Raw genomic sequence first — 57,671 nt, forward strand, 5'->3', positions numbered from 1 at the left:
ATGACTGATCGCCACGGCGTCAGGACGCCAGGCGGCCTGGGTGGCGATGCGCGTCGACACTGGCACGAAATCCGGGAAGCTTTGCTGCACTGCACTCCACTGGGCCAGTTGCTGACGCGCCTCGGGCTCGTTCAAGTCCAGACGCCCCAGGGTTTGCGCAGTATTGGCAGCCATTTCACTCATCAAGCGGCGCAACTGCGCCAGCAAGCGCTGTACGGCGGCGTCATCGAACGCCCCGCGATCATGGCTGCAGGCCAGCTCCAGGGACTCGCCGAGGTTGACGGTCAGGGCCAACGGGTAGTTGGTCATTTCCAACTGCTCGATGGTGCCGAACTGCAACGCCTGGTCCTGACGCTGACGCAAGGCCTGGTCCACAGGGTAGTTCTCGAACACCACCAGGGTATCGAACTGCGCTTGCCCGCCCTGTCCGGCCCAGCCCTGAATCGCGTACAGCGGCGTGTGCTCGTGCTCGCGCAGGGCCAGGTTGTCCGCCTGCAGGGCGCGTAAATAATCGCCCACGGCCTGTTCGGCGAGCGGCCGCTGAATCACCGGCAAGGTGTTGATGAACAACCCCAGCCAGGACTCGGCACCTTCCAGCTGCGTGGGCCGCCCGGCGACGGTGACGCCGGCGCACACGCTGTCCAGACCGGTATAGCGCTGCAGCAACAGCAACCACGCGCCCTGCACCAGGGTGTTGAGGGTGATGCGCTGCTGCTGGGCGAATTCGCGCAGACGGCGCATTTCGTCTTCGGCCAGGGCCAGCTTGCGCTGAGCGTAACCGCTGTCCTGGCTCTGGATGACGGCACTGGCCAGCAGGCAGGGTTCGTCCAGTTGAGCCAGGCGCTCGCGCCAGAAGGTTTCACTGACTGCTGCGTCCTGGTCTTGCAGCCAATCAATGTACTGACGGAAGCCGCCTTTGACCGGTTGCAACGCCAGCGGGTCGGCGTAGTGGCTGAGCACTTCGCCAATAAGCTGAGCGTTGCTCCAACCGTCGAGCAACAGGTGGTGACTGGTCCAGATCAACCGGTGACGCTGGGCACTGACGCGCACCAGGCACAGGCGCAGCAAAGGCGCTTGCTGCAAATTGAAACCACGGGCGTGTTCTTCGCTCGCCAATTGAACCAGCGCCTGGTCATCCACGGCGCGTTCGCGCCAGTCGAGCACTTCCATCGGCACCCGCAGCTGGCGCTGCACCACTTGCACCGGCACCGCCAGCTCCTGCCAGGCAAAACCGGTACGCAGGATGGCGTGACGCTCCAGCGCGGCCTGCCAGGCAGCGCGGAAACGTTCGACGTCCAGGCCGTCGATATCGACGCACAACTGGTTGATGTAGGTGCCGGCTTGCGGCGCATACAGTGAATGGAACAATAACCCCTGCTGCATCGGTGACAGTGGGTAGATGTCTTCGATCTCGCGCGGCACCAACGCCAGGCCATCGAGTTGCGCCTGGGTCAGTTGCGCCAGGGGGAAATCACTCGGCGTCACACCGCTGGCCGCAGGGCTCAGGCAGTGATCGAGCAGGCTGTCGAGCTCGCGCTGGTATTCGTCCAGCAACGCTTGCAGCTGAGTGCTGCTGAAACGGGCACTGTCGAAGCGCCAGCTCAGGCGCAGTTCACCGGCATAGACCTGACCGTTGATTTCCAGGCCCACCAATGCGGGGGTCCCCTTGCCCTGCTCCGGCCCCACCGACTCACTGGCCGGGCGCAGCAGGTCGTCGGCACCGAAGCTGGTGTCGAACTGGCCCAGGTAGTTGAAGGTGACTTGCGCTGCGGGCAACTGGCCAAGTGGTGACTGGGTTGCCAGGTAACGCAAGGCGCCGTAACCGACACCCTTGTGCGGCACCTGGCGCAGGGTTTCCTTGGTGGCCTTCAACGCAGTAGCGAGATCACCTTGAGCGCTCAGGCGTACCGGGTACAGGCTGGTGAACCAGCCGACGGTGCGGGTCAGGTCGAGGCCTGCGAACAGCTCTTCACGGCCGTGACCTTCCAGATCGATCAGCACACTGTCCTGGCCGCTCCAGCGGCACAGGGTGCGCGCCAGGGCAGTCAGCAGCAGGTCATCGATACGCGTGCGGTAGGCTGCGTTCGCCTGTTTCAACAGCTGCGCGGTGCGGGTCTTATCCAGGCTCAGGGTCAGGCTTTCGATGCCCGCACCCGGTGTGCCGTCCTGCGGGAACGGGTCGGCCGGGCCGGCCAACTGCTGTTGCCAGTACTCCACTTCCGCTTGCAGCACCTCGCCTTGGGCAAAGGCCTGCAGGTGTTCGGCCCAGTGCTTGTAGGCGCTGGTCTTGGCCGGCAAGGGTTGGCCGGCGTAGGTCCGCTGCAGATCTTCCAGCAGGATACGCCAGGACACACCATCGACCGCCAGGTGATGAACCACCAGCAGCAAACGGGCGCTACCGTCGCTCACACGGATGTGCACGGCGCGCAGCAACGGCCCCTTGTGCAGATCGAGACTGGCCTGGGCCTCGGCACAGATGGCCGTGACCTCTTCAGCCGTCGTAGCCTCATGCTCCCACAGCAGCGGTTGCTCACTGATATCGCGATGACTTTGGGTCCAACTGCTCCCCTGCTGCTGCCAGCTCAGGCGCAACGCATCGTGGTGACTCACCAGCGCTTGCAAGGCGCTGTTCAGCGCGTGGCTGTCCAGCGGTTGGTCAGCCTTGAGCAGCACCGACTGGTTCCAGTGGTGACGCTGGGGGATCGGTTGCTCGAAGAACCAGGCCTGGATCGGCGTCAACGGCAACTCGCCGCTCACCGGGCCCTGGTCGATGGCCAACTGACCGACGACTGGCTGGGCCACACGCGCCAGGGCTTGCAGGGTCTGGTGTTGGAACAGGTCCTTGGGCGTCAGCGCCAGACCGGCCTGGCGCGCGCGGCTGACCACCTGGATCGAGACGATGGAGTCACCGCCCAGCTCGAAGAAGTTGTCGTGCAGGCCGACCTGCTCCAGGCCCAGCACCTGTTGCCAGATCGCTGCCAGAGTTTGTTCTTCCAGAGTCGTCGGGGCCTGATAGGCCTGGCTTTCCCATACCGGCTCCGGCAGGGCCTTGCGGTCGATTTTGCCATTGGGCGTCAATGGGAAACGCTCCAGCAGCATGATCCTGCTCGGCACCATGTAGTCCGGCAGTTGCTGTTTCAGCTCGATCAGCAGCGTTTGAGCCAACACCTCATCAGCCGTCGCGACCACATAACCCACCAGATGCTTGCCATTGACCAGCACCAGGGCTTCGCTGACGGCGGCATGGGCCAGCAGACAGGCTTCGATTTCACCCAGCTCGATACGGTAGCCGCGCAGTTTGACCTGCTGGTCGATACGGCCCAGGTATTCCAGTTGCCCGTCATGACGACGGCACACACGATCGCCGGTGCGGTACAGACGACCACCGATGGCCGAGAACGGATCGGGGATGAAACGTTCGGCGGTCAGGTCGGCACGCTGGTAATAACCACGCGCAAGGCCTTCACCACCGATGTACAGCTCGCCGATCACGCCGGTTGGCACCGGGTTGAGATCGGCATCGAGAATATGCGCCTGGCGCGCCCCCACCACATCGCCCAATGGCGCGTAAGGCAGTGCCGAGGCGCGCCCATCGACCTGCCACAGCAGCGGCGTGATCACGCACTCGGTCGGGCCATAACCGTTGATCAGCTGGCAGCCCAGGGTTTGCTGGAGCAGTGCCAGGGTTTCCGTGGGCACCGCTTCGCCGCCCAGGGTGCAGAGGCGAACCGCCAGCGCACGGGGTTGACGACGCAGGGCATCGCCCAGTTGCTGGGCATAGGACGGCGGCAAGTCCAGCAGGCTGACCCGCTCGCTGTCCAGCACCTCCAGCAGACGCTCGATGCCCCACAACGCCTGACCACGAATCACCACCCGTGCCCCGGCGGCCAGCGGCAACAGCCACTGCTCGGCGGCCGCATCGAAGCCCAGCGACGCGAACAGCAGCATCGCATCGCCGGGGGTCGCCTGGTAAATGTCCTGCATCGCGGCCAGGTGTCCGGCCAGGGCGCCATGGCTGACGGCCACGGCCTTGGGCTTGCCGGTGGAACCGGAGGTGTAGATCAGGTAGGCCAACTGCTGCGGATGCAGCTCGACAGTGGGCAGGCTGTTGGTTTCGTACTGCAGGTCCAGACGGTCCAGCAATAATGCCGGGACTCCTGTCGGCAGGCTCGCCTCGGTGGCCGACTCGCCCAGCACCCGCTGCAATCCGCCTTCATGGACCATGACTGCCAGGCGCTCGGCAGGCAATTCAGGGTCCAGCGGCACATAGGCACCTCCGGCCTTGAGCACTGCCAGCAAGGCGATCAACAACTGCGGCGTGCGCTGCAACAACACGCCTACAGGTTGTTCCGCTTGCAGGCCATCGCGCAGCAAGCGGTGGGCCAGTTGATTGCTGCGAACGTCCAGCTCGGCAAAGCTCATGTGCAGACGCTCACCCTGCTCGTCCCACACCAGCGCCACCGCATCCGGACGCTCGGCCGCTTGTTGCGCGATGCGCTGATGGATCGGCAGTGCATGGACGTAACGGTTGTCGACTGCAATGGACTGGCGCTCGGCCGGCAGTTGCAGGTCCAGCATCGCCAGCGGTGCACGGGGTTGGGCCTGCAGTTGCTCGAGCAGGCGTTCGAAGCGCTCACCCAGGCGCGCAATGCTGCTGGCCTCGAACAGTTCGACGGCATAGGTAAAGCTCAGCTGCAACGAGCCATCCGCCGCCTCGAGGCTGTCCAGAATCAGTTCGAATTGTGCATTGCCCTGACTGTTGGGCAGTACTTCGGCGCTCAGCCCCGGTAGCTGCCCGAGCCCACGGGAGGATTCGCGCTGGTGGTTGAACATCACCTGGAACAGCGGTGTGCGGCTGAGGCTGCGCTCCGGTTGCAGCACCTCCACCAGACGTTCGAACGGCAGGTCCTGATTGGCCTGGGCCTCGAGGCTGCGGGCAGTGACTTGTTGCAGCAATTGCTCAAAATCTTCGCTGCCATCGACTTCGATGCGCAGCACCTGGGTATTCACGAAGAAACCGATCAGGCTTTCGATCTCCAGCCGATTACGGTTGGCTTGAGGGATGCCGATGCGCAGGTCACGCTGGCCACTGTGCCGGTAAAGCAACCAGGCGTAGGCCGCCAGCAGCACCTGGAACACCGACGCCCCACGTTGCCCGGCCAACTCGCGCAGGCGTGCGCTGAAAGCGGGCGGCAAGGTCAATACATGCCTGGCACCGCGCAAGCTCGGCATTGCCGGGCGCGGATGGTCCAGGGGCAACTCCAGCAGCGGTTGCTCGCCGCCCAGCATCCCGCGCCAGTACGCCAGTTGCTCGGCGAGTTGCGGGCCGTCCAGCCACTGCTGCTGCCACAAGGCGTAGTCGGCATACTGCAAGGTCAGCGCAGGCAATTGCGCGGCGCGGTTATCGATGGCGGCGCGGTACAGTTCGGCGAATTCGTCGATCAGAATGCTCATCGACCCACCGTCGGTGACGATGTGATGCAAGGTCACCAGCAACACCCAACGGTCGACCGCCAGTTCCAACAGCGTGACACGCAACAGTGGGCCGCTGACAAGGTCGAACGGACGCAGGGCTTCGCGGCGCGCTTCTTCCAGTGCTGCGGCGAGCGAGTGACCGTGCAGCGATACCTGAGTGATGGACAGCGGCGCGGCGGGCTCGATCACTTGCTCTGGCTGGCCATCTGCATTCTGGACGAAACGCGTGCGCAGGCTTTCATGGCGCGCGACCAACGCGTCGAACGCCTGTTGCAGGGCGCGGTGATCCAGCTCGCCCTGCAGTTGCAGCGCGGCCGGAATGTTGTAGGCGGAGCTGGAAGGCTCCAACTGCGCGAGGAACCACAGGCGCTGTTGCGCCGCCGACAACGGCAATACCTGTGGCCGAGACTCGGCGCGCAAAGGAGCCAACGCGGCAACCTGCGCCGGCAACTGCGCCACGGCCATGGCGAAGCCCGACAGGTCAGCGGCTTCGAACAAGCTGCGCAACGGCACTTCGATATTCAGCTGCTGACGAATACGGCTGATCACCTGGGTTGCCAGCAACGAATGACCGCCCAGTTCGAAGAAGTTATCGTCCAGCCCTACCCGTGGGGCGCCCAGCACCTGCGCCCAGATCGAGGCCAGGCTGATCGCCGGCTCGTTCTCGGCAGCGCGCCATACCCGGGTCTGCCAGGTCGGTTCGGGCAAGGCCAGGCGGTCGATTTTGCCATTGGGCGTCAACGGCAGTTGGGCCAGCACAACGATCTGCGCCGGCACCATGTACTCGGGCAGGCTGCGGCGCAGTTCGGCCTTCAGGGTTTCGGCCAGCGTGTCGCTGTCGGTCGCCGCCACGTAACCGACCAGGCGCGTGCCACCGGCCGCTTCGCGGGCCAGCACCACGGCCGCGCGAACTTCGGCGTTGGCCAACAGTTGCGCTTCGATTTCACCCAGCTCGATACGGAAACCACGCACCTTGACCTGATGGTCGATCCGCCCGAGGTACTCCAGGGCGCCGTCGCGACGCCAGCGCACCAGGTCGCCGGTGCGGTACAAACGCGCACCCGACTCACCGAAGGGGTCCGGCACGAAACGCTCGGCGGTCAGGTCCGGGCGCTGATGGTAACCCCGGGCCAGGCCCGTGCCACCGATGTAGAGTTCGCCGGTGATGCCGACCGCGACCGGCTCAAGGCGGGCATCGAGCACATGGGTCGAGGTCGCGGCGATAGGCCGACCAATGGGCTGGTTTGCCGCGCTGACGGCGCTCATCGCCTGCGCAGTGGACCAGATCGTGGTTTCAGTCGGGCCGTACAGGTTCCACAACCGGGCACCGTTGCTGCCCAGCGCTTCGGCAAGATCGCGCGGCAAGGCTTCACCGCCGCAGATCAGCGTGTGGCGCAACGTCGGCTGCCAGCCGCTCTCCAGCAGGATACGCCAGGTGGCCGGGGTCGCCTGCATGACATCGGCCTTTTCCAGGCCGGCTTGCAGCGCCAGGCCGTCACGGGCCTGCTCGGCACTGGCCAGCAATACGCAGGCACCGCGGGTCAGTGGCAGGTACAGCTCCAGCGCGGCAATGTCGAACGACAACGAGGTCACGGCCAGCCAGGACTGGCCGGCAGCGATACCCGGCGCCTCGGCCATCGACTGCAGGAAGTTGCTCAGCGCGCCATGGCGGACCATCACGCCCTTGGGCTTGCCGGTGGAGCCCGAGGTGTAGATCACGTAAGCCAACTGCTGCGCGTCTACCGCGATGTTCGGAGCGGTGCTGGCCTCGGCGCCAAGGTCGAGGGTATCCAGGCACAGGGCCTGGATATTCGCTGCCAGGTTCAGGCGTTCGGCAACCCCGGTGCTGGTGAGCAGCAGTTCCAGGCCCGAGTCCTCGATCATGTACGCCAGTCGGCCAGCCGGGAATTCGGGGTCCAGCGGCACATAAGCGCCACCGGCCTTGAGTACGGCAAGCAACGCCACCAGCAGGTTTGGCGAGCGCTCCAGCGAGACGCCAACCCGAGCGTCGGCACCGACGCCCAATGCCAGCAGTCGATGAGCGAGACGATTGGCCCGTTGTTCCAGTTCGGCGTAGCTCAGGGTTTCGCCATTGGCCACCAGTGCCGGTGCGTCACCGCAACGGGCGGTGCAGGTTTCGATCAGGCGGTGGACCGGCGTCAGCTCAGGGAAAGCCCGGGTGTTGTTGGCCATGGCCAGCAGACCGCGCCGCTCCTCGTCATCGAGCAACGGCACGGCGTCCAGGGCCATGTCCGACACCTGCGGCAGCACCTGCAGCAAGCGCAGGAAATGCCGGCCGATCTGCTGGATGCTGACGGCGTCGAACAGATCCGTGGCGTAGCCGAAGGTCAGGCGCAGGACGCCTGCGCTGTCTTCTTCACTGTCCAGGTTGAGGTCGAATTGCGCGTTGCGGCTTTCGCGCTCGAACGGCTCGACACGCAGCCCGGGCAGTTGGGCCAGGGCATCGAGGTCGCGACGTTGATGGTTGAACATCACCTGGAACAGCGGGTTGTGGCTCAGGCTGCGCTCCGGTTGCAGGGCTTCGACCAGTTGTTCGAAAGGCAGGTCCTGATGGGCCTGCGCGCCAAGGGCCGCTTGCTTGACCTGATCGAGCAGGTGGGCGAAACCCATGTCGCCCGCCACTTCGCTGCGCAGCACCTGGGTGTTGACGAAGAAACCGATCAGCCCTTCGCACTCCAGACGCTGACGGTTGGCGATGGGCACGCCGATGCGCAGGTCACGCTGGCCGCTGTAGCGATACAACAGCACCTGGAAGGCACCGAGCAGCACCTGGAACAGTGTGCAGCCCTGGCGCTGGGCAAACTGGCGAAGCTCGTCGCTGACAGGGGCCGGCACAACTAGCCCGTACTTGCTGCCACGGTAATCGCGCAGAGCCGGGCGCGGGTGGTCGGCGGGCAGTTCCAGCACCGGCTGGCGCTCACCCAGTTGTTGCCGCCAGTAAGCCAGCTGGCGGTCCTGTTCGCCCGCTTCCAGCCAGCTGCGCTGCCACAATGCGTAGTCGCGGTACTGGATCGGCAAGGGTGCGAACGCAGGCTCGCCGCCCGCGCTGAACGCTGCGTAGGCTTTGGCGAATTCTTCGATCAGTACCTTCATCGACCAACCGTCGGCGATGATGTGGTGCAGGGTTACCAGCAGCACATGCTCATCATCGGCCAGACGCAGCAAGCCGACCCGCAGCAAGGCGTCGTGTTGCAGGTCGAAGGGGATCTGCGCTTCGGCGGTGGCCGCGTCACGGGCTGCACTTTCGCGCTGCTGTGCGGGCAGATCGCGCAGGTCCTGTTCGCGGATGTCCAGCGTTTGCGCAGGGAGTACCGTCAGTTGCGGTTGATCATCGGCACTCCGCTGAATACGGCTGCGCAGGGTTTCGTGACGGGCGACGATCAGCGCGAACGCACGTTGCAGCGCGGCGCGATCCAGTGCGCCGGTCAGGCGCAGGGAGCCGGCGATGTTGTAGGCGCTGCTCTCGGGCATCAATTGCGCGAGGAACCACAGGCGCTGCTGCGAGTAGGACAACACTGCGCTCTGTGCACCGATCCCGGCAGGGATCGGCAGCAGGTTGAGGTTGAGGTTGAGGTTCTGTTCACCCAAACGCTGGAAGAATACGCGACGTTTCTCGCCGGGCAGCGCCATGAAGCGCTGTGCCAGTTCTAGCGCGACAGTCTGGTCAAGCATGTTCAGTCAATCTCCAAATCGGTGAGAAGTGCCGCCATCCGGCTCGCAGTGTCGGCGTTCAACGCCTGGCCACGGCTGGCATCGACCTGCGCGCAGAAACGCGTCAGGGTGGTGGCCTCGAAAAGCTCGCGCAGTGCAACCTGGGTGCCCAGCTGCTGTTGCACGCGGGAAATCACCTGGGTCGCCAGCAGCGAGTGGCCGCCCAGTTCAAAGAAGTCATCGTCCAGACCCACCCGCGGGGCGCCCAACAGCTCGGCCCAGATGCCGGCGACGGCCTGCTCGGTTTCCGTCTGCGGCGCGCGATATTCGCGGCCTGCGGCAGCCTCCGGCTCCGGCAGTGCACGGCGGTCGAGCTTGCCGTTGACCGTCAGCGGCAAGGTGGCCAGCACCACGATCTGTGCCGGCACCATGTACTCCGGCAGACGCTCGTGCAGGTGCGCCTTGAGGCTGTCCTGAATCGCCGGGTCCGCACTGGCCACATAACCGACCAGACGCTGACCACCGGCGCCGTCCTTGACCAGCACCGCCGCTTCGCTGACCTGCGGATGGCTCTGCAACTGGGCTTCGATTTCACCCAGCTCGATGCGGAAGCCGCGGATCTTCACCTGCTGGTCGATCCGCCCCAGGTACTCCAGGCCACCGTCAGCCGTGCGCCGCGCCAGGTCGCCGCTGCGATACAGGCGTTGCTGCGCATCGAACGGACTGGCGATGAAGCGTTCGGAGGTCAGCTCGGGACGGTTCAGGTAACCCCGCGCCAGACCGGCGCCACCCACGTACAGCTCACCGGCAATGCCCACCGGCTGCGGGTTCAAGTCGGCGTCCAGCACGTGCAGGCTGAGGTCGGCCAATGGCCGGCCGATCGGACTCGGGCCACTGTGCGCCAGGTCCTGCCAGGTGATTTCCCGGTAGGTCACGTGCACCGTGGTTTCGGTGATGCCGTACATGTTGATCAGCTGCGGCTGGCGGTCGCCGTAACGCTCGAACCAGGGCCGCAGGGCTTCCAGTTCCAGGGCTTCGCCACCGAAGATCACGTAGCGCAGGGCCAGTTCGGCCGCGTTTTTCTGGGCCAGGTGGGTCAATTGGCGGAACGCCGACGGCGTCTGGTTCAACACCGTCACGCCCTCCTCGGCCAGCAGCGCGAGGAAGTCTTCCGGCGAACGGCTGGTGAAGTACGGCACGATCACCAGACGGCCACCATGGACCAGCGCCCCGAAAATCTCCCACACCGAGAAGTCGAAGGCGTAGGAGTGGAACAGGGTCCAGACGTCGTCTTCGTTGAAGCCGAAATCGCCCTGGGTGGCCTGGAACAAACGCTCGACGTTGCGCTGGGTCAACTGCGCGCCCTTCGGCTTGCCGGTCGAACCCGAGGTGTAGATCACATAGGCCAGTTGCTCCGGATCGATCGCCACCCCTGGCGCGCTGAGCGGTTCGGCGGACAGGTCGAGGGTATCCAGCGCCAGCACCTGCACCGGCAACTGCAGATCGAGGCTGGACAGGCTGATCACCTGCTGCAGCCCCGAGTCCTCGACCATATAGGCCAGACGCTCGGCCGGGTAGTCCGGGTCCAGCGGCACGTAGGCGCCGCCGGCCTTGAGCACGGCGAGCAAGGCCACGATCAGCTCCGGCGAACGCGGCAGGGCCACGCCCACCAGCACGTCGGTGCCGACGCCCAGCCCGATCAAACGATGGGCCAGTTGGTTGGCGCGCTGTTCCAGTTCGGCGTAACTGACGCTGACGCCCTGATGACTGATCGCCGCGGCGTCAGGACGCAAGGCGGCCTGGGTGGCGATGCGCGTCGACACTGGCACGAAGTCGGGGAAGCTCTGCTGCACTGCGCTCCACTGGGCCAGTTGCTGCAGCTCTGCAGCACTGTTGAGTTGAACGCGGCCCAGTGCGGTCTCGCTACCGGCCACCAGTTGCTTGAGGAGCTGCTGCCAGTGCGCCGCCAGAAGCTCGATGGTCGCAGGCTCGAAGCGTTCGGCGGCATAGAGCAAGCGCACCTGCACAGCGCCGTCGGCGTCTTCTTCGGTATCCAGTACCAGGTCGAACTGGGCACTGCGCTCGGTCAGTTCCAGGCGTTCGAAGCCCAGCCCGCTGCGTTGTGCCAGCCCGGAGATATCGCGGCGCTGGTGGTTGAACAACACCTGGAACAGAGGATGCGTCCCTGGCGTGCGCTGGCTGACCAGCTTCTCCACCAGTTGCTCGAACGGCACGTCGGCGTGGGCCTGGGCGTTGAGGGTGACGTCACGGGCCTGGCCCAGCAATTCGCCGACCGATTGCACGCCGGCCAGCTGCAAGCGCAGCACCAGGGTGTTGATCAGGCAACCCACCAGCCCCTGGCTTTCGCCCTGTTCGCGCCCACTGACCGGCAAACCGATGCGCACATCCTGCTGGCCGCTGTAGCGCTGCAGCAACAGGCCGAAACCGGCCAGCAGCACATGGAACAAGGTGCAGCCACTGGCCTGGGCAGTGTGGCGCAGATCACCCAGCAGCTTGCTGTCCAGGGCAAAGCCATGGCTGGCACCGCGCCCATCGGACTGCTCCGGACGGGCTCGGTCATACGGCAGGGCCAACGGCTCGCCCGCCTCTTCCAGCTGCGCGGTCCAGTAATCCAGTTGGCGTTGCAACTCACCGCCTTCCAGTCGGTTGCGCTGCCAGGCGGCGTAATCGACGTAATCGCACGCCAGCGCCGGCAACTGCGCAGGCCGGCCAGCCTTGGTGGCGGCGTAACACTCGCCCAGTTCGTCCATCAACAACGCCATGGACCAACCATCGGCGATCAGGTGGTGCAGGCACACCAGCAAGACGTGCTTATCCTGTTCAAGCTGCATCAGGGTGACGCGCAGCAGCGGCTCGTGCTCCAGATCGAACGGGCGGGCAATTTCATCGGCGCCCAGCTGACGGACGGCCGCCAGGCGTTGCTCGGCCGGTACGTCATTCATGTCGAAGTCGTGCCACAGCGGCCTGCGCCCGGCGACGATCCGCAGTCGCGGCTGCCCCGCTTCGGCGAAGAACGCCGCACGCAGCATTTCATGACGCTCGGCCAATTGGGCAAAGGCCTGGCGCAAGGCGTCGCGGTCCAGATCGCCATTCAACTGCAAGGCACCGGCGATGGTGTAGGCGCTGCTTTGCGGTTCCAGTTGCGCGAGGAACCACAGGCGCTGTTGCGCCAGGGACAGCGGCAAGGCGCCGTTGCGCGGCAAGCGGGGAATACGCGGTGCCGCAGGTGCCACCGTCACGACCTGCGCGTGTTGCATTGCCGCCAGTGCAGCAATGGTCGGTGTGGCGAACAACTGCTTGGGCGTCAGCTTCAGGCCACGCTTTCTGGCGCGGGCAATGATTTGCAGGCTCAGGATCGAGTCGCCGCCCAGTTCGAAGAAATTGTCGTCGCGGCCAACCTTGTCGCACTTGAGCACCGCTTGCCAGATCTCGGCCAGGAGGATTTCCTGCTCGCCTTGAGGTGCGGCGAAATTTGGTGCAGCGCTCATTTCAACCGGCGCCGCGAGCGGCGGCAAGGCATGGCGATCGAGCTTGCCGTTGGCGTTCAAGGGCAGACGCTCGAGCAGCAGCAGACGTGCGGGTACCAGATAGTCCGGCAGGCGCTGCACCAGGCTTTCGCGCAGGCTGTCGAGGTCCAGCGTGGTACCGGCCGAGGGCACCAGATAACCCAGCAGCTGCTGGTGTTCGTCGGCGTTCAGGCTGGCCAGGCGCACGGCAGCGGCTGCCACACCCGGCAGCTCGCTCAGGCAGGCGGTGATTTCGCCCAGCTCGACGCGGTTGCCACGAATTTTCACCTGATCGTCGACCCGGCCGAGAAACTCCAGCTGGCCGTCGCGCAGGCAAACCCGGTCACCGGTGCGGTACAGGCGCTCGCCGGGGAATGCCGGGGCGACCATAAAGCGCTCCGCAGTCTGCTCCGGCTGGCCCAGGTAGCCACGTGCCAGGCAGCCGCCGCCCAGGTACAGCTCACCCGGTTGACCCGCCGGCAACAGCTGTTGTTCGGCGTCCAGCACCCGCGCGACGACGTTGGCCAATGGCTGGCCCAGCGGCAGTCGATCAGGTGTCGCGTGATCGGCTGGCAGTTCCCAGGTCAGCACGCCGACCGTGGTTTCGCTCGGACCGTAGTGGTTGATGATCCGGCAGTCCGGGCGCAAGGCACGGATACGCTCCAGCAATGACCGGTCGCAGGCTTCGCCGCCAACGATCAAGGCATGGCTGGGCAGCACATCGACCGCGCGTTCGGCATGCAGCAGACCACGCAAATGACTGGGCACGATTTTCAACACGGCGACCTGATGGCGCGCCATGTAATCGGCGAAGCGGTCCGGGTCGAAGCGCCGCTCCTGCCCTGGCACATGCAACAGGCGACCGCTACACAGTGCGCCGAACAACTGGGTATGCCCCAGGTCCGCGGCACTGGTGGACACCAGCGCCATGCTCGCACCGGCCGGCAACGCCAGGCGTTCCAGCACGGCCTGCACATAGTTGGCCAACGAGCGATGCTCGACCAGCACGCCTTTGGGCTGCCCGGTGGAGCCCGAGGTGTAGATCAGGTAAGCGCCCTGCCCGGCGGACAGTTGCAGCACAGGGGCAGCTGCCTCATGGTTTTCCAGCTCGGAGCCGTGCAGTGCCAGCGCCGGATGCGCGCAGGCATCGGCCAGCGACTGGGTGGCGGCATGGCACAGCAGCAGCGGCGCACCGCTGCCGGTGAGCAACGCGCTGATACGTTCGGCAGGCTGGCGGCTGTCCAGCGGCACGTACACCGCGCCGGCCTTGAGGATGCCCAGCAGGCCGATGACCAGATCCACTGACGGCTCGACACACAGGCCAACCGGCGTTTCCGGGCTCACTCCGCGTTCAAGCAGCGCATGGGCCAGGCGATTGGCCGCCGCTTCGACGTCCGCGCGGCTCAGGCACTGGTGTTCGTCCTGCAACGCCGGTGCGTCGGGGTTCAAGGCCAACTGTTCGACCCAACCGTCGAGCACGGTGGCCCACGAGAAATCACGGGTATCGCCGTGCAGTTCACTCAGCGCTTGCGGTGCATCGCTCGACAGCGCCAACGGCAGCTGTTGCAGGCGCTGCTCCGGCTGATTGGCCATGGCCACCAGCACCTGCCGCAGTTGCTGCAACAGGCGTTCGATCTGCCGCTCGGTGAAGGCGCCGCGCTGGAACGAGAAGGTCAGTTCCAGCTGTTCGTCGAGGCTGGCGATCAGGCTCAACGGGTAGTTGTTGCGCCCGCGTGCCGCCGCTTCGGCTGCCTGGTCGTCGAGCAGGCTCAGCTTCAGGCCCGCCGGCTGATGGCGCAGCACTTCGTCCAGCGGGTAGTTCTCGAACACCAGAATGCTCTCGAACAGCGCGCCGCTTTCACCGCTGTCGCTTGGGCGAGCCATGCGCTGCACGTCGGCCAGTGGGCTGTGCTCCAGGGTGCGCAAGTCCAGGTTGGTACGCTGCAGGGTTTGCAGCCAGGTAGCCACCGACTGCTCCATCGGCAGCTCGACCCGCAGTGGCAAGGTGTTGATGAACAGCCCGACCATTTCTTCGACACCGGCCAGCGGCAAGGCTCGACCGGAAACGGTGATGCCGAACAGCACGTCGCGGCTCTGGGCATAGTGGCCCAACAGCAAGGCCCAGGCGCCCTGTAACAGTGTGTTGATGGTGACCCCGAGGCGCTGGGCGGCGGCACGCAGGTGCGCGGTGTCGCTGCTGGCGAAGGTGCTGGTGAGTTCGGCATAGCCTTGCTGCGCCGGGGCATTCGCGAGGCGACCCGGCAGCGGCGTCGGTGCCGACCAGCCGGCCAGTTGCCCGCGCCAGAACGCCTGATTGGCCTCTGCCGATTGCCGTTGCAGCCAGCCGATGTAATCAGCGTAGGGCCGCGAGCCGATGGCGCCCGATGCTACCGCGTGACCGTGATAATGACCCAGTACATCGCGCAGGATCAGGCCCATGCTCCAGCCGTCCAGGGCGATATGGTGGTTGCTCCAGATCAGCCACCATTGGGTTGTTGCGACACGCAACAGGCTCAGGCGCACTTCACCGGCGCGACGGAAATCGAAACCGGCGCGACGTTCGCTGTCCAGCAGTGCCTGGCGACGCCCGCGCTGTTCGACCAAGGTCAGACCGCGCCAGTCGTGCTCCTGCAGATCGATGCGTGCGTGGCGCAGCACCACCTGCAACGGCGTGCCGGCTTCTTCCCAGTAATAGGCGGTACGCAACACCGGATAGCGCTCGGCGACCCGGGTCCAGGCGGCGACCAGTGCATCCTGGTCCAGCGTGCCTTCGATAAGGAACCCTCGCTGATAGAAGTAGGCATCCGCGGCGCTGTCTTGCAGGGCGTGGAACAGCATGCCCTGTTGCAGCGGCGACAACGGGTAGATGTCTTCGATCTCGCGTGGCGCCGGTGGCAGGCTGTCCAGTTGCTCCTGGCTCAAGTGGGCCAGCGGGAAATCACTGGGTGTCACCCCGCCCGCCTCGGCGTTCAGGCAATGCTCGAGCACCTCGTGCAGCGCCTGGCTGTAGTGATCCAGCAAGCCCTGCACGCTGGCGATGCTGTGCTGCGCCGCGTCGAAACGCCAGCTCAGACTGAGCTCGGCGCCATGCACCTGGGCATTGATTTCCAGGCGCTTGGACAGGGGTGCCTGGGCGCTTTGTGCTTGCCCGGAAGACTCCGTGGCCAGTTCGAACAGCCCGTCGAAGCTTGAGTCCAGTTGGCCGAGGTAGTTGAAGGTCACTTGCGCTGCGGGCAGCTCCCGCAGTTGCGATGCGCCCGCCAGATAGCGCAAGGCACCGAAGCCGACACCTTTGGTTGGCACTTGGCGCAAGGTTTCCTTGGTCGCTTTCAGGTGCTCACCGATGTCCGCGACACTGCTCAGGCGTTGTGGGTACAAGCTGGTGAACCAGCCGACGGTACGGGTCAGGTCAAGATCGGCGAACAGCTCTTCGCGGCCGTGGCCTTCCAGGTCGACCAGCACGCTGGCCTGGCCGTTCCAGCGGCACAGGGTGCGGGCAAGGGCCGTCAGCAGCAGGTCATCGATGCGCGTGCGGTAAGCTGCATTCGCGGTTTTCAACAGCTGCGCGGTGCGGGTCTTGTCCAGGGTCAGGGTCAGGCTTTCGATGCCCGCGCCGGGTGTGCCGTCCTCGGGGAACTGATCGGCCGGGCCGGCCAACTGCTGTTGCCAGTACGCCACTTCCGCTTGCAGGACCTCGCCTTGGGCAAAGGCTTGCAGGTGTTCGGCCCAGTGCTTGTAGGCGCTGGTCTTGGCCGGCAGCGGTTGTCCCGTGTAGGCCGTTTGCAGGTCTTCCAGCAGGATGCGCCAGGACACGCCGTCGACCACCAGGTGGTGAACCACCAGCAGCAAACGGGCTGTGCCGTCGGCCAGGCGGATGTGCACGGCGCGCAGCAGCGGGCCGTCTTGCAGGTCCAGACTGGCTTGCGCTTCGTCGCAATGGGCGGTGATTTCCGCCGCGGTGGTCGCCTCCCGTTCCCACAACAGCGCTTGCTCAGCGATGTCGCGATGGCGCTGAGTCCAGCGTTCACCTTCCTGCTGCCAGCTCAGGCGTAGGGCATCGTGATGGCTCACCAGCATTTGCAAGGCGCAGTTCAGCGCCTGGCTGTCCAGCGGTTGCGCGGCCTTGAGCAGGATCGACTGGTTCCAGTGGTGACGTTGGGGAATCGGCTGCTCGAAGAACCAGGCCTGGATCGGTGTCAGCGGCAACGCGCCGCTGACCGGGCCCTGGTCGATGGCCAACTGGCCTTCCACCGGTTTGGCCACCCGTGCCAACGCTTGCAGGGTTTGATGCTGGAACAGGTCTTTCGGCGTCAGCGCCAGGCCGGCCTGCCGCGCACGGCTGACCACCTGGATCGAGACGATGGAGTCGCCGCCCAGCTCGAAGAAGTTGTCGTGCAGGCCGACCTGCTCCAGGCCCAACACCTGTTGCCAGATCGCCGCCAGGGCTTGTTCTTCTGGAGTCGTCGGGGCCTGATAACTCTGGCTTTCCCACACCGGCTCCGGCAGCGCCTTGCGGTCGACCTTGCCATTGGGGGTCAGCGGGAACCGCTCCAGCACCAGGATCTTGCTCGGCACCATGTAGTCCGGCAGCGCGTCCTTGAGTTGTGCCTTCAGCTCTTCGGCCAGGCTGTCATCGCGGGACGACACCACATAGCCGACCAGGCGCTTGTCACGCAGCACCACCACCGCTTCACCGACGTCGGTGTGGGCTTGCAGACGGGCTTCGATCTCGCCCAGCTCGATGCGGTAACCGCGCACCTTGACCTGCTGGTCGATGCGCCCCAGGTATTCCAGGCTGCCATCGGCCAGCCAGCGCACGCGGTCGCCGGAGCGGTACAGGCGGCCGCCAGTGGCCGAGAACGGATCCGGCACGAAGCGTTCGGCAGTCAGGTCCGGACGCTGGTGATAACCACGGGCCAGGCCTTCGCCGCCGATATACAGCTCACCGGCCATGCCCGGCGGCAACAAGTTGAGGTCGGCATCAAGCACGTACAGGGTACGGTTGCCGACGGCGTGGCCGATCGGCGCATAGGGCGTCTCGCACGCCACATCGCCGTCGGCCCGCCACAGGGTCGGGGTGACGATGGTTTCAGTCGGGCCGTAGCCGTTGATGATGCGCTGCGCCTTGAGACCACGGCGCAGCAGCTCGAAGGTCTCCCGCGACACCGCTTCGCCACCGATGGTGCACGAGCGCAGCGCTAAATCCTGTGGATGGGCCAGGGCCCATTCGGCCAGTTGATGGGCGTAGCTGGTAGGGAAATAGGCGATGCTGACCTGCTCATCCACCAGAGTCTGGTAGCTCTGCTCGGCCGAGATCAGTCCCGGGCCGCGCATCACCAGGCGGGCGCCGAACATCATTGGCGACAGCCACTGTTCCACCGCGCCGTCGAAGCTGATCGAGGCAAAATGCAGGGCGATGTCGTCGGCGCTCATGTCGTACAGCTCGGCGGCGGCGCGGCAATGCATGCTCAACGGGCCGTGCTCGACGGTCACGCCCTTGGGCTGGCCGGTGGAGCCGGAGGTGTAGATCATGTAGGCCAGTTGTTGCGGATCGATCGCCACAGCCGGGACCACGGGAGATTCGCCACTAATATCCAGTTGGTCCAGCGACAATGCCTGCACGCCTTCGGGCCATTCCAGAGCCAGCGACGAATCAGTCAGCACCAGCTGCAGGCCCGAGTCGTTGACCATGTAGGCCAGGCGTTCGGCCGGGTATTCGGGGTCAAGTGGCACATACGCGCCACCAGCCTTGATGATCGCCAACGGCGCGAGGATCAGTTCCAGCGAACGGTCCAGTGCCACGCCGACCAGGGTTTCCCGCCCTACCCCCAGCGCGATCAGACGATGGGCCAATTGGTTGGCACGGCTTTCCAGTTCAGCGAAGGTCAGCGAGCGGTCGCCGCACACCAGGGCAATAGCGTCCGGGCGCAGGGCGGCCTGTTCGCTGATGGCGTCGTGCACCAACGGCCGGCTCGGGGTGACACCGACCGGCTGGCTCCAGGCATGCAGTTGTTGCTGTTCATCGGCGCTCAACAGGTCCAGCTCGGCCAGTGGCCGGAAAGCCTGCTCAGGCAATTGCGCCAGCAATGCCGACAGACGCTCGGCGATTCGCGCCACGTTGCGCTCGTCGAAGCGTTCGCAAGCGTAGGTGAAGGTCAATGCCAGGCTGCCATCGGCCTGTTCTTCGCTGTCCAGGCTGAGGTCGAACTGGGCATCGCCCAGCAGACGCTGCAGGCCCAGCAATTGCAGGCCCGGCAAGGATTGCAGGGCGCTGCGGTCCTGTTGCTGGTGGTTGAACGCCACCTGGAACAACGGGTTGTGACCCAGGCTACGCTCTGGCGCCAGGGTGTCGACCAATTGCTCGAACGGCAGGTCCTGATGGGCCTGGGCATCCAGTACCTCACTGCGCGACTGGCGCAGCAGCGCAGCGAAACTTTGTTGTGGATCAACCTCGGCACGCAGCACCAGGGTGTTGACGAAGAAGCCGACCACGCCCTGCAGCTCCTGGCGCGGACGATTGGCCACCGGTACCCCGAGGCGAATGTCGCGCTGCCCGCTGAGGCGTTGCAGCAAGGCCTGGAACGAGGTCAGCAACAGCATGAACAAGGTGCTGCCCTCGGCCAGTGCCAGGGCTCGCAACTGTGCGGTCAACACGGCCGGTACGCTCACACTGAAACTGGCAGCCTGCAGACGCGGCTGTTTGGCGACGCTATCGGTGGGCAACTCCAGGACCGGCTGTTCGCCGCCCAGGCGCGCCACCCAGTAGGCCAACTGACGTTGCTGCTCGTCATCACGCTCAAGACGCAGTCGCTGCCATTCGGCGAAATCGACATAGCCCACGGGCAGCGCAGGCAGAGTCAGTGGATCGCCGCCTACACAGGCATGGGTGTAGAGCTGGGCGAACTCATCGATCAGCACCTGCATGGAACTGCCATCGGCGATGATGTGGTGCAGGTTGACCAGCAGCAGCGCCTCATCGGCGCCGCGCTGCAGCACCTGCACGCGGATCAACGGGCCCTGCTGCAGATCGAAAGGTTCACGCATCGCCTGATCGGCGCGTTCGCGCAATTGCTCAAGGCTGTCGCCCGGCCATTGGCTGAAGGTCACCTGCAGGGCATCGCTGGGCAGCAAGCGCAACCAGGGCTGGCCATCGCGCTGGGGGAACTCGCTGCGCAGGCTTTCGTGACGGGCAAACAACCGGGCGAAGGCCTGCTGCACCGCGACAGGGTTCAACGCCCCGCGCAGGTGCAAGGTTGCAGCGATGTGATAAGCGCTGCTGTTCGGCTCCAGTTGCGCAAGGAACCACAAGCGACGCTGCCCCAGGGACAACGGCAATTCGCCGCTGCGAGGCAGTCGGCTAATCGCCTGCAACGCGGGCCGACCGCTGGCCTGCGCCGTTTCCAGCACCGCCGCGAAGCCGCGCAAGGTGGGCGCTTCGAACAGCAGGCGCGGCTCCAGTTGAATACCGAGCTCGTCCTGCAGGCGGGCCAGGCCCTGCATGGCCAGAATGGACGTACCGCCCAGGGCAAAGAAGCTGTCGTCGGGCAGCACCCGCTCGACCTTCAACAGGTCCTGCCAGAGCGCGGCGACCTGCGCTTCCCGCGGGCTCAAGGCCGACGCCGGCTCGGTGCTGGCCTGGGGCTCCAGATCGGCAGGAAAGGATGCATAGATGTCGTCGCTGCCCGATTCCCACAAACGGCGGCAGGTCGAACGCTGCACCTTGCCGCTGGTGGTCTTGGGCAAGGTGCCCGGTTGCAGCAACAGAATCACGCTGGCCGGCTCCTGATGTGCCAGCGCCACGCACTCGCGGATCGATGCGAACAGCGCCGATGGCGGCACCAGCTTCTGCACCGAGCGACTGACTTCCACGGCAACGCCGATACTCTCGCGACCGTCGATCTGCACCGGGAATGCCGCCACACGCCCTTTGCGCAGCAGGTCGATTTCATCTTCGAGGTTTTTTTCGATGTCCTGCGGGTAGATGTTGTGCCCGCGGATGATGATCAAATCCTTGCTGCGGCCGCTGATGAACAGCGTGCCGTCATGCACGAAGCCCAAATCGCCAGTGCGCAGGAAGGTCTGCCCGCCGTCTGCCACGAAGGCCGCCGCCGTGGCCTCGGGATTGCGCCAGTAGCCGTGGGTGACGCTCGGCCCGGCAAAGCAGATTTCGCCGACTTGCCCATCGGCCAAGGCCGCCAGCGAGCCCGGTGCGGCAATGCGCACTTCGTGCTCGGCCACCGGTCCGCCGCAACCGATCAGGCAATCGCCCTGCTCCGCCGCCACGGCCCGGCCCTGTGCCAGGTCATCGCGCACGAAATTCTCGGCGCGCAGCCCCGCGCCGCGCACACCTGCGCTGACGAACAAGGTCGCTTCGGCCAGGCCATAGCACGGGAACAGCGCTTGCGGGTCGAAACCATAAGGCACGAACTTATCGCAGAAGGCTTGCAGGGTGTCGTGCCGCACAGGCTCGGAGCCGGAAAACGCCAGGCGCCAGCCACTCAGGTCAAGACCTGCGAGGGCACTGTCGCGAACCCGCTCGGTGCACAGGCGGAAGGCGAAATCCGGACCGCCGCTGACGCTGCCGCCGAAACGAGACACCGCGTCCAGCCAGCGCAAGGGGCGTTCGAGGAAGTGCCGTGGCGACATCAACACCACTTCGATGCCACTGTAGATGCCCTGCAGCAGGCTGCCGATCAGCCCCATGTCGTGATACAGCGGCAGCCAGCTGACGATCACGTCGCTGTCATGGATGCCGAAGCCGCTGCGAATCGCACGTTCGTTGGCGATCAGGTTGTCATGGCCGACCATCACACCTTTTGGCGTCGAGGTGGAACCGGAGGTGTATTGCAGGAAGGCCAGGTCTTCGGGACGGATGCCCGGGCGCTGCCACAGCCCGGCCAGGGCCGGATCGAGGACATCGACGGCAATCAGTTCCAGGCCGGCCAGCGCTGGCTGGTCGCGCTGCAACGCTTGCAGACCGGGCAGCAGTGCGCTGTCGGTGAGAATGAAGCGAGGCTCGGCATCGCTGATGATCGCCAGCAAGCGTTCCAGATGCTGGGGCTTGAGGGATTCCGGCGGGTAGGCAGGCACGGCGACGCAACCGGCGTACAGGCAACCAAAGAAAGCCGCGACATAGTCAAGGCCACTGGGGAACAGCAACACCGCCCGTTCTCCGGCACCAGCACTGCCCTGCAAGGCCGCGCCGACGGTACGGGCGCGTACATCCAGTTGGGCGAAGCTGCAGGTCTGCCAGTTGTCGTCGCCATCGACCAGCAACCGCAGCGCGGTGCGTGTGGGTTGCCGCTCGGCGAGGCGTTGCAGGCGTTCGACGAAAGTGCTGTCCGCGGGAATTTGCACGCTCATTACATCACTCACTTGGAAATAGATTAAAAGCAGCGCCCGTTCGGGCGGCTGCATAACGCGAAGTCGTCTTCGGGAATCCAGCGCTCAATCGGCGCTGTGTCCCTGAGCCATGGCCACCACCACCTTGCGCGGCCCCTCGAACGGATGGCGGGCGTGGGCGGTCAGCATGTTGTCGAGCATGAGGATGTCGCCGTTCTGCCAGGGGAAGCTGATCTCCTGCTCGGCGAGCACGCCGCGCACTTCGTCGAGCAGGCTGTCCTCGATGGGCGAACCGTCGGCGTAGTACACGTTGCGTGGCAGGTCCTCGGGGTCGACCACCTCCAACAACGAGGCGCGTACCTCCGCCGGCAGGTTGGAGACATGGAACAGGTGCGCCTGGTTGAACCAGACGTTGTCGCCGGTGCGCGGATGCACCGCGGTCACCTGGCAGACCTGGCTGGTGCGCAACTCGCCGTCATCCTTCCACTCGCAGGTCACGCCATGGGCGCGGCAATAGCGCTCGACATGGGCCTTGTCGGCGCTGCCGAAAACGTCTTCCCAGGCCACATCCAGGCCGTTGCCGAAGTTGCGCACATAACGCAGGCCGCGGCTGACCAGCTGCTCGCGCAGGCGCGGATCGATGCGCCGGTAGACTTCGCGGCTGTCGGCAATCGGCGTGGCGCCGCCGACGGTCGCGGCCTGGGCGCAGTAGAACCAGATGCGCATCGGCCACTCGCGGGTGTAGGCCTGCTCATTGTGCAAGGGGATGTGTTGGTGCCTGGGGTATTCGGTGGAGGTGTAGATTCCGCTCGACACCTTGCTGCGCGGCGTGGAGCCGAATTCGTAACTGAGCAGCGGATGCCCGAACGCCGCCGCGAACCCCTGGAATTCCTCGATGCCATTGACTTCGAAACCGCGAAACAGCAAACCGCCGGCCTGCTCCAGGCGCGCGCCGGCCACTTCGCCGAGGGCCGCGAAGTTGGCCATCAGCGGTGTCCCCTCCTGCTGCGGGGTGATCAATAGCGGCAGGCTCTGGCCGGGAATCAATTCCTGGACGTTGACGCCCCAATCGGTGCAACCCATACGCTCGTGCATCTGTGTAATCCTCTTGAAAGCCGTCTCGGCGGCCTGCTGATTCATCCGCAAACCCGTTCGGCACGCCGCAACCGCGCCAAGCGTGTGCACAGGTGATCGAGTACCTGGGCTTCGCGAGCGTGCAAAAAGAAGTGGTCACCCACGAACGAGGTGCAACTGAAGGTGCCGCGAGTCTCGGAGCGCCAGGCCTGCAGGGCAGCTGCGCCCATGTAGTCGCCATCACCACCCAGAACGTGCAGGGCGCACGTCAGGGGTGGCCTGTGCACCGGACCGTAACCGGTGCACAGGCGGAAATCGGCGCGCAATACCGGCAGCACCATGGCCATCAGTTCGGGGCTGTGAATGACTTCTGCGGCAGTACCACCGAGCCGGCGCAGCTCGTCGACCAGTCCGGCGTCGGTGTCCAGCCGGGCGTAGCGCTCATCATCCCGGTGACCCGGCGCACTGGCGCCGGAAAGGAACAACTGCTCGGGCTGCGGCAGGCCATGCCGGCGCAGGGCATGGGTCACCTCGAAGGCAATCAAGGCGCCCATGCTGTGACCGAAAAAGGCGTAGGGCGTGTGGATATCGGCGCGCAACTCGGTGACGAGCTGTTCGACCAGGGGCATGAGTTGCTCGTGCAATGGCTCGCCAAAGCGAGCACCACGGCCAGGCAGCTCCACCGGCCGCACATCGAGCCACGCCGGCAAGCCACGGCGCCAGCGCGCATAGAACTGAGCGCTGGCCCCGGCATAAGGGAAACAGAAGAGTTTTACCACTGAGTCTTCTCCACCAATCGTCGACGACGCATCACGAAAAATGAGCGTGTATCGACAGGTTATGCAGAGAAGACGAATGACAATGAGAATAGTTTACAACAAACAACCGATCGCAGAATCAGGGACTCGGCGCCAGTACCAAAGTGCGATGCGCTTGTTTTTCCAGGCGCTGCCGCTCGCTGATCATCGGCACCAGGCGACCATTGGCCCAGCCTTCGAGCATGTCGCCATAGTGCGATGAAAAGGGATTGCCGGACTGGCCGCTACTGAGAATGAAACCGGAAGCTTGCGGATCATCGAGGTCGTACACCGCACGCAGGCCCGGCCCGACATCGTCCAGGTACAGGCCACTGGCCTGGTCGTAGTAGTAACCGGCGTAGTTCACCGTGTCGCGGCCACCGTCGTTGGCGATGCTCAGGTTGAACAAATGCGACAGCAGCGGCACGTTGCCGAACACCGCATGACGGGACAAGGCCTTGTGCGCATCCCCCCAATGCCAGCTGTCCATGGAGCTGCCGTACTTCTGACTCAGATTGTCCAGTGCCTGCACCAGGCTTTCGCTCAGCAAGCGCCGGCAGGCACCGGCCCCATCCGATTCGTCCAGGGCTTCGGCACACCAACGGCTCGCCCCTGCGCGGTCGGCCAGTACATTGGCGATGAAGGCAGGATTGTGCTCGCCGATCTGCTCGTACAACTCGCCCAGGCGTTTGGCGTACAGGCGCTCGGTGAACAGGCGCAGCCACTCGGCATAGATCAGCGGCTCGGCGCGGGCACGCAGCATTGCGCCATCCCATCTGGCAAGACGCTGCACAGCCTCGGCGGCTCGCGGATCCTGAGTGGGAACCTGCAGCATCAGCGGCAGCAACTGCCGGGCAACCGGGTTGCTGGCATCCATTTGCATGCGCTGCATATCTTCACGGGAATGGACGCCCGCCTCGGCCAGCAGGTCATGAATACGCCCGGAACGATAGGGCAGCACCCAGTTGGACGTGATCCAGCGGTCATAGCCCGGTGGCGTGATCTTCTGGTTTGCGGTGACCAGCTCGCCATTGGCCGGGTCCAGCTGTTGCGGCAAGGCGTCGAAGGGGATGAAACCCTGCCAGTCGTAGCGTGCATCCCAACCCGGCGACGGCGCACGGCCCATCAGGTCGTTGCCTGCTTGCCGTTGCGGCACCCGGCCAGCGGCGATAAAACCGATGCTGCCGGCGTTGTCGGCATAGACGATGTTCTGCTGTGGCGAATGGAAATCCCGGGTGGCGGCCAGCAGGCCCGCACCGTCGGCAGCAAGGGCCGCCTTGAGCGGGAATTGCAGGGACAGGTCGTCATCGCGCAGGCCGACCCAGTCCAGCGCCATCACGCTGCCCTCGCCTGCCAGGGTACCGGCACGCTCCAGCACATCGGAAATCACCGGACCATGGCGAGTGCTGCGCACGCGTTGCAGCACATCGTCGCCATCCTTGACCCGGATGCGCTCTTCGCGCACGCCGAAAGCGGCACTGCCTTCAGGGGTCAGGTAACGGCTGGTGTCGCCGGGCAGCTGCTTTTCCAGATACAGGTCGGCGACGTCCGAATGGGTATTGGTGAACGACCAGGCGACGTTCTGGTTGCGCCCCAGAATCACCCCCGGCATGCCTGGCAATGTCGCGCCGATCACGTCCAGCCCCGGCGCATGCAGTTGCGCCAGGTACCACAGGGTCGGCGCACTGAGCATCAGGTGCGGATCGTTGGCCAGCAGCGGCTTGCCGCTGTCGGTACGGCTGCCGGCCAGCGCCCAGCTGTTGGAACCGATGCCCACCGGCTGGCGCTCGGGGAAGGCCGCCAGCAGCCCGGCCCATGGACTGCCTGCGCCTGCGTACAGTTGCTTGAGGTCCGGCAGTGCCGGGCGCTGGTCACCGGGATAGGACGGAATCAGTTCGGCCACCTGCTCGGGACTGAACTGCTGGCTCAACTGCGCGGTGGCCAATTCATCCCAGACATTGCCCGCCATGCGCCAGGCCATGAGCCGGAAAAACGCCAATGAGTCAGCGGGCTGCCAGGGCCCTGGACGAAAGCTGGCAATCACGAACTCCGGCGCCAACACCGGGTGCTCGGCCAGGTACGCATTGACGCCTTTGCTGTAGGCCTCCAGCGTCGCCCGGGTACCGGCGTCCAGCGCCGCCAGGTTGCGTTCGGCGATGGCATGCAAGCCAAGGGTGCGGAACAAGCGGTCACTGGGCAAGACCTTGGCACCGAACACCTCTGCCAGTGTGCCGCTGGCCATGCGCCGGTTCATTTCCATCTGCCACATCCGGTCCTGGGCATGCACGTAGCCGAGGGCGAAATAGGCATCGGCCGAGGTTTTCGCGAACAGGTGCGCAACGCCGTCGGCATCGCGCACCACGTCGACCGCGGCGGACAACCCGTTCACCGATACTTCGCCGGCGGTTTGCGGCAGCGAGCGCCAGGCATAAACCGCGCAGGTGCCAGCCAGCAGCAACAACGCCGCCAGCAGGAAGATGACCAAGCGTTTCAGATAAATCATGGGGCTTCCGTTTCAACTGATCGATAGGCAGGCACCGGACGCACTCAGTCTGCTGAACTGAGCGCCGCCACGGCATCGAGAGAAGCGCGGGCCCGGGAAAGCCCCTGAAGTTCGACGAGCTGGCCTGCATCCATCTTCAACAGGCGGTCGGCGAGGTGGAAATAGCGTTCGTCGTGGGTAATGGCGAATACCGTCTTGCCGGTGCTGCGCAGGTACTCAAGCAAGCCGACGTAGAACAGCTGGCGATATTCCGGGTCCTGGTCGGCCGCCCATTCGTCCAGCAGCAACACGGGACGCTGCTCCAGCGCAGCCAGCATGAGCGCCAGGCGCTTGCGCTGGCCCTGGGAATACGCCGTACCCGGCAGGCGTCCATTCACAGGCTTGACCTTGTCGCCAAGGGCCAGGCGCTCCAGCCATTGCGCCACCAGCGTCGAATCGGCGGTTGCGCCCGCGCCATCGAGCAACTGGGCGAACAGATGAAAGTCGGAAAACACTGCCGCGAACAATTGCCGGTACGCGGGCATCTGCGCGGCATCCAGCGGCTGGCCATCGAACAGAATCCGCCCGCTGTCCGGCACGCTCAAGCCGCACAGCAGGCGCGCCATACTCGACTTGCCACTGCCGTTGCCACCGATCAGAAACACCACTTCGCCGCGCTGCAGGGTCAGATTCAAGGGCCCCACTGCAAACCCTGCTTCACCATCGCGCTCGCCATAACGGTAGTGCACGTCTTCCAGGGTGAGGCTCTGCCAGTCGGCAGGCAGTGCCTGAGGCAAGGCAAAACCCTCCTGGTACGGAGCCAGCTCCAGACTGTCGAGCTTGGCCAATGCGACATTACCGGAAATGATCCCCGGCATCGCACCGACCACCAGGCCCAGTGGCGCACTGAGGTACAACAGGGTCACGGCGAAGGTGGTGGCGACGGCGTTGTCCGCCCAGCCAAAGTGATTGGCAAGGAAAAAACTCAAGCCAATGGCTGCCAGCAGCATGACGCTGATCCAGTTGCTGTAGGCGCTGTAGAACAGGTCGGCACGCGCCTGGTGACGGCGGTCGGCGCATGCACTGCGTTCGAACTCTTCCTCATAGACCTTTTGCGCCCGATGACGGTTCAGGCGTAACTCCTTACGCCCTTCGAGCACCGCGCGATAGCTGTCGTACAACTGATCGGCCGCCTCCCGGGCGCTCGCCACTTCACGGTGGGTGATGCCAAGCAACCGCCAGGCCACCAGCAGCGCAGACCCGATAAGGGCCAGGGTCGCCAGGAACAGGGGCAATGACAGCCAGGCCAGGTAGGCACTCGCGGCAACGCTCAGCAGCGCACCGTGGATCACCACCGGCAATCGCACGAAGGCCACCGACAGCATCTGCACGTCGGCGCTGAGACTCGCCTGGATTCGCGACGGCCCCAGGGTGCCCAGGCGCGCCAGGGAGGTGTCGAGAATCCGTTTGAGCAGGGTATTGCGCAGGATCAGTACGCCACGGTGCCCCAGGCTGGTCATGCCGATCTGCGCGATCACGCCCGAGGCCAGCAACGCCAGCAACAACCCGGCGAACTGCACCAGGGCCGGCCCCAATGCCGTACCGGGCTGGGCCAGGCGCAGGTTGATGAACGCAATAACCCCGACGCCGATGGCCGCACTCGATATGCTCAGCAGACTGATGGCCACGGCGAGCCCCGGATGGCGCCCAAAGAGCATTCGCATCAACTTCATGGCAAAGGTATCCCGGCCTGTGCCTGGCCTGCGGCCGGCACCGGCAATTCGTAGAGTCGTCCGCCTTCCATCTTCAGGAGCCGGTCGGCGAGGTGGAAATAATGATCGTCATGGGTGATCGCAATAACGGTCACGCCTTGCTCGCTCAAGCGTGGCAAGAGCTGCTGATAAAACTCGCGGCGATAGGCCGGATCCTGATCGGCGGCCCACTCGTCGAGCAACAGCACGCCCCGCCCTTCCAGCACCGCCAGCAACAGGCCCAGGCGCTTGCGCTGGCCCTGGGACAACTGAAGATCGAGCAAGCGCGCGTGTTCGATGCGCGCTTTCCTGTCCATGCGCAACAGCGCCAGCCATGCCTGGATGGCGCCTTCAGGCGCATCCGCGCCCGCCACGCCAAGGAGCTGGCGAAACAGGTGAAAGTCGGTAAACACCGTACTGAACAACTGCTGATAGGCCGCGACATCCTGGTCGCCCAGTTCTCGGCCATCGACCCGCAGGCAACCTGTGCCGGGCCGATACAGGCCCGTGATCAGCCGCGCCAGCGTGGACTTGCCGCTGCCATTGCCACCGATCAGGAACACCCGCTCGCCGCGCTGCAACGTCAGATCCAGCGGGCCTACGACAAAGCCCGAACCGTCTTCGGACAGGTAGCGGTAAGCCACCCCATCCAGTTGCAGGCGCTGCCAACCCTCGAAAGCCGTGGCAGCCGGCAGGTCGAAACCTTTCCGCCAGGGTTGCAGTTGCAGTGCGTTGACCTTGTCCAGCGCCACGTTCGCCCCCAACAGGTTCGGAATCGCCGCCATGCTCGACACCAGGGGCGCGCGCACGAACAGGATCACCAGGGCGAAGGTCGAAGCCACGGTGTAGTCGGCCCAGCCATAACCACCCAGCAGGGCAAAAACCAGCGCGACACTGGCCAGGATCATGCAGTTGACCCAGTTGCTGTTGGACCAGTGAAAGGTATCGGCGCGCACCACATGATGGAAATAATCAGAGGCACTGGCGAGGTATTCCTGCTCGTAGAGGTGCTGCGCCCGCGTGCGATTCAGCGCCAGTTCCTGCCGCCCTTCGATCACTGCACGGTAGTGCTCGTGCAGCGCGTCGTCGGCTTCACGCAACTGGCGCATGTGCGCCTGGGTGCGGCGCATCAGTTGCTGGCTGACAACCACCATCAAGGTCAGCCAGGCCAGGGTTGCGCCGAACAGCGGTAGCGACAGCCACGCCAGGTAGCCAAAGGCGACCAGGGTCAGGGTCGAGCCGTAGACAATCTCCGGCAGGTTGATAAAGCCGATGGTGATCTTCTGTACATCGCCACTGAGGCTCGCCAGCAGACGCGCACTGCCCAGGCTTTCGAGGCGATCGACATCCGAGTCCAGCACCTGCTTGACCAGCCTGCGGCGCAAGCCATGGACGAATCGATGCCCAAGGTTGGCGATGAAGGCCTGCACGCCGAAACTCAACGCGAACAGCAGCGCCAGCAGGCCAGCGAATGCAAGCATCGCACCTGCGGCAGCACCCTCGGCATCCATCAGACGGCTCTTGATGAAGGCGATGACGCCGACATTCAACACCGCGCTGGCCGCACTCAATAGCAACACCCATAACAACGGCCAGCGGTACTGCCGGTAGATCAGCCCTAGCAACCCCATTCATCCTCCCTTGGCTTTGTTTGAAACTCCGCTGTCAGCGGCGTTATGCCCGAGCCTGTCGACCGTCGTCGCGCGCGTGGCTCCAGGTCAACGGCGGTGGTACGGGCGTTGTGGCGTACAGCGGTTTTTCCGCGAGGCTGTTGATGATCACCGACGAACGCCAGGCCGCCAGGCTCAGTTGCGGATCGGCAATGCCATGGGTGAAGCGGCCGGCATTCTGGACATAGATACGGTTGCCGGCCGGGCCATCCCACTTCGCGGAATAATCCTGATTGAGCAACAGACCACCTTCCGCATCATGGGCCAGGCGCGGAACCAGGGCCGCAATGCACTTGGGCATGGTCTGCTGATAACCGGTGGCAAGAATCACCTCATCGCTATCGAGACGTTCGCGGGTGCCATTGAAGCCATTGTGGTTAGTGAGTTGGAAATGCCCGTTGTGACGCTGCATGGCCACCACTTCACGCTGCGGCAGAATACGCGCCTGCACCGACTGCTTATTGAAGAATTCGTTCTCGTACAGCGCCTGGGAAACCTCACGCAGCGTGACCGGCGATACCCCGTCGCCCGCCAGCTTCTGCTGAACCACCAGGCGACGCTTGTCGGCTTCAGGCAACGCGTAGAACTCGCGCACATAATCTGGGGAGAAGTACTCGTTGGTGAACGGCGTCTCGTCCAGCGGCTCGAGATTGGCCCGGCGCGTGATCCAGTTCAGCTCGGACACCACGCCTCGGCGCCCGGACAGCACATCGAGGAAAATCTCCGCACCACTCTGGCCGCCGCCGACTACTGTCACTCGCTTGCCGGCCAGCGAATGCTGCGCATGCATGTAGCCATGACTGTGCTGGCAATGCTCGCCGTTGAGCATCCGCCCCCACTCCGGAACGTGTGGCAGCAAGCCGGTCGCCACCACAATGTGGCGAGCTTTCAATGAAGGACGATTGGCAAATCCGATGACGAAGTCATGACCGTCAAAGGTGACTTCCTGCACTTCGCTGGAGAACGCGACATTGGGCAATTGCTCGGACACCCAGCGCATGTAGTCAGCGTATTCGACGCGGCGCACATTGGTGTATTCGGCATTGATGAAACGGTAGAAACGACCTTTGTCGACCAGGTAGTTCAGGAACCCGTAGCGGCTGCTCGGGTCCACCGGCGTGACCATGTCCTTGAGGTAGGAGGTCTGCATGTAGGTGCCGGGCAACATCATCCCGGAGTGCCAGTCGAAACGCGGCCTGCGCTCGAAGAAGCAGCTGTTGAGCTGGGCCTGAGGGGCCAGCAGCGCGGCCAGACTCAGATTGAAAGGGCCGACGCCGATCCCGGCGACATCCAGGCGCTTGGCCATTTGCAGCAGTTCCATGATGAGCTCCCTCTTGGTGCTCCCCCGCGCTACCGACTCCGGCCGGTGGTGGAGGTTGTGATACGTGGGACGGACGCAAACGCATCCGCCCGCCAATTCCAAGTGGTCAACGATCGATCAGTTGGCCATTTGCTGACGCAGGCTCAGCGGCCGCATATCGGTCCAGACGCTGGCGATGTGGGCCAGGCATTCCTGGCGCAGACCGCGCTTGCCGGCAGGCTGCCAGCCCTCGGGAATCGCCTTGTATTCGGGCCAGATGGAATACTGCTGCTCACCATTGACGACCACGATGAAGACGGCATTTTCACTGTCGAAACTCATATTGTTCCTTCCTGTCGAGCGGAATCAGCTGACCAAATCGTAGGCATCTGCCTACAACCTGTTTTGGCTTGTCGAGGAATTGACGAATGAGAATGATTTTAATTTAAGAAGCGAAAGCAAAACTCCGCGCGCTCGTCTCTCGTTCCCACGCTCTGCGTGGGAATACAGTGCCAGACGCTCCAGCGTCGACGCGGAGCGTCGCAGGATGCATTCCCACGCAGAGCGTGGGAACGAGTCAGCGTGGGAACGAGTGAAGCGCTTCACACGCCATGGTTCGGCGCATCGGCAAAGAACACTTCACGGGGCAGGATCATCATCGCGGCGCGTTTGTGCGGGAAGTCGAATTCCTTCTCACGGTAGAAACCGGTGCGCTGCAAATAGTCGATCATCTTCGCGTTGTCGGCACGCGGCTCGGCGACGACACGCTGGGTGCGGGCATCATCGAGAAACAGGAAGTGCGCCAGCGCCGGCAGCCAGGCGCCGATCCGATGAGCACCACGGAAGCGTTGCTCGCCAACCAGCATATGGATGCCACGGTCGTAATCGTCCACATCGTAGTAAGGTGCGATCCGGTCCTCTCGTGCCCAATAGGCTTCGAAATAGCCGAAAGGCTCATCATCGAAACAGCCGATCAGCGGATGCACCTTGGGGTCCGCCAACAAGGTATCCAGATACTCGCGATGCTCTTGCTGGCTGCCGGTCATTTCCCAGAACGCTGCCACGCGCGGGTCATTCTGCCAATGGCTGAACACCTCAAGATCGTGCTGCGGGTCGAGGGTGCGCAACGAAATCGTTGCTTCGATTTCCGGGACATAACGCCGGTACACAGTGCCGCTTTGCCGCGGCGCCCGTTGTGGATGGCGCTTGCCATTGCTCAACCGGTACTGCAACGGATATTGACTGGAAGGCGGATACGCCAGCCAGGACTGCGGGTGCTGGCGGAATAAATGCTGCGGGCAAATCAGCGCGTCGTCGGCCTGGGCGTGAACCACCACGCCCTCGCGCAACAGAATGCCGACCTGTGCCTGCCCCGGAACCGACAGCGCGATTTCACGCACCGGGTGAACCAGGAATGCCGCGTGCAACGCGGCCAATGTCAGCTCCTTGACCTGCGCGACCTCGCACGGCTGCAGCACCAGGCGAGCGCGTTCGGTACCCGTGGCCACCATGAGCGAACCCAGGAAGCGGCCTTCGAAATCAATGTGCAATTGCTCACCCTGCTGCTGCACGGACAGCCGGCGGCCATCCGCCTGAAGGAGGGATAAAAGGGATGAAGTCATGACGACACCAAGCTTGGCTGATGGGCTCGCCCCCTCGGTTCAGGAGGGGGCGAAGTTTTGGGAAAGACGCTTACCAGTCGTAGGACACGGACGTGGAGATCATGCGCGGGTAGCCGTAGTTGCAGCGGAATTCGCCGTTCTGGCAGGTGGCATACTCTTTGTCGAAAACGTTCTTGGCGTTCAACTGCACGCGCCAGTTTTCCAGTTGATAATGAACCATGGCGTCGACCAGGGTGTAGCCCGGGATATCCAGCCGGTTGGCGTCGTCACCGAAGCTCGAACCGACGTAGCGCACACCGGCGCCGAAGCCCAGACCTTTGACCTCGCCGCTCTGGAAGGTGTAGTCGGCCCAGATCGAGCCCATTTTCTCCGGCACGTTGAACGGACGGTTGCCTTCGAAGTTGGTGTCCTTGGTGATCTCGACCTTGTTGTAGGTCAGGTTGGTGATCACGTTGAACTCATCGCTGAAACTGGCAATCGCTTCCAGCTCGACACCGCGAGATTTGACTTCGCCGATCTGGATCTGGCGCTGACCGGTCGGGTCGTTAGGATCGAGGGTCGGAACGTCCTGCTTGCGCAAGTCGAAGGCCGACAAGGTGACGGAGCTGTTCGACCCCCTCGGCTGGTACTTGATACCGACTTCATGCTGCTCACCGGTGGTGGGCTTCATGATCTCGGTGGTCAGGCCCACGGTCGGAGCGAAGGATTGCGAGTAGCTGTAGTACGGTGCCAGACCGTTGTCAGCGAGATAGACCACACCCGCGCGCCCGGTGGCCTTCCGGTCGTTGCGCTCAGCGCTACCCGCCGGATTGCTCGCCTCGAAGACACCCGTGCCGCCGTTGACATCCTGCGTCACGCGCGCCCAGTCGACCCGACCACCCAGAGTGAAGACGAACTTGTCGACCTTGAACTGATCCTGGAGGTAGGCGCCCAACTGACGCACATCGCTGGTCAAGTCGTTGGTCGTTTCCAGATCGCTCGGCGTGAAGTTGCCGTAAACCGGATTGAAGAAATCGAACGGGTTCGGGTCGCCGCCCGGGCTGCTCTGGTTGAAGATGTCGTAGGTGGTGTATTGCAGGTCACCGCCCATGGTCACGTTGTGCTCCACGGCACCGGTGTTGAACTGCGCCAGGAACTGGTTATCCAGCGCCCAGCCGGTGACCTTGGTCTTGGAGGTCAATGCACCGCGGAACCCCTGGGCAAAATCTTCCGGTGCCAGGTCCGCCGTCGGCGCCGGGTTGAAATACCCCAGGCCGAAGACAGTTTTGTAGTCCAGCTTCAAATGGCGATAGCGGAAGTTCTGCTTGAAGCTCCAGACATCGTTGAACGCGTGATCGAAGCTGTAACCGATGCTTTCCTGATCGCGATCGAAGTGGTCGAAGTCCGGCTCACCGACAAACAGATCGGCATCATAGCGACCCAACGGGTTCTTTTTGACAGTGCCCTCATACGGCAGGTACTGGAACACCGAGCCCAGTCGCTCATGCTGAACCTGTGTGAGGATTGTCAGCGAGGTGTCATCGTTGATATTCCAGGTCAGCGCCGGCGCGATGAACCAGCTGTCTTCATCCACATGGTCGATCTGCGTCGAGCCATCCTTGACCTGCGCCGTCAGACGGCCGAGGAAGCGGCCGTCGTCATCCAGCTTGCCGCCGATGTCGAACGCACCGATTTTCTTGTCGTAGCTGCCGTACTCAGCCCTGACCTCGTGGATAGGCACCTCGGTCGGACGCTTGCTGACCTGGTTGACCAGGCCGCCCGGCGAGCTTTGACCGAACAGGACGGAGCTCGGGCCGCGCACCACTTCCACGCTCTCGAGGCTGTAGGGGTCGACGCGCCACATGCCGTAGTTGCGGTTGAGCAGGTTCAGCCCATCGAGAAACAGGCCGTCGTTGGACTGGTCGAAACCGCGGATATAGATGTAGTCGTTGCGGTTGTCCGCACCGAAGGGTTCAGAGTTGACACCGGCGGTGTAGCGCAAGGCTTCGCTGAGGTTCTGCGCATCCTGCGCATCCATCTGCTTGCGCGTGACCACGGTCACCGATTGCGGGTTCTCGATCAGCGGCACATTGCTCTTGGTGATACCCGGCGCCTCCTTGGCGACGTAGCCGGTGTCTTCGACAGCGTTGGCCTTTACGGACGAGGGTGCCAGCTCGACATAGTCCTTGGTGCTTTTATCGGCACCGTCTTGCGCGTGGACTACAGCCAATGGCAGCAGCGAGCTCAATGCCGTCGCCGCACCCAACCCCAGCCAATGTGAAGTGATTGCTCCGACGCCGTGCTTGCGTGCCTGCTTCCCCACTCTCAACCCCAATTTCATTACGCTCCCCGCCCCTGTAAACGCTGCTGATTTTTGGTATTGAGAATAGTTTACATATGAGAACGCTAACGTGAAACACTCTTCTTACGCAAATGAACGAAACGTCCTATAGGTCTTGGCACCGGCGGCCTGCAACACAGCAGGATGGAGGGAGGGGAAATCGGCAGGATGGGTACGCAACTCGGGCAGCCGAGGCTAGAATCGGGGGCAAACAACAAGCAAAGGAAGCACCGGCATGTCGATTACCGCTCGCCCATTCAATTACCCCTACGATGGCAACTTCGAACCCGGCAAGACCGCATTGCTGGTCATCGATATGCAGATCGATTTCATCTCCCACGATGGCTACTTCGCGAAGATGGGATATGACCCGGCGTCCGTTCGCAAAATCATCCCCATCGTCAACGACGTCATCGAGGCTGCACGCAAGATCGGCTGTCTGATCATCCATACGCGCCAGGGCTATCGCGCCGACATGGCCGACATGACCCCCTACGAAAAGTGGCGCCGCACCCAATCGGGTCTGGATAACACCAACGTATTGCTGCGCGGGTCTCCGGGTTTCGAAATCGATCCGCAAATCAATGTCAGCCCGGACGACGTCATCATCGACAAAACCGCCAACGGCGCGTTTACCTATACGGAGCTCGATCATGTGCTGCGGGCCAAAGGCATCACCCATCTGCTGTTCACCGGCTGCACCACGGATGTGTGCGTCAGCACGACCATGCGCGAAGCACAGGACCGCAATTATCAGAACCTGCTGATCGAAGACGCCTGCGCCAGCGGCGATCAATACGCGCACGAAGCCGCCATTTACATGGTGACCGTGGAGAATGGGATTTTCGGGACTGTGGCGGGAAGTCGGGAAGTGATCGAGTGCTTGTCGCGTTTTAAAACGGTCTGACAGGGAGCGACTGTAAAACATCCCGTTACCATCATCGATCTATCGACAAATCATCTTAGGAATTATCCTGCGCGCGCTGTCGCCTCGGGATGATTGTCCGATCCAGGTCGGGGGGCTAACTTCACTCGGTCGCTGAAAACAGCGGCCGGGTGTGAGAAACCCGAACAGGAACTTAGTGGCAGCAGCTTCATGGCGGCCGTACGTGGGCAGACTTCGGTCTGGCCGGGTTTCTGTTCCCTCGGTTTTCTCACCCCGCGTACGGCTGCCACCCTGACTTGTGAGAAAGGCTAAGTGGCAGCTCCGATGTTTGGATCTAGGAGCAGAATAATGAAAAAGATCACCCCCGACCCACCTTTCTCCCTCGGTAAAACCTCCACCACCCCATTCGGCACCTGCGATGCAGGCCACGCGCCCTTGTTCGCTGTGCGCGATGGCATTGCCGCCGAAGATGCCCTGGTGCATGCGTCGTTGTTGTTGCGTGGGGTTTGCGACAGCACCAATGCCTGTTGTCAGCAGGGAAATAGCCTGGAGCACAATGGTTTGCTCTGGTCCAGCCTGCATAGCGCGGAGATGGCCAAGGCGCTGGTGGATGCAGTGCTGGATGGTATGCAAGTCTGACTGAGGTGAACCCACCCCTCACCCCAACCCTCTCCCCAGAGGGGAGAGGGAGCTGATCTCGTGAGATTGAAAGATTTGCTGCAGCCAACACAAATCGGCCCCCTCTCCCCCTTGAGGAGAGGGTTGGGGTGAGGGGTGGCCGCCACTGCTAAAAATGAGACCTTTACGCTGGTGCTGCCCCCGGGAGCACGCAGCATGATCCCGCTTGATCACTCGTCATCCCACGCCGGAATCCACCACTCCTGTACTGGAGCGCCTCCCCCCGCAAATCCCGACTTCTGTACTGAAAAAGCCCGGCTCAACGCTTTTTAGCCCGCAGCCGCATATCTTGTAGCTGATACCCAACCTCATCAAACCGGGCAATCAGTTCAATATCTTTTTCCAAGCCCAGCACAGTCAAAACCGCAAGATAAGCACCGATACCGACTCCGGCACGTCCGCGCTCCAAGGCCCTGAGCGTGGGAACAGACAACCCCGCTCGATTGGCCATTTGTTCCGCAGTCATGTGGCGTCGCTTTCGTGCGAGTGTCAACCGTTCCCCAAGCGACACAAGCATGGCCGGACATTCCGCGGATGAAAATATTGTTTTCTTTTTCATATTGAAATTATTTTTTCAAAACAAGCAAATTAATGAAACAAGACATTCACCACATACAAAAATTTAAAAAACACCCCACACTTTCGACTCAAACAATTTGAAACAGCATGTGTATATATGCCAGATATCACTGGACATACCCTGAACCAGTGTTAAGTTTCAAACATCACTTCGCCACCAGCTTTATCGACGACGTGATACTCCGCCCGGATCATACGCGATGCTTTCCTGACGGAGGTACAAACAGCAATTCAAAATGTAACACTTCAACAAGGAATAACTTATGGACATCTCAACAATCGTATCAAAACGTCACACAGCTGAAAACACTGTCATTCAACCCTCTATTTATACAGACCTGGACAAACACTTCACTTACTACACCGACCCCGCGATTTATACTGATCCTAGTGCAGCATCGCCGCTCAGCGCATCGACATCCAAGTGCTGCGCGACCGGCACATGCCACTACCTTTAACTTTTAAATAACTCACCACACCAGGAACAGCCACGGGCAACCGTGGCTGCCTCAAGGAAATTACAATGAATATTCTCATAAGCATGGACCGAACCAATATAAGCAACGAAGAACTCGCCAAACTCTATGATAGCTGCAAGTTTGGAGACATGAGCGAGCTTCTCGCATCAAACAACATGAACAAATTATTCGCCTCCACCTCAATCGGATTCTTCGCAACTGACAGCGACACCGGAAAAGTATTAGGAGTGGCACGAGTTTTTAGTGACGACTTCATCACCACCTATATCGCTGAGATTTGTGTCTCCTCAGAGCTCCGTGGAACGGGCCTTGCGGACAAATTGCTAGAGGCGATCACGACACGCTTTAATCACACAGCTATATTCACTTGTGGCTTTATCGGAATGGAGCGCTTTTTAGAAAAGCAAGGACTTAGCAAAAAGCCGAAATTATTTGCGTGCAGCAGAAAGCCGTATCTTAAATCAGGAAGACCCATCACACACTAACACACAAGAGCCCGAGCCAAAAAAAAATCTCACTGAGGGTATTGAAATGAACCCAAAAACAAACCCAGAAAATACCGCCCTCCGACTTCTATGGCGCGAGATATCAAAATACAAGAGAGACCAAATCGATCCAACCTCCTTCCTTAAAGCAGCCGAGCAAGACCTTAAAAAACTAGCATTTTCCTACAAGCACGCTCTCCTGATAGGACCCAAGCCCGACTCGCAATATCATGCGTTTATTGAAAATAAGCTTATAGGGCGAGCTAAGACACTAAGCTTGTTTTACTCTAGACTCAGCGACATTTTGCATTCCAAAAGAAAAAACGAAAAATACCAAATCAGCTTCCTTAATGGCGACAGCCACAATGGCGGGCAGCGTCCAGTCATTCTGAAAAACAGCAACGAAAGAGTTGTGCTAAAACTGACAGATCCGCGAGCCTCTCTTCTTTACAACCACTGCCTGGACTATATACACCAAGCTCTGGAGTTCCCAGCACCCGCACTGAACATTGAACACGACGATCTACTTAGCTATCAGATAACACCTTACCTGGAAAACACAAAGGTCGCCTGTAAAAAAAAGATCGAGAACTATGGGTACTCGCTAGGTATTCATTTGTGCCTATCTTATTTTTTGCAGATCACAGATCTGCACTTTGAAAACGTCTTAGCCGATGATGGGCACCCGTACATCATCGATACCGAGTGCATGTTTTACCACTTCTATGGCGCGATGAGCAGCAGTGCTTTTCGATTGCTTAACACAGGCTTGGTCGCCCCCAAGAGATCCCTTTCTGGAATCAAAGGCGGCGATGCCGAAGTCTCAAACCTGGAGTTGCACCTCGACAAAAATAAAAATATAAAATACATACAAAAAAACCTGGTTTTTGACAACAGAATAAAAAACCCAAAAGGCGAAATCATTGAAATTGAGATGTACAAGAAACATATACTTTCCGGTTTTGCAGCCACTTACAAACTAATTGCAGACCACAAACTCAGCATTATTCAATCAGCAAACCCAGCCATCATATCCAAACTGAAAACAAGGCTTTTGATCAGAACCACCGCACACTACAAAACCGTAATAGACCGGATCTACACTCCTAATCAGACGCTAAAATTTGAAGATTATGCAGAATCCACACTTTCCAGTTTCTGCAGATCCGGATCGCTCATATCAAATATTGACGACGCGCTAATCGAAAAAGAAATAAATGACATCATCCACGCAGACATTCCCTTTTTCTGGGCATGTCCTTCCGGCAGAAAAATCATGCATCGTAGCGGGATCGCAATGGTCTCACCGGAAATTACTGACTTGGAGACTCGAATCAGGAATGCAATCGATACATTTTCCATCACGGACCTTGAGTCGTTATCCAAACTCATTGAAGAGCATCTGTAAAATTTGGTAGCCCCATGAAAAACAAAAGCATAAAACTTATCCTCAGTAAAATTTATACCGATGTTATCCATGACTTCATTCTCGCTCATAAAACCAAAGTCAGACTGATCGTTTTTATAATGGTCCTCGGTGTGATACTGAGCGCACTGGCACCCATTGCGATAGCGAAAGTAATCGAGGCGATTTCCAGCGCTTATAGCCAAGGGACAGAAGCCACATACTATATTGCGGCCTTCATACTGCTACGTTTTCTGGGCCAGGCAGTCATTGATTTACGCTGGGTGGTGGTCAATTCGGTTCTGTATTCGGCGACCTATATATATTGCACATCGATTGTCGAGCGGATCACCGGCACCTACAAAATCAACAATGGCTTTTCAGAAAGTGCGAGCGAGGTTTCAGAGAGAACTGCCATCCTCAGCAAAATGCAGATAGGTTTGATGTCGGTGTTGCACGGGCTTGTGGTCGTTATTTTTCCTGCCATTATCGAAATCCTCATTGTAATGGCGATCGTCTACACGATCATTGGCGCGAGCTTCATTGCTTACTTCCTGATCGGGGCCTTCGTGCTGTACATCGCAACCGGCATCGGCCGCACCAAAGAGATCCAATACGGACACAGTTCTTATGACGCGGACAACGAGGTACTCGCCTATTGCGGCGATATTCTAGCCAACTCGAAAATGAACCGCGAGATGCAAGCCAGCCGATTTTTCAAATACCGCCTCAGCCGCTTGATCGAAAAATCTCTAAATGAATACAAGATTCTTTTCTTGCATAAATATAAACGTGCGAGCTATCTGACACTCAGCATTTGCGTAGCCTATATGCTCGTGTTCGCATGGGCTGGCTGGCTGATCACATTGGACGCCATTTCGGCGAGTCAGTTATTTTTACTCGTGGTCTATCTTGAACGAGTACTGACACCTATCACAGGAGCGTCAGCAGCCATCAACAACATTCAACATGGTTTGATTTCCATATCTGCAGGCTACGAACTGCTGGATGATCTGGTGCAACGATCTGCACAAGAGCAATTCACCGTCGACAAAGCAGCATGGTCCAGGGTGGTTTTGACTCACGAAACGACCTATGCGCAGAAAGCGGATGTTCTTCTCATAGGAATTGGCAGACGCATAAGGCTGGTCGGCCCGTCAGGTGCTGGTAAGTCGACTTACCTGCGCAGAGTCTACAAAAAAATCATCGATGCTGAAGCTGTCGCCCAGCATGATGTCCATTACCTGAGCGCGCAGGTCGAATGGGTGAAGGGCAGCGTATTTGAAAATATCGCCCTGGGGTGCCCTGCCATCCACCCCTCGACCGTGCAGCAAACATTGGACCTTTGGAGCAACCACTTCGGCAACCGAGCCCTGAAGACCGACGACTCGATCGACGAACTGTCCGCTGGCGAGAGACAGTGGCTGGCGATAGTCAGGAGCCTGCTTAGAAAGCCCAGAATTCTGTTTATGGACGAAGCCACCAATTCGCTCGACGTGCAGACGGAGCCACTTGTCTGGGCTCACATACTGAGTTCCATTCCAATCAACACAACGCTCTTTGTCGTTACGCACAAGCCGATATGTCCCATCCCGGTCGACCACGAGGTGGTGCTACCAAACTGGCGCTCCCATGGGAGCGCACAGCATGATCTCACTTGATCACTCGTCATCCCGCGCCGGAATCCACCACTCCTCGCCACGCACAGTGCGGATGTATTCCGGCCAGCGAAAACGATGGGGTGCCTGGAAATCCGCCGGCAGCAACGGCGCCTGCCAGTGCTCGCCACCGATGCCACCCCCGGTGCGCTCATTGAATTCAGCCTTGGCCGCATCGAGCAAATCGGCATCGCAGAAAAGATCGAGCAAGGTCGTGGCGATGGTTTTCGAAGCCACTTCGATCATCGGGTCGATGGTCTGGCGGATACCGCCCAAGGCGTTGGACACCCAGTCGGGGTACACATGGCCGGCCGGCGCCGAGAGCATGGGGCGTGCCACCAGCAGGCGCACGGTCGGGCAATGCCAGGTGTATTCGGGGTAGTCGTCGGAGGTCAGGTACTTCTGCCATGCAGGCATCTGCAGGCGCATCTGACGCTCGCATTCCTGCGGCTCGATCAATTGCTCGGTGGCTGGCAGAAACGGCTCGGCCATCGGCTCCAGTCCCAGATTGCTCTGGATTTCCCGGGCAATCTCGCAAGCCTCCTCACCCCAGCGCGGCGCACCGACGCTGGCCAGGTTGTCGTAGGTCGCCTGCGCCAGCACGTGATTGGGCAAGCCACCACGGGATTTGCACACCCAGGTTTTCTTCCACTTGCAACCGGTGGCCATGGCCGCCGCGGCAGCGTTGTTGTCCATCACCTGGGAAATGGTTTCGGCCTGTTCGATAGAATCGCAACGCAGCAGGTACTGAATCTGCGACAAGTGCGGTGGCAGGTTATCCGCCGTGGCCTGGCCGGCGGTCAGGATCGCCTCGTTATAACTCCACAACCCGGTGAACGGCAGGGTGGAACGGCGCAGGCTTTCGTTGAGGTTGTAGAAGTGCATCAGCGCATCGTTGGCGCCGGGTGCCCGTGCGGCCAGATGGTTCTGCGGAATCGGGCTGTAGCGATCGGCGGCGATCCAGTTCTCCGGATCCTCGCAGGTGAAACTGTAGATATAGGCGTAGGCAATGCCGCAGTGGGTATCCCAGGTAGTGGTGTTGTTCAGCGGCAGCATGTACGTGGGGTGAAAGCTGATGGCGGCATCGAGGTCATTGTAATAACCCTTGGCGGCATGCACCGGCTTGGAAGCACGAAGCTTTTCCGCGGGCTCACCAAAGAATTTGATCGTGCCCTGAATACCGAATTCGAGCATCGCCGCCTTGGCTGCCAGCACCCCGCCCAGCGCGCTGATGCCCAGCGCCGAGTGCGGGTCCGTGTGCCCCGGAGCAAAGCGCGACAGCCCTTCACGCGGCATCTTGCGCGTGGCGGCCGCCTGGCAATTGCCGGGGACCGCGTCGTACTCGGCGTAGGTCGCAAGCACCGGCCCCTGGCCATTGCTGAAGGTGGCGCAGAAGGCGGTCGGCATGCCACCGCTGCCCTCTTCGACCGTAAAGCCTTCCTTGCGCAACAGCTCCACATACCAGGCACAGGACTTGTACTCGCGAAACGCCGGTTCCGCGTAGTGCCAGATGATCTGGTGCCAGTCCGACAGCTGTTGGCGGTTGTGGTCGACCCAATCCAGGGCAAATTTTTTCTGCGACTGCATGCGGCTTGCTCCCAAATACTCTTCAGACTAAACGGTGTCCCGAAGCCCCTAGTATTGGTGAGCTAACAATTACATCAATCGAATTTAATTGGCGGTGTTGTCAAATTTTATTGAACAAAGCAAGGTCGGGGGGGGGTGAGCGCCTACCTGTCGTTCAGCCATTCGATGTGGTCGTCCAGGTCCTCCTGATCCACCGGATCAAGATCTTCAAGGTCGCCCTCCTCTTCGTCTTCTCCGTAAAACTCATGATCGAGCAAATGGTCATGCTCGGGTTCGTGGATATCGGTCTGATCACTCATAAAGGTTTCCTGCGTTGACTGCACTGCGCGAAGGTCACCTGTATAAGCGTGCTCTACCTCTCAGTCAACGATCAGGCGATAACCACTGACCAGGTGCAGTGACCTGGTCAGCGACCAGCAGACAATCATTCACGGGTGAGGAGCGCTCTGGCCAACTCTTCGTCACTGGCCTTGAGGCCTGGATGATCCTGTCGAATCTGCTTGAGCAACGACTCAAGGTAAGCTCCGCGAATAGCGCCGCCGCTACCGACGAAGCTGGAAAGCTCATCGCGGGCGGGAGTCACGATCTTGTCGTCCTTGAACGTTGAGTAGAGCGACGCGGAAAGTCCAGCCGAAGTCGCGACATCCCCGGCATCAACATCTGCCAGGGTCGACCCAAAGGGCAGGCAAAGCACTAGCGCAGGGATGAGCATAATATGGCGCATGACGTGTCCTCCAAAAGCATGAAGCCAATAAGGGCTGACCACATACTTTTACGATGCATGGCGCCAGATGGAAGTTCCTTGCAAAGGGACCTGGATCACCCGCGAAGAATTCCCAGCCTTTGATGTCGCTGCACCTTCACGTACGCCCACGAAACGTGCCGCGGGTCGTCACGTTTTAGAGACACCCGACGAGTAGTATTTGGCTATGTTCTCTCCCCCGACTGGGAGACCGGGAGAACATGGAACCCCCCGAAAGGGCCAGTTTCCGGGGGGTTTGTTTTTTCTCTTCTCTACTCTCGGTGCTTACCGGCCCGACCGACATACGAAAATCCTCCGTCCGCCTCCCTCTGTCGCTCAATGGCTCGGGCCTCCTCGCGTGTCGAAGTGACTCGAAAAAGGACATAACAGCACTCCTCCAGGAACGCCTGTCGGCCAGTTTCTGTTTTCAAGTCATACCCCTCTACAGGTGAGGAGAAATACAAATGCTTGGCCAAAATCGATTGCTTACTGGTTACGTCAGATGGATTATCCCAGTCGCCACCAATTTTAAGAACCAGTCGGTTCTGACGAGACTTTCGATGCTGGATCAATCTTTTCCGCAAATCCTTTCCGATACCGACTTTTAGCGCGAGGCCGTCGACCGTGTAAATTTCGTAGATACCTGGTTTGTCCGGAACCGCGCGCTCTATCTCAGAAAAACGAATCCTGATCATTTCCGTCATTCGGCTTCTCCCTGACTTTGGGAATAATCTAAAGCATAGCTTTACAAGATCCGAACCAGTCAGTGCAAGGGATGCGCTGCTGGCCGCGTATGCTGATGAGGTGAAGGCGGGAAGGATTGTCCGGAAGACTGAATAGCCATGCGTTCTGGCGGGCGTATGCGCGCTAGATACTGAAAAAACGAGCAATGCCCTGCAAAACGGTTACTCAATGAAGAAGAAGCTGACAGACAGTAAAGCAGCAGTGACTGCTGCTGAAATTGAGCGCTCTATCCAAGCCCTGAACAAAATGGCTGAACGCCTATGGGGTGATGGCCGGGAAGCCGAGGCGAAAGCTCTCCTCGATGCCTTGGACGCATTAAACCGGGCGCTTGATCGGATCAGGATTGGAGAGAGTCGCAGAGTTCTCCATTAAAGGGTACAAATCAGCTGGCGCGTTATGTTGCCGGCTACGCTTGTTCATGTGCCGGATGGGTAGGCCATTCCATCTGTAGGCCTCTCCTGACGGTCAATATGGCAAGCAATTGTGCTTGCCATTGGGAGGCAGCATGAAACTTCTAAGCGTTTCTGCCGTCAGCATTAGCCTTAGCTTCTTCGGAGCAGTCGCCGCACAGGCTGAAGAGGTGCTTTCGCAAACAGGCGACACCACCACGGGTGCCGGATTCGGAGCAGGCACTGGCATGCTGGTCGGTGGTGCGGGGGACAGCCCTGTAGGAGCACTGCTCGGTGCAGGTATTGGGCTATTAGTCGGGCATGGTGTGCAAACTGCTACCGGCCTGGAAGAACGCGCCTACAGAGTTCGCAGCAGTACCGGTGAAGAACAAGTGGTGCGCTCCCCACACGAGGAGTTCGCAATCGGCCAGCAGGTCGAGGTCAACGGAAGGCGACTGCATACCGTGGCTCCTTAGGTAGATCGTTTTAGCACGAAGAAGAGAGCCCGCCGTCGAGCGGGCTTTTTTGTGGCCAATCAGAACGGCGCCTCTTCCTCCTCGCGCCACTCATCGGCCACCGGCTCGTCACTCTCCTGCTTCTCCCACTCCCGGTACCATCAGTGGGAGGTCAGTAAACCGATGAACAAAACCGCACTTGCCTCTACCGGCGACGGAGTGGGTATTCCCGTACAACGACACCGCCATGCCTCGGTTAGTCCAGCTTCTTCCCACAAGATTCCCTGCAGTGCCAAACAAGTAGCCTCCTCACAGCAGGGTAGTTTTGCGCCAGTTTTGCGCGGGTTTGCGCGGGTTTGCGCGGAGCGAAAATGAAAAAGGGGACCAGCACCGTAAGTGACTGATCCCCTTATCAAAATATGGTCGGGACGGAGTGATTCGAACACTCGACCCCTAGCACCCCATGCTAGTGCGCTACCGGACTGCGCTACGCCCCGACTAGGCGTGAAACCTGTTCCCGTACTTGCGGGAACGCTTAAGAATATACCTTAAGCTTTTGAATTGTGGAAGTATTTTTAACGCGTTGTTTCACTTGCGTAACACCACCAGCACATCTTCCAGTTCCGAGATCATCTGGCGGATCAGTTGCTTGTATTGCGTGGTGTCGTCCTTGGCTTCATCGCCCGACAGGCGCAGGCGTGCGCCGCCGATGGTGAAGCCCTGGTCGTACAGCAAGGCGCGGATCTGCCGGATCATCAGCACGTCCTGGCGCTGATAATACCGACGGTTTCCGCGGCGCTTGACCGGGTTGAGTTGAGGGAATTCCTGTTCCCAGTACCGCAGTACGTGGGGTTTTACAGCGCAAAGTTCACTCACTTCACCAATGGTGAAGTAGCGTTTGCCAGGAATCGGCGGAAGCTCGTCGTTATGACTTGGTTCCAGCATATGCCTCAACTCGGGCCTTCAACTTCTGCCCTGGACGAAAGGTGACCACACGGCGAGCCGTGATCGGGATTTCTTCTCCCGTCTTTGGATTGCGGCCAGGCCGCTGGCGTTTGTCGCGCAGGTCGAAATTGCCGAAACCGGACAATTTGACCTGCTCGTTGTCTTCGAGAGCGTGCCTGATTTCCTCGAAAAACAGTTCGACCAATTCCTTGGCTTCCCGTTTATTCAGGCCCAGCTCTTCATAAAGACGTTCGGCCATTTCAGCTTTCGTCAGAGCCCCCATACGCTACATCCTTAACGTGGCGTTCAACCTTTGTTCGAGCGAGGTGAGGATCGCTTGGGTCGTGGAACTCACCTCATCGTCATTAAGAGTGCGCGATGGATGCTGCCAGGTCAAGCCAACTGCAAGGCTTTTTCTATGGGGATCAATGCCTTTACCCTGATAGACGTCAAAGAGCCTGAGGTCCGTGAGCCATTCGCCTGCATTTTCACGGATTACTTCAAGCACGGCACTGGCCGCAACGTCCTTGTCTGCCAGCAACGCCAGGTCACGACGCACTTCAGGAAAGCGCGACAACTCCTGGAATTTCGGCATTTTACCCAGCGCCACTTGTGCCAGAACCAGCTCGAAAACGAATACCGGACGGTCCAGACCCAGGGTTTTCGACAATTCAGGGTGGATCGCGCCGATGTAACCGACTTCGCGACCATCACGCTCGATGCGCGCGGTTTGACCCGGGTGCAGCGCAGGGTGTTTACCCGGCACGAAGGTGAACGCGTCCAGGGCACCGGCATGACCCAGCAGTGCTTCCACATCGGCCTTGACGTCGAAGAAGTCCAGGGTGTCGCGGCCCTGCGCCCAGCCTTCCGGCAGACGGCTGCCGCACGCCACACCGGCGAGCATCGGCTCTTGCTTCAAACCTTCCAGCTGACCGACGAAGCGCAGGCCGCTTTCGAACAGGCGCACGCGATCCTGTTGACGGTTCAGGTTGTGCGCAAGCGCCTTGACCAGGCCTGGCCACAGGGACGAGCGCATGGCGGCCATGTCGTTGGAAATCGGGTTGGCCAGCAACAGCGGCTTGACGCCCGGGTTGAACAGTTCGAACTGTTTCGGATCGATGAAGCTGTAGGTAATCGCCTCCTGGTAACCGCGGGCCACCAGCAGACGGCGCAGCTCAGGCAGGTCGCTACGCGCTTCAGCCTTGGCTTGCGGCGCCAGGCGGGCTTGCGGGTAGCGAACCGGCAAGCGGTTGTAACCGTACAGACGTGCCAGTTCTTCGATCAGGTCGACTTCCAGGCTGATATCGAAGCGATGGCTTGGCACTTCGACGCGCCACTGCCCTGCCCCATCGGCAGCAATGGTCAGGCCCAGGCCGCCGAGCAGACGCTCGACTTCGGCCGAATCCATTTCCATGCCCAGCATCTGGGTGATGCGCTCGGCACGCAGGGTGATCGGTGCAATCGACGGCAGATGCTGCTCGCTGACGGCTTCGATGATCGGGCCAGCGTCGCCGCCAGTGATTTCCAGCAGCAGGCCGGTGGCGCGCTCCATGGCTTCACGGGCCAGCTGCCAGTCCACGCCACGCTCGTAGCGGTGCGAAGCATCGGTGTGCAGGCCATAGGAACGCGCCTTGCCGGCAACGGCGATCTGATCGAAGAAGGCACTTTCCAGGAAAATGTCGCGAGTGGTCGCGGACACGCCGCTGTGCTCGCCACCCATCACACCGGCGATGGCCAGGGCGCGGGTGTGGTCGGCGATCACCAGCGTATCGCTACGCAGGGTGACTTCCTGACCGTCGAGCAGGACCAGCTTCTCGCCTTCGTCGGCCATGCGCACACGAATGCCGCCGTTGATTTCGGCGAGATCGAAGGCGTGCAGAGGTTGGCCCAGCTCCAGCATCACGTAGTTGGTGATGTCTACCGCCGCGTCGATGCTGCGCACGTCGGCGCGACGCAGGCGCTCGACCATCCACAGCGGGGTCGGCCGGGACAGGTCGACGTTACGGATAACACGCCCCAGGTAACGCGGGCACGCTGCCGGCGCCAATACTTCTACCGGACGCACTTCGTCGTGCACGGCAGGGACGGCGGCCACAACCGGACGCGTGACCTCGGCGGCATACAGCGCACCGACTTCACGGGCCAGGCCCGCCAGCGACAGGCAGTCGCCGCGGTTCGGGGTCAGGTCGACCTCGATGCTGGCGTCGTCCAGTTGCAGGTAGACACGGATATCCTGACCCACTGGCGCATCGGCCGGCAGCTCCATCAGACCGTCGTTGCCTTCACCGACCTGCAGCTCGGACTGCGAGCAGAGCATGCCGTTGGATTCGACGCCGCGCAGCTTGGCTTTCTTGATCTTGAAGTCACCCGGCAGTTCGGCACCAAGGGTGGCGAACGGGATCTTCAGGCCCGGGCGCACGTTGGGCGCGCCGCAGACGACCTGGAAGGTCTCGCTGCCGTTGCTGACCTGGCAGACGCGCAGCTTGTCGGCATCGGGGTGTTGTTCGGTGCTCAGCACTTCACCGACGATCACGCCGGTGAATTCGCCAGCGGCCAGGGTAACGCTGTCGACTTCAAGGCCTGCCATCGACAGGCGGGCGACCAATTCGTCGCGGCTTACCTGCGGGCTTACCCAGCCGCGCAGCCATTGTTCACTGAATTTCATCCTGCTCTCCTAAAGATTCGTTACGGGCGTGCGACCTAGCGAAATTGCGCAAGGAACCGCAAGTCGTTGTCGAAGAACAGGCGCAAGTCATTCACGCCGTAACGCAGCATCGCCAGACGCTCGACGCCCATGCCGAAGGCGAAGCCCGAGAATTGCTCCGGATCGATGCCGGACATACGCAGCACGTTCGGGTGAACCATGCCGCAGCCCATGACTTCCAGCCAGCCGGTCTGCTTGCAGACACGGCAGCCTTTACCGCTGCACATCACGCATTCCATGTCGACTTCGGCGGATGGCTCGGTGAACGGGAAGTACGAAGGACGGAATCGTACCGCGAGTTCCTTTTCGAAGAACACCCGCAGGAACTCTTCGATGGTGCCCTTCAGGTCGGCGAAATTGATGTCGCGATCGACCAGCAGGCCTTCGACCTGGTGGAACATCGGCGAATGGGTGATATCGGAGTCGCTACGGTACACACGGCCTGGGCAGACGATGCGGATCGGCGGCTGCTGCGATTCCATGGTGCGGACCTGTACCGGCGAGGTATGGGTGCGCAACAGCATGTTCGCATTGAAATAGAAGGTGTCGTGCATCGACCGGGCCGGGTGATGGCCTGGGATGTTGAGCGCCTCGAAGTTGTGGTAGTCGTCTTCGACCTCGGGGCCTTCGGCAATGCCGTAGCCAATGCGAGTGAAGAACTGTTCGATACGTTCCAGAGTCCGGGTAACCGGATGCAGACCACCAGAGGTCTGACCACGGCCAGGCAGGGTTACGTCAATGGACTCGGCGGAGAGTTTGGCAGCCAGATTGGCCTCTTCAAACAACGCCTTGCGCGCATTGAGAACCTCTGTGACACGCTCCTTGGCAACGTTGATCAGGGCGCCGACCTGCGGACGCTCTTCTGCCGGCAAATTCCCCAGGGTCTTCATCACCTGAGTCAATTCGCCCTTCTTGCCAAGGTAGTGAACCCGGATTTGCTCCAGGGCATTGATATCTTCAGCGCTTTGCACAGCCTCTAGTGCTTGAGAGACCAGCGCATCCAGGTTTTCCATGTACAGACTCCAGATACGAAATAGGGGAAGAGCTGAAGGCTCTTCCCCTATTTATGACGTTTAACACCAGAGGGCAAAAATGCCCTCGGGTGATTGTCGGGGGTACTTAAGCCAGAACGGCTTTAGCCTTCTCGACAATCGCAGCAAACGCCGCTTTTTCGTTCACTGCCAGATCAGCCAGAACCTTACGGTCGATCTCGATCGACGCTTTTTTCAGGCCAGCGATGAAACGGCTGTAGGACAGACCGTTGGTACGCGCACCAGCGTTGATACGAGCGATCCACAGAGCGCGGAACTGACGTTTTTTCTGACGACGGTCACGGTAGGCGTATTGGCCTGCCTTGATTACCGCTTGCTTGGCAACACGGAATACGCGCGAGCGTGCACCGTAGTAACCTTTAGCAAGTTTCAGAATTTTCTTGTGACGCTTACGGGCAATGACGCCACGCTTTACACGAGCCATGAGTAATTTCCTCTATTCTTAACCAAAAATTAACGAAGACGCAGCATGCGCTCGACTTTTTGCACGTCGGACGGGTGCAGCAAGCTGCTACCGCGCAGTTGACGCTTACGCTTGGTCGACATTTTGGTCAGGATGTGGCTCTTGAAAGCGTGCTTGTGCTTGATGCCGTTAGCAGTTTTCAGAAACCGCTTGGCAGCACCACTTTTAGTTTTCATCTTTGGCATGTTCGGATACTCCGCATTCAGTGGATAAACATAATCGCAAGGCCTGCCGTGCCCTGTTGATTACTTCTTTTTCTTGGGGGCGATGACCATGATCAGCTGGCGTCCTTCCATCTTAGGATGCTGTTCGACCGAGCCGTATTCGAGCAGGTCTTGTTCGACCCGCTTCAACAGCTCCATCCCCAGCTCCTGGTGAGCCATCTCACGGCCGCGAAATCTCAAGGAAATCTTGGCCCTGTCCCCATCACTCAGGAAACGTACCAGGTTGCGTAGTTTTACCTGGTAATCCCCTTCCTCCGTCCCTGGACGAAACTTGATTTCTTTAATCTGGACCTGCTTTTGGTTCTTCTTCGCGGCAGCGACCTGCTTCTTCTTTTCGAAGATGTGCTTGCCGTAGTCCATGACACGGCAAACCGGAGGTACTGCGTCGGCAGAAATTTCTACCAGGTCCAGCTTCGCTTCTTCAGCGATACGAAGCGCTTCATCAATCGAGACGATGCCAATCTGCTCGCCGTCAGCGCCAATTAACCGAACCTCGCGTGCCGAGATATTCTCGTTGATCGGGGCTTTCGGTGCAGTTCGTTTATCTTGTCTCATTTCACGCTTAATAATAATTACTCCGAATCATGGCGACCACGCCGGGAAACCGCTTGAGCGAGGAATTCAGCGAATTGGGCGACGGGCATGGAGCCCAGGTCAGCGCCTTCACGTGTACGCACAGCGACAGTTTGCGTTTCGACTTCCCGATCCCCGATAACCAGGAGATAAGGAACCTTGAGCAAAGTATGCTCGCGGATTTTAAAGCCGATCTTTTCATTTCTCAAGTCAGACTTGGCACGAAATCCGCTTTCGGTCAGATTTTTTTCTACTTCCAGCGCAAAATCTGCTTGTTTATCAGTGATGTTCATGATCACTGCCTGAGTCGGCGCCAGCCACGCAGGGAACGCACCCTCGTAGTGCTCGATCAGGATACCGACAAAACGCTCGAAGGAGCCGAGAATCGCCCGGTGCAACATGACCGGATGTTTACGGCCGTTGTCTTCGGAGACGTATTCTGCGCCCAGGCGGATCGGCAGGTTGAAATCGAGCTGCAGTGTACCGCATTGCCACACGCGGCCCAGGCAATCTTTCAACGAGAATTCGATTTTCGGACCGTAGAAGGCACCCTCGCCCGGCTGCAGATCGTACGGCAGGCCCGCGCTGTCCAGTGCGGCGGCCAGCGCGTTCTCGGCGCGATCCCACAATTCGTCGGAACCCACGCGTTTTTCCGGACGAGTGGACAGCTTCAGCTCGATGTCCTTGAAGCCGAAATCGGCATAGACATCCAGGGTCAGCTTGATGAAAGCGGCCGATTCGGACTGCATCTGCTCTTCGGTACAGAAGATATGCGCGTCGTCCTGGGTGAAGGCACGCACGCGCATGATGCCGTGCAAGGCACCCGACGGCTCGTTACGGTGGCAGGCACCGAACTCGGCCAGGCGCATCGGCAGTTCGCGGTAGCTTTTCAGGCCCTGGTTGAACACCTGCACGTGGCATGGGCAGTTCATCGGCTTGATGGCGTAGTCGCGGCTTTCCGACTCGGTGGTGAACATGTTCTCGGCGTAGTTGGCCCAGTGCCCGGATTTTTCCCACAGGCTGCGATCGACCACTTGCGGGGTCTTGATCTCCAGGTAGCCGTTGTCACGCTGCACCTTGCGCATGTACTGCTCGAGCACCTGGTACAGGGTCCAGCCGTTGGGGTGCCAGAACACCATGCCCGGGGCTTCTTCCTGGGTATGGAACAGGCCCAGGCGCTTGCCGATCTTGCGATGGTCGCGCTTTTCAGCCTCTTCGATACGCTGGATGTAGGCAGCCAGCTGCTTCTTGTCAGCCCAGGCAGTGCCGTAGACGCGCTGCAGTTGCTCGTTCTTGGCATCGCCACGCCAGTAGGCGCCGGATAGCTTGGTCAACTTGAACGACTTCAGGAAGCGCGTATTCGGCACGTGCGGACCACGGCACATGTCGACGTATTCTTCGTGGTAGTACAGGCCCATGGCCTGTTCGTTCGGCATGTCTTCGACCAGGCGCAGCTTGTACTCTTCGCCACGGGCCTTGAACACGTCGATCACTTCGGCACGCGGGGTCACCTTCTTGATGACGTCGTAGTCCTTGTCGATCAGCTGGTGCATGCGCTGCTCGATGGCAGCCATGTCGTCAGGCGTGAAAGGACGCTCGTAGGCGATATCGTAGTAGAAGCCTTCGTCGATGACCGGGCCGATCACCATCCTGGCAGTCGGATAGAGCTGCTTGACCGCATGGCCGACCAGGTGGGCGCACGAGTGGCGAATGATCTCCAGCCCCTCTGCATCCTTTGGCGTAATGATTTGCAGCGTGGCATCGGCCTCGATCGGATCGCAGGCGTCGACCAGCTTGCCGTTGACCTTGCCGGCCAGGGTGGCCTTGGCCAGGCCCGCGCCAATGGAAGCGGCGACTTCGGCTACGGATACCGGATGATCGAACGAACGTTGACTGCCGTCGGGAAGAGTAATAGTTGGCATGGCGCCTCCTCTCCTAGTGGTGACCCCTACCAAAGGTCACGTGGGTTGGGATGAGCCAGTACAAGATTCGATCCAGGCCGTTCAATAACGCCTGCCTTACATTGGCAGGAGCCGTCAGGCCAACCAGAGAACGAACCAGAGTGACTGGATTAAAACGAATTCGGGTGGTTTGCCGGGATGCGCGGCCAAATATGGCCAGCAGGCATTCCAGAGCCGGGCATCCTAGCATAGATATGGCGTGTGAGCTGCGCTGGCACGGCAATCCCGGGCAAATTGCGCAAAATAGTTGCGTGCGCTGAACTTGAAGGGATTGCTCGCCCTCACATATCAAGAAGGTTCGCCTTTTCAACTACCTGAACACAGGAGTTACCGGTATGCGATTTCAGCACCTTTTCTCTCTGGTCGCCGCCTGCGCCATGGCGCTGCCATTGACCGCCAATGCCGCCGGACTGGATGGCCAACGCGATCAATACCTCAAAGCGTGCGAAACATCCGCCAAGGCACATCAGGTGAGCGCGGCAGGAGCCACCCAACACTGCAAATGCAGTGCGGAAGTCGTCGACAGCAAATTCACGCAAGAAGAGGTCGGAAAGCTGAACGACGGCACAGCCTCGGCCGCACTGGTAGATCGCCTCAAAACTGAAGTCCATACCGCGTGCGGCACGGCAAAATGAGCGTAAACTGAGCTGGACAGGTGTGCTTTCAGACCTTTCGGGGCTCGAAAAAGGCCGTTTCATCCGATAATTTCAGATTTTACAGCTTTTTTTCAGCCTTTTGATTTAGCCTCATCCCCAGCAAAACCGGGGGTTTGCGGCAAAAATCAGGGCTACACGCAGTCAAATGTTTCGCAACAGGCGCATCTAAAAAGGTTCTCGAGCGAACATTTAGACTATGATGTCTCCGTGTGCCCAGTTGGCCTGAGCAGCACAGCACTACTGAATATTATGTTTCTTGGAGATACACCATGTCTAATCGCCAAACCGGCACCGTAAAATGGTTCAACGATGAGAAAGGCTTCGGCTTCATCACTCCTCAAGGTGGCGGTGACGACCTGTTCGTACACTTCAAAGCTATTGAATCCGACGGTTTCAAAAGCCTGAAAGAAGGCCAGACCGTTTCTTTCGTAGCAGAGAAAGGCCAAAAGGGCATGCAAGCTGCTCAAGTTCGTCCGGAGTAATTCTCCCCGAACGAAAAAAACCCGTCCTTGAGACGGGTTTTTTTATGCCTGCCTCGTTCCCACGCTCCGCGTGGGAACGAGGGCGTTGAGGCGTTAGCCGCAGTTGACCCGAGTGATGACACCCCGATCGTCGGCATTGAGATTCAACCGATCGGAGCGGTACTCCAGGGTAACCATGTCGTGAGGCTTGAGAATGCGCGCCGCTTGCGCGCCCGAGCGCGTACGCGCCTGCTCCAGCAGTTCGGCGGATGCCTGCTTGCCGACGGCAAAGTCGGCGGCGCCAGCCTGGCAACGACCATCGGAATTGGCAGCGACCTCTGGCTCTTTGGACGTTGTTCCTGACGACGAGCAACCCGCCAGAACCATTGCTGCCAGCACAGCCCCCAATGATGCACGCATGCGAGACATGAATCCTCCTTGTAAAAAATGATTGCCGCTAGTCTGCCTGAGCCCGCTTCGCGAAGGGGCGACAAATCGTGACTGAATATTTAACGGCGAGCGCTCAGTAGACGTCGATGTAGTCATAGGGCGGGTTCGGCCAGTTCTGCTGCAAGGCATTGAATATCTGTTGCACCCAGACCGCGTCGCTGGCCGCGACCGGCCCTACGCAACCCGACCCGGCGGCCCAGGTTTCCAGACGAAAGGACAAACCGTCGGTATCTCTACCGCCGACCACGGTCGAGATGAACGCAATGCCTGCCCTGGTCACCCGCAATTGGTTGTGAACTGCCCCATCGGCCCCGGCAATCAACTGGCGCACGCCTTCGAGGGTGAACTGCGCGGGGTCATTCAGATCGATCTGCACATCGGTTACCGGACTTTGAAAAAGGCTTCAGTTTGCCACGCCCCCGCTTTTATTCCCAAGCAGCAGTGCCGCACGCCCGGCAAAATGGTTAACTGCCAGCATCGAGGGGGATTGGTTCGCATCACAATCGGCATTAGGCTATTGCAACCGGTAACCCGCCCACACCACGCATCGAGATTCCGTATGTCCAGCCTTACCATAGACGCAGACATCAAGGTCACCCGCCCCGAGGGGCACAGTGCCTACAGCCCGGGCACCTCTGAAGAATTGACCATTATCGCGATGGACTTGCTGGTCAAGGATATCGGCTACGAAGGCGCGCAGAAGTTCATCGGCCAGGTGCTCGAGCGACACAAAGAAAAAGCGGCGCTAATCCAGGCGGACCAAGCGAGCACAGAGTAAGTCGAAGAACGCCTGAGCGTCGCCATCCTCGATCCACAGGGCATTGGCCGGCAACGCCGATGCACCTGCGTCGGCGACCCGGGTTTGCCCCAGGGTTGGCCCTTCGCCACAGTCGATGCTCATACGCACCTGGCGACCACGGAACATTCCGGGTTGCAGCAGGTACGCAATCACGCAGGCATCATGCACCGGTCCACCGGACAAACCGTAGCGCTCCATGTCCGTGGCCACATAAGCTTCGAGAATCGCCACTACCAGCTCGCCAGCCCGATTGCCCAATGCCGCCAACTGCCTGAAGCGCGCCTCGCTGGTCAGCATCCGATGGGTGACATCCAGCGACAAATACACCAGCTTCACGCCACTGGCCAGCACCACATCGGCTGCATGGGGATCGGCATGGAGGTTGAATTCGGCCGCCGGCGTGATATTGCCTCCCATGGCCTGCGCCCCGCCCATCACGATTACCTCACGAATACCGCGGGCGATCTCCGGCGCCTGACCCAGCGCAAGGGCCAGATTGGTCTGCGGCCCGAGCATGGCCAGAGTGATGCTGTGCGGCGCAGCCCTGGACAAGGTCCAGACCAGGTACTCGACCGCACCGCCTTCAGCCAGGCCATGCTCGGGCGCATAGACGCTCAACCCAGGCAATCCCTCCTCACCATGAATGTCTTCGGCATAGATCGGAGCACGCTGCAAAGGCCGGTCGGCTCCGGCATAAACCGGTACGTCTGCACGCCCTGCCCACTCCCGGGCTAGACAGGCATTACGGGACGTCTTGTCCAGCCGGACATTCCCCGCCACCGTGGTGATCGCCAGCACATTCAGTGCTTCGGGGGATGCCAACGCCAGGAGCAGCGCCACCACATCGTCAGCCCCCGGATCGGTGTCGATGATCAGGTCTCGCGCCCGCCCGCTCACGGCTGCCGCACTTCGTCGAGAAAGGGAATCGAAGGCTGTGCCCCGGCCCGAGTGACAGACAACGCGGCGGCCGCCTGACCGAAGGCGATGGCCTCACGCTCGCCTCTACCCTGCACCAGCGCAGCGGCAAAACCGCCGACGAAGGTATCCCCGGCGGCCGTGGTATCCAGCGCCTGAACCCGGGGCGCGGGGAAATGCTCGAAACCCTGGGCATCTGCAAACAACGCGCCCTGCTCGCCCAGTGTGATGATGACCTTGCCCACGCCCAGCTCGAGCAGACGTTGCGCAGCGACCCTGGCCGTTTCCAGGGAATCCACCGGCAAACCGCTCAGGGCGGCCGCTTCGCTCTCGTTGGGAATCAGGTAGTCGATCGACGAATACCAATCGACCGGCAACGGCCCGGTGACCGGGGCCGGATTGAGAATCACGGTCTTGCCCAATGCCCGTGCGCGCTTCAGCGTGTGCTCGACGGTCGCCGGAGGCACTTCGAGCTGGCAGATGACCAGATCGGCCGCCAGCAACAGACTGTCGAAGCGCATCACCGCCTCCGGCGTCAGGCTGCCGTTGCCGCCAGCGACAATCACGATCGCATTCTGGCTGCTGGCGTCGACCACGATCAGCGCGACGCCGGTGGAGATGCCTTCGATGCGCGTCACCGCCTGGCAATCGATTCGCTCGTGTTCGAGGGCCTGGCGCAGTTGCTCGCCATAGGCATCGTCACCGACGCAGCCAATCATTGCGACCCTGCCCCCCAGCCGTGCAGCCGCGACGGCCTGGTTGGCACCCTTGCCACCCGCCACCGTCGTAAACGACTCGCCAGCCAGGGTTTCGCCTGGGCGCGGCAAGCGTTCGGCACGGGTCACCAGGTCCATGTTCAGACTGCCGACCACCACCACGTTCGCCGCCACGGGCGTGCCCTCGGCGGCTTCAGCGGTAATCATTGAATTGGTCCGGGCGCGGTGCGGTGGATTCGCGCACGACAATGCTCGGCGCGATGATCTTGTGCTCGGTGTCCCCCTCGGGCTGAGTGATCCTGCGCAGCAACATCTCGGCTGCCATCTCCCCCAGCTCGCGGATCGACTGCCCCACGGTGGTCAGTGCCGGATACACATATTTGCTCATCTGAATATCATCGAAGCCGATCACCGACAGCTCGCCCGGCACCCGTATATTGCGCTCGGCGGCGGCGCGCAGCACACCCATGCCGATCATGTCGTTGGCCGCGAATATCGCCGTCGGCCGGTCGTGCTCGAGCAGTTTCACCGCAGCCTCGTAGCCACCCGGGCTGGTGAAATCACTTTCGACCACCCGCTGTGAAACGAACTGAACCCCCTCCTGCGCCAAGGCCCGGCGATAACCCGCCAGAC

39 protein-coding genes and 1 tRNA gene (1 of these 40 running past the window's edge) are annotated in these 57,671 nt (G+C 61.1%); 10 read left to right on the forward strand and 30 right to left on the reverse strand.

Features of this window, described 5'->3' with window-relative positions:
• The 11 genes from F2S13_RS09260 to F2S13_RS09310 all read right to left on the reverse strand — a co-directional run.
• Positions 1 to 9,168: non-ribosomal peptide synthetase (locus F2S13_RS09260; RefSeq protein WP_166360184.1), on the reverse strand; the 9,168-nt coding region annotated here is incomplete at its 3' end.
• A 2-nt stretch (positions 9,169 to 9,170) separates the two neighbouring features.
• Entirely contained in the window at positions 9,171 to 22,037 is a 12,867-nt protein-coding gene (locus F2S13_RS09265; RefSeq protein WP_166360185.1) for a non-ribosomal peptide synthase/polyketide synthase, read from the reverse strand.
• 84 nt (positions 22,038 to 22,121) lie between these two features.
• Positions 22,122 to 23,099, reverse strand: a complete 978-nt coding sequence (locus F2S13_RS09270) for a TauD/TfdA family dioxygenase (RefSeq protein WP_166360261.1) — start codon at positions 23,097 to 23,099, stop codon at positions 22,122 to 22,124.
• A 53-nt stretch (positions 23,100 to 23,152) separates the two neighbouring features.
• Positions 23,153 to 23,869: a thioesterase II family protein gene (locus tag F2S13_RS09275; RefSeq protein ID WP_343047377.1), complete on the reverse strand. Its 717-nt coding sequence runs from the start codon at positions 23,867 to 23,869 to the stop codon at positions 23,153 to 23,155.
• A gap of 118 nt (positions 23,870 to 23,987) precedes the next feature.
• Positions 23,988 to 26,390 (reverse strand): penicillin acylase family protein, encoded by a 2,403-nt coding sequence (locus F2S13_RS09280; protein ID WP_166360186.1) that lies wholly within the window; start codon positions 26,388 to 26,390, stop codon positions 23,988 to 23,990.
• 44 nt (positions 26,391 to 26,434) lie between these two features.
• A complete protein-coding gene (locus F2S13_RS09285; protein ID WP_166360187.1) occupies positions 26,435 to 28,102 on the reverse strand; it encodes a multidrug ABC transporter permease/ATP-binding protein in 1,668 nt (555 codons plus the stop codon).
• Positions 28,099 to 29,751, reverse strand: coding sequence for a multidrug ABC transporter permease/ATP-binding protein (locus F2S13_RS09290; RefSeq protein WP_166360188.1), 1,653 nt, complete (start codon positions 29,749 to 29,751; stop codon positions 28,099 to 28,101). Before F2S13_RS09290 ends, F2S13_RS09285 begins: the two co-directional genes overlap by 4 nt.
• A 43-nt stretch (positions 29,752 to 29,794) precedes the next feature.
• Positions 29,795 to 31,111, reverse strand: coding sequence for a lysine N(6)-hydroxylase/L-ornithine N(5)-oxygenase family protein (locus F2S13_RS09295; protein WP_166360189.1), 1,317 nt, complete (start codon positions 31,109 to 31,111; stop codon positions 29,795 to 29,797).
• 117 nt (positions 31,112 to 31,228) lie between these two features.
• A complete protein-coding gene (locus tag F2S13_RS09300) occupies positions 31,229 to 31,432 on the reverse strand; it encodes an MbtH family protein (protein WP_166360190.1) in 204 nt (67 codons plus the stop codon).
• A 260-nt stretch (positions 31,433 to 31,692) separates the two neighbouring features.
• Entirely contained in the window at positions 31,693 to 32,712 is a 1,020-nt protein-coding gene (locus F2S13_RS09305; protein WP_166360191.1) for a GNAT family N-acetyltransferase, read from the reverse strand.
• 70 nt (positions 32,713 to 32,782) lie between these two features.
• The gene (locus F2S13_RS09310; RefSeq protein WP_166360192.1) at positions 32,783 to 35,032 is read right to left on the reverse strand and encodes a TonB-dependent siderophore receptor; all 2,250 of its coding nucleotides are present in this window, start codon (positions 35,030 to 35,032) and stop codon (positions 32,783 to 32,785) included.
• Between the two features lie 235 nt (positions 35,033 to 35,267).
• Between F2S13_RS09310 and F2S13_RS09315 the strand changes: the two genes are divergently transcribed.
• Both F2S13_RS09315 and F2S13_RS09320 read left to right on the forward strand, forming a co-directional pair.
• On the forward strand, positions 35,268 to 35,939 hold the full coding sequence (locus F2S13_RS09315) for a cysteine hydrolase family protein (protein WP_166360193.1): 672 nt from the start codon (positions 35,268 to 35,270) through the stop codon (positions 35,937 to 35,939).
• A gap of 327 nt (positions 35,940 to 36,266) precedes the next feature.
• The gene (locus tag F2S13_RS09320; protein WP_166360194.1) at positions 36,267 to 36,557 is read left to right on the forward strand and encodes a DUF3077 domain-containing protein; all 291 of its coding nucleotides are present in this window, start codon (positions 36,267 to 36,269) and stop codon (positions 36,555 to 36,557) included.
• 298 nt (positions 36,558 to 36,855) lie between these two features.
• Here F2S13_RS09320 and F2S13_RS09325 read toward each other — a convergent pair whose 3' ends face one another.
• Positions 36,856 to 37,155, reverse strand: a complete 300-nt coding sequence (locus F2S13_RS09325; RefSeq protein ID WP_166360195.1) for a helix-turn-helix domain-containing protein — start codon at positions 37,153 to 37,155, stop codon at positions 36,856 to 36,858.
• A 543-nt stretch (positions 37,156 to 37,698) separates the two neighbouring features.
• Between F2S13_RS09325 and F2S13_RS09330 the strand changes: the two genes are divergently transcribed.
• The 3 genes from F2S13_RS09330 to F2S13_RS09340 are packed head-to-tail and all read left to right on the forward strand — an operon-like array spanning position 37,699 to position 41,205.
• Positions 37,699 to 38,139: a GNAT family N-acetyltransferase gene (locus F2S13_RS09330; protein ID WP_166360196.1), complete on the forward strand. Its 441-nt coding sequence runs from the start codon at positions 37,699 to 37,701 to the stop codon at positions 38,137 to 38,139.
• A 46-nt stretch (positions 38,140 to 38,185) separates the two neighbouring features.
• Positions 38,186 to 39,547, forward strand: a complete 1,362-nt coding sequence (locus F2S13_RS09335; RefSeq protein WP_166360197.1) for a DUF4135 domain-containing protein — start codon at positions 38,186 to 38,188, stop codon at positions 39,545 to 39,547.
• Positions 39,548 to 39,561: 14 nt separating this feature from the next.
• Positions 39,562 to 41,205, forward strand: coding sequence for an ATP-binding cassette domain-containing protein (locus tag F2S13_RS09340; RefSeq protein ID WP_166360198.1), 1,644 nt, complete (start codon positions 39,562 to 39,564; stop codon positions 41,203 to 41,205).
• Here F2S13_RS09340 and F2S13_RS09345 read toward each other — a convergent pair whose 3' ends face one another.
• From F2S13_RS09345 to F2S13_RS09360, 4 genes are all read right to left on the reverse strand, one after another.
• Complete coding sequence (locus F2S13_RS09345; protein ID WP_166360199.1) at positions 41,206 to 42,789, reverse strand: amidohydrolase; 1,584 nt, start codon at positions 42,787 to 42,789, stop codon at positions 41,206 to 41,208. It lies immediately after the preceding gene.
• 143 nt (positions 42,790 to 42,932) lie between these two features.
• Entirely contained in the window at positions 42,933 to 43,088 is a 156-nt protein-coding gene (locus F2S13_RS09350) for a hypothetical protein (RefSeq protein ID WP_166360200.1), read from the reverse strand.
• 125 nt (positions 43,089 to 43,213) lie between these two features.
• A complete protein-coding gene (locus F2S13_RS09355) occupies positions 43,214 to 43,513 on the reverse strand; it encodes a DUF2388 domain-containing protein (RefSeq protein WP_166360201.1) in 300 nt (99 codons plus the stop codon).
• 290 nt (positions 43,514 to 43,803) lie between these two features.
• On the reverse strand, positions 43,804 to 44,235 hold the full coding sequence (locus tag F2S13_RS09360; protein WP_166360202.1) for a GIY-YIG nuclease family protein: 432 nt from the start codon (positions 44,233 to 44,235) through the stop codon (positions 43,804 to 43,806).
• 208 nt (positions 44,236 to 44,443) lie between these two features.
• Between F2S13_RS09360 and F2S13_RS09365 the strand changes: the two genes are divergently transcribed.
• Both F2S13_RS09365 and F2S13_RS09370 read left to right on the forward strand, forming a co-directional pair.
• Positions 44,444 to 44,647, forward strand: a complete 204-nt coding sequence (locus tag F2S13_RS09365; RefSeq protein ID WP_043302433.1) for a hypothetical protein — start codon at positions 44,444 to 44,446, stop codon at positions 44,645 to 44,647.
• 133 nt (positions 44,648 to 44,780) lie between these two features.
• Positions 44,781 to 45,140 carry a hypothetical protein gene (locus F2S13_RS09370; RefSeq protein ID WP_218583869.1) on the forward strand — a complete coding sequence of 120 codons (360 nt, stop codon included), beginning with the start codon at positions 44,781 to 44,783 and terminating at the stop codon, positions 45,138 to 45,140.
• A gap of 399 nt (positions 45,141 to 45,539) precedes the next feature.
• Here F2S13_RS09370 and F2S13_RS09375 read toward each other — a convergent pair.
• The 9 genes from F2S13_RS09375 to thrS form a co-directional block, all read right to left on the reverse strand.
• Positions 45,540 to 45,616, reverse strand: a tRNA-Pro gene (locus F2S13_RS09375).
• Positions 45,617 to 45,707: 91 nt separating this feature from the next.
• The gene (locus F2S13_RS09380; protein ID WP_166360203.1) at positions 45,708 to 46,064 is read right to left on the reverse strand and encodes a MerR family transcriptional regulator; all 357 of its coding nucleotides are present in this window, start codon (positions 46,062 to 46,064) and stop codon (positions 45,708 to 45,710) included.
• Positions 46,045 to 46,347, reverse strand: a complete 303-nt coding sequence (gene ihfA, locus F2S13_RS09385; protein WP_002553164.1) for an integration host factor subunit alpha — start codon at positions 46,345 to 46,347, stop codon at positions 46,045 to 46,047. The genes F2S13_RS09380 and ihfA overlap by 20 nt, the downstream gene beginning before the upstream one ends.
• Positions 46,348 to 46,350: 3 nt before the next feature.
• Entirely contained in the window at positions 46,351 to 48,729 is a 2,379-nt protein-coding gene (pheT, locus tag F2S13_RS09390) for a phenylalanine--tRNA ligase subunit beta (RefSeq protein WP_166360204.1), read from the reverse strand.
• A gap of 35 nt (positions 48,730 to 48,764) precedes the next feature.
• Positions 48,765 to 49,781: a phenylalanine--tRNA ligase subunit alpha gene (gene pheS, locus F2S13_RS09395; RefSeq protein WP_166360205.1), complete on the reverse strand. Its 1,017-nt coding sequence runs from the start codon at positions 49,779 to 49,781 to the stop codon at positions 48,765 to 48,767.
• A 106-nt stretch (positions 49,782 to 49,887) separates the two neighbouring features.
• Positions 49,888 to 50,244 (reverse strand): 50S ribosomal protein L20, encoded by a 357-nt coding sequence (gene rplT, locus F2S13_RS09400; RefSeq protein ID WP_166360206.1) that lies wholly within the window; start codon positions 50,242 to 50,244, stop codon positions 49,888 to 49,890.
• Between the two features lie 29 nt (positions 50,245 to 50,273).
• On the reverse strand, positions 50,274 to 50,468 hold the full coding sequence (gene rpmI / locus F2S13_RS09405) for a 50S ribosomal protein L35 (protein WP_166360207.1): 195 nt from the start codon (positions 50,466 to 50,468) through the stop codon (positions 50,274 to 50,276).
• Positions 50,469 to 50,528: 60 nt separating this feature from the next.
• Entirely contained in the window at positions 50,529 to 51,080 is a 552-nt protein-coding gene (gene infC / locus F2S13_RS09410; RefSeq protein WP_178118997.1) for a translation initiation factor IF-3, read from the reverse strand.
• Positions 51,080 to 53,002: a threonine--tRNA ligase gene (gene thrS / locus F2S13_RS09415; RefSeq protein ID WP_166360209.1), complete on the reverse strand. Its 1,923-nt coding sequence runs from the start codon at positions 53,000 to 53,002 to the stop codon at positions 51,080 to 51,082. The genes infC and thrS overlap by 1 nt, the downstream gene beginning before the upstream one ends.
• A 374-nt stretch (positions 53,003 to 53,376) precedes the next feature.
• On the opposite strand from thrS, the gene F2S13_RS09420 reads away from it, so the two are divergent.
• Positions 53,377 to 53,676, forward strand: coding sequence for a hypothetical protein (locus tag F2S13_RS09420; RefSeq protein ID WP_166360210.1), 300 nt, complete (start codon positions 53,377 to 53,379; stop codon positions 53,674 to 53,676).
• A gap of 290 nt (positions 53,677 to 53,966) precedes the next feature.
• The gene (locus F2S13_RS09425; RefSeq protein WP_003179963.1) at positions 53,967 to 54,179 is read left to right on the forward strand and encodes a cold-shock protein; all 213 of its coding nucleotides are present in this window, start codon (positions 53,967 to 53,969) and stop codon (positions 54,177 to 54,179) included.
• 93 nt (positions 54,180 to 54,272) lie between these two features.
• Here F2S13_RS09425 and F2S13_RS09430 read toward each other — a convergent pair whose 3' ends face one another.
• Entirely contained in the window at positions 54,273 to 54,587 is a 315-nt protein-coding gene (locus F2S13_RS09430) for an I78 family peptidase inhibitor (protein ID WP_166360211.1), read from the reverse strand.
• A gap of 94 nt (positions 54,588 to 54,681) precedes the next feature.
• Positions 54,682 to 54,984 (reverse strand): hypothetical protein, encoded by a 303-nt coding sequence (locus F2S13_RS09435; protein ID WP_166360212.1) that lies wholly within the window; start codon positions 54,982 to 54,984, stop codon positions 54,682 to 54,684.
• Positions 54,985 to 55,167: 183 nt separating this feature from the next.
• Here F2S13_RS09435 and F2S13_RS09440 point away from each other — a divergent pair, with 183 nt between their 5' ends.
• Positions 55,168 to 55,386 (forward strand): hypothetical protein, encoded by a 219-nt coding sequence (locus F2S13_RS09440; protein WP_166360213.1) that lies wholly within the window; start codon positions 55,168 to 55,170, stop codon positions 55,384 to 55,386.
• Here the strand turns inward: F2S13_RS09440 and F2S13_RS09445 are convergent.
• The 3 genes in view from F2S13_RS09445 to F2S13_RS09455 are tightly spaced (at most 19 nt apart) and all read right to left on the reverse strand, a layout consistent with a single transcriptional unit that may run on beyond the window.
• On the reverse strand, positions 55,354 to 56,304 hold the full coding sequence (locus F2S13_RS09445; RefSeq protein WP_166360214.1) for a nucleoside hydrolase: 951 nt from the start codon (positions 56,302 to 56,304) through the stop codon (positions 55,354 to 55,356). The genes F2S13_RS09440 and F2S13_RS09445 overlap by 33 nt on opposite strands.
• Positions 56,301 to 57,212 carry a ribokinase gene (rbsK, locus tag F2S13_RS09450; protein WP_166360264.1) on the reverse strand — a complete coding sequence of 304 codons (912 nt, stop codon included), beginning with the start codon at positions 57,210 to 57,212 and terminating at the stop codon, positions 56,301 to 56,303. Before rbsK ends, F2S13_RS09445 begins: the two co-directional genes overlap by 4 nt.
• 19 nt (positions 57,213 to 57,231) lie before the next feature.
• Positions 57,232 to 57,671, reverse strand: partial view of a LacI family DNA-binding transcriptional regulator gene (locus tag F2S13_RS09455; RefSeq protein ID WP_166360215.1) — the end only. 580 nt of this gene lie beyond the right edge of the window; the window shows 440 of its 1,020 coding nt (coding positions 581–1,020); the start codon falls outside the window, past its right edge — the gene reads right to left on this strand; it ends in the stop codon at positions 57,232 to 57,234.

Origin of the sequence: Pseudomonas akapageensis, from assembly GCF_011355085.1 — a bacterium.
GTDB lineage: Bacteria > Pseudomonadota > Gammaproteobacteria > Pseudomonadales > Pseudomonadaceae > Aquipseudomonas > Aquipseudomonas akapageensis.

What these genes read in the sequence shown, in the direction of transcription:
- F2S13_RS09265 (WP_166360185.1), bottom strand. Translation starts at nt 22,037, where the DNA reads ATGAGCGTGCAAATTCCCGCGGACAGCACTTTCGTCGAACGCCTGCAA.
- F2S13_RS09370 (WP_218583869.1), top strand. Translation starts at nt 44,781, where the DNA reads ATGAAACTTCTAAGCGTTTCTGCCGTCAGCATTAGCCTTAGCTTCTTC.
- F2S13_RS09345 (WP_166360199.1), bottom strand. Translation starts at nt 42,789, where the DNA reads ATGCAGTCGCAGAAAAAATTTGCCCTGGATTGGGTCGACCACAACCGC.
- F2S13_RS09335 (WP_166360197.1), top strand. Translation starts at nt 38,186, where the DNA reads ATGAACCCAAAAACAAACCCAGAAAATACCGCCCTCCGACTTCTATGG.
- F2S13_RS09350 (WP_166360200.1), bottom strand. Translation starts at nt 43,088, where the DNA reads ATGAGTGATCAGACCGATATCCACGAACCCGAGCATGACCATTTGCTC.
- F2S13_RS09355 (WP_166360201.1), bottom strand. Translation starts at nt 43,513, where the DNA reads ATGCGCCATATTATGCTCATCCCTGCGCTAGTGCTTTGCCTGCCCTTT.
- F2S13_RS09285 (WP_166360187.1), bottom strand. Translation starts at nt 28,102, where the DNA reads ATGAAGTTGATGCGAATGCTCTTTGGGCGCCATCCGGGGCTCGCCGTG.
- F2S13_RS09365 (WP_043302433.1), top strand. Translation starts at nt 44,444, where the DNA reads ATGAAGAAGAAGCTGACAGACAGTAAAGCAGCAGTGACTGCTGCTGAA.
- pheS (WP_166360205.1), bottom strand. Translation starts at nt 49,781, where the DNA reads ATGGAAAACCTGGATGCGCTGGTCTCTCAAGCACTAGAGGCTGTGCAA.
- F2S13_RS09425 (WP_003179963.1), top strand. Translation starts at nt 53,967, where the DNA reads ATGTCTAATCGCCAAACCGGCACCGTAAAATGGTTCAACGATGAGAAA.
- F2S13_RS09315 (WP_166360193.1), top strand. Translation starts at nt 35,268, where the DNA reads ATGTCGATTACCGCTCGCCCATTCAATTACCCCTACGATGGCAACTTC.
- rplT (WP_166360206.1), bottom strand. Translation starts at nt 50,244, where the DNA reads ATGGCTCGTGTAAAGCGTGGCGTCATTGCCCGTAAGCGTCACAAGAAA.
- F2S13_RS09340 (WP_166360198.1), top strand. Translation starts at nt 39,562, where the DNA reads ATGAAAAACAAAAGCATAAAACTTATCCTCAGTAAAATTTATACCGAT.
- F2S13_RS09305 (WP_166360191.1), bottom strand. Translation starts at nt 32,712, where the DNA reads ATGACTTCATCCCTTTTATCCCTCCTTCAGGCGGATGGCCGCCGGCTG.
- rpmI (WP_166360207.1), bottom strand. Translation starts at nt 50,468, where the DNA reads ATGCCAAAGATGAAAACTAAAAGTGGTGCTGCCAAGCGGTTTCTGAAA.
- F2S13_RS09320 (WP_166360194.1), top strand. Translation starts at nt 36,267, where the DNA reads ATGAAAAAGATCACCCCCGACCCACCTTTCTCCCTCGGTAAAACCTCC.
- F2S13_RS09295 (WP_166360189.1), bottom strand. Translation starts at nt 31,111, where the DNA reads ATGGAACTGCTGCAAATGGCCAAGCGCCTGGATGTCGCCGGGATCGGC.
- F2S13_RS09360 (WP_166360202.1), bottom strand. Translation starts at nt 44,235, where the DNA reads ATGACGGAAATGATCAGGATTCGTTTTTCTGAGATAGAGCGCGCGGTT.
- F2S13_RS09440 (WP_166360213.1), top strand. Translation starts at nt 55,168, where the DNA reads ATGTCCAGCCTTACCATAGACGCAGACATCAAGGTCACCCGCCCCGAG.
- F2S13_RS09330 (WP_166360196.1), top strand. Translation starts at nt 37,699, where the DNA reads ATGAATATTCTCATAAGCATGGACCGAACCAATATAAGCAACGAAGAA.
- F2S13_RS09290 (WP_166360188.1), bottom strand. Translation starts at nt 29,751, where the DNA reads ATGGGGTTGCTAGGGCTGATCTACCGGCAGTACCGCTGGCCGTTGTTA.
- F2S13_RS09325 (WP_166360195.1), bottom strand. Translation starts at nt 37,155, where the DNA reads ATGAAAAAGAAAACAATATTTTCATCCGCGGAATGTCCGGCCATGCTT.
- ihfA (WP_002553164.1), bottom strand. Translation starts at nt 46,347, where the DNA reads ATGGGGGCTCTGACGAAAGCTGAAATGGCCGAACGTCTTTATGAAGAG.
- pheT (WP_166360204.1), bottom strand. Translation starts at nt 48,729, where the DNA reads ATGAAATTCAGTGAACAATGGCTGCGCGGCTGGGTAAGCCCGCAGGTA.
- F2S13_RS09280 (WP_166360186.1), bottom strand. Translation starts at nt 26,390, where the DNA reads ATGATTTATCTGAAACGCTTGGTCATCTTCCTGCTGGCGGCGTTGTTG.
- F2S13_RS09430 (WP_166360211.1), bottom strand. Translation starts at nt 54,587, where the DNA reads ATGTCTCGCATGCGTGCATCATTGGGGGCTGTGCTGGCAGCAATGGTT.
- F2S13_RS09310 (WP_166360192.1), bottom strand. Translation starts at nt 35,032, where the DNA reads ATGAAATTGGGGTTGAGAGTGGGGAAGCAGGCACGCAAGCACGGCGTC.
- F2S13_RS09270 (WP_166360261.1), bottom strand. Translation starts at nt 23,099, where the DNA reads ATGGGTTGCACCGATTGGGGCGTCAACGTCCAGGAATTGATTCCCGGC.
- F2S13_RS09380 (WP_166360203.1), bottom strand. Translation starts at nt 46,064, where the DNA reads ATGCTGGAACCAAGTCATAACGACGAGCTTCCGCCGATTCCTGGCAAA.
- thrS (WP_166360209.1), bottom strand. Translation starts at nt 53,002, where the DNA reads ATGCCAACTATTACTCTTCCCGACGGCAGTCAACGTTCGTTCGATCAT.
- F2S13_RS09420 (WP_166360210.1), top strand. Translation starts at nt 53,377, where the DNA reads ATGCGATTTCAGCACCTTTTCTCTCTGGTCGCCGCCTGCGCCATGGCG.
- F2S13_RS09300 (WP_166360190.1), bottom strand. Translation starts at nt 31,432, where the DNA reads ATGAGTTTCGACAGTGAAAATGCCGTCTTCATCGTGGTCGTCAATGGT.